The organism is Tranquillimonas alkanivorans, assembly GCF_900115595.1.
Taxonomy (GTDB): Bacteria; Pseudomonadota; Alphaproteobacteria; order Rhodobacterales; family Rhodobacteraceae; genus Tranquillimonas; species Tranquillimonas alkanivorans.
Genome location: NZ_FOXA01000009.1, coordinates 111,702 through 158,598 on the forward strand (window position 1 = coordinate 111,702; position 46,897 = coordinate 158,598).

The 46,897-nt window shown below is 67.7% G+C and carries 52 protein-coding genes and 1 pseudogene (1 of these 53 running past the window's edge); 17 read left to right on the forward strand and 36 right to left on the reverse strand.

From position 1 onward, the window contains the following. The 22 genes from BM162_RS12430 to BM162_RS12535 form a co-directional block, all read right to left on the reverse strand. Positions 1–1,153, reverse strand: partial view of a phage tail tape measure protein gene (locus BM162_RS12430; protein ID WP_093422352.1) — the 5' portion only. Its footprint begins 1,175 nt before the window's first position; only the first 1,153 of its 2,328 coding nucleotides appear in the window; its start codon is at positions 1,151–1,153; its stop codon lies beyond the left edge, outside the window. Between the two features lie 12 nt (positions 1,154–1,165). Further along, positions 1,166–2,773, reverse strand: coding sequence for a terminase large subunit (locus tag BM162_RS12435; protein WP_093422355.1), 1,608 nt, complete (start codon positions 2,771–2,773; stop codon positions 1,166–1,168). Next, a complete protein-coding gene (locus BM162_RS12440) occupies positions 2,773–3,162 on the reverse strand; it encodes a phage terminase small subunit P27 family (RefSeq protein WP_093422357.1) in 390 nt (129 codons plus the stop codon). Before BM162_RS12440 ends, BM162_RS12435 begins: the two co-directional genes overlap by 1 nt. Further along, on the reverse strand, positions 3,162–3,485 hold the full coding sequence (locus BM162_RS12445; RefSeq protein ID WP_093422360.1) for a phage head closure protein: 324 nt from the start codon (positions 3,483–3,485) through the stop codon (positions 3,162–3,164). Before BM162_RS12445 ends, BM162_RS12440 begins: the two co-directional genes overlap by 1 nt. After that, positions 3,482–3,898: a DUF3168 domain-containing protein gene (locus tag BM162_RS12450; RefSeq protein ID WP_093422364.1), complete on the reverse strand. Its 417-nt coding sequence runs from the start codon at positions 3,896–3,898 to the stop codon at positions 3,482–3,484. Before BM162_RS12450 ends, BM162_RS12445 begins: the two co-directional genes overlap by 4 nt. Then, positions 3,895–4,317: an HK97-gp10 family putative phage morphogenesis protein gene (locus tag BM162_RS12455; RefSeq protein ID WP_093422366.1), complete on the reverse strand. Its 423-nt coding sequence runs from the start codon at positions 4,315–4,317 to the stop codon at positions 3,895–3,897. Before BM162_RS12455 ends, BM162_RS12450 begins: the two co-directional genes overlap by 4 nt. Continuing rightward, positions 4,317–4,634 (reverse strand): head-tail connector protein, encoded by a 318-nt coding sequence (locus BM162_RS12460; RefSeq protein ID WP_093422369.1) that lies wholly within the window; start codon positions 4,632–4,634, stop codon positions 4,317–4,319. Before BM162_RS12460 ends, BM162_RS12455 begins: the two co-directional genes overlap by 1 nt. A gap of 10 nt (positions 4,635–4,644) precedes the next feature. Next, positions 4,645–5,124, reverse strand: a complete 480-nt coding sequence (locus BM162_RS12465; protein ID WP_093422372.1) for a hypothetical protein — start codon at positions 5,122–5,124, stop codon at positions 4,645–4,647. A 3-nt stretch (positions 5,125–5,127) separates the two neighbouring features. Then, positions 5,128–5,604: a phage tail tube protein gene (locus BM162_RS12470; RefSeq protein ID WP_093422375.1), complete on the reverse strand. Its 477-nt coding sequence runs from the start codon at positions 5,602–5,604 to the stop codon at positions 5,128–5,130. After that, the gene (locus tag BM162_RS12475; protein ID WP_093422377.1) at positions 5,601–5,957 is read right to left on the reverse strand and encodes an HNH endonuclease signature motif containing protein; all 357 of its coding nucleotides are present in this window, start codon (positions 5,955–5,957) and stop codon (positions 5,601–5,603) included. Before BM162_RS12475 ends, BM162_RS12470 begins: the two co-directional genes overlap by 4 nt. Beyond that, positions 5,957–6,343, reverse strand: coding sequence for a hypothetical protein (locus tag BM162_RS12480; protein WP_093422380.1), 387 nt, complete (start codon positions 6,341–6,343; stop codon positions 5,957–5,959). The genes BM162_RS12475 and BM162_RS12480 overlap by 1 nt, the downstream gene beginning before the upstream one ends. 12 nt (positions 6,344–6,355) lie before the next feature. Beyond that, positions 6,356–7,528, reverse strand: a complete 1,173-nt coding sequence (locus tag BM162_RS12485) for a phage major capsid protein (RefSeq protein ID WP_093422382.1) — start codon at positions 7,526–7,528, stop codon at positions 6,356–6,358. Between the two features lie 4 nt (positions 7,529–7,532). Then, the gene (locus BM162_RS12490) at positions 7,533–8,036 is read right to left on the reverse strand and encodes an HK97 family phage prohead protease (RefSeq protein ID WP_093422385.1); all 504 of its coding nucleotides are present in this window, start codon (positions 8,034–8,036) and stop codon (positions 7,533–7,535) included. Then, on the reverse strand, positions 8,036–8,425 hold the full coding sequence (locus tag BM162_RS12495) for a phage-derived protein YdaY family protein (protein WP_093422387.1): 390 nt from the start codon (positions 8,423–8,425) through the stop codon (positions 8,036–8,038). Before BM162_RS12495 ends, BM162_RS12490 begins: the two co-directional genes overlap by 1 nt. Continuing rightward, positions 8,412–9,611 carry a phage portal protein gene (locus tag BM162_RS12500; RefSeq protein ID WP_093422390.1) on the reverse strand — a complete coding sequence of 400 codons (1,200 nt, stop codon included), beginning with the start codon at positions 9,609–9,611 and terminating at the stop codon, positions 8,412–8,414. Before BM162_RS12500 ends, BM162_RS12495 begins: the two co-directional genes overlap by 14 nt. 153 nt (positions 9,612–9,764) lie before the next feature. Continuing rightward, positions 9,765–9,977 carry a hypothetical protein gene (locus tag BM162_RS12505; protein ID WP_143096151.1) on the reverse strand — a complete coding sequence of 71 codons (213 nt, stop codon included), beginning with the start codon at positions 9,975–9,977 and terminating at the stop codon, positions 9,765–9,767. 4 nt (positions 9,978–9,981) lie between these two features. Further along, positions 9,982–10,305, reverse strand: a complete 324-nt coding sequence (locus BM162_RS12510; protein WP_093422395.1) for a hypothetical protein — start codon at positions 10,303–10,305, stop codon at positions 9,982–9,984. An 11-nt stretch (positions 10,306–10,316) separates the two neighbouring features. Further along, the gene (locus BM162_RS23250; protein WP_245759257.1) at positions 10,317–10,535 is read right to left on the reverse strand and encodes a helix-turn-helix domain-containing protein; all 219 of its coding nucleotides are present in this window, start codon (positions 10,533–10,535) and stop codon (positions 10,317–10,319) included. Positions 10,536–10,657: 122 nt separating this feature from the next. After that, positions 10,658–12,217, reverse strand: coding sequence for an AAA family ATPase (locus tag BM162_RS12520; protein ID WP_093422397.1), 1,560 nt, complete (start codon positions 12,215–12,217; stop codon positions 10,658–10,660). Positions 12,218–12,368: 151 nt separating this feature from the next. Next, entirely contained in the window at positions 12,369–12,611 is a 243-nt protein-coding gene (locus BM162_RS12525; RefSeq protein ID WP_093422400.1) for a helix-turn-helix transcriptional regulator, read from the reverse strand. 82 nt (positions 12,612–12,693) lie between these two features. Beyond that, positions 12,694–13,077 (reverse strand): hypothetical protein, encoded by a 384-nt coding sequence (locus BM162_RS12530; RefSeq protein ID WP_093422403.1) that lies wholly within the window; start codon positions 13,075–13,077, stop codon positions 12,694–12,696. Continuing rightward, positions 13,074–14,438, reverse strand: a complete 1,365-nt coding sequence (locus tag BM162_RS12535) for a tyrosine-type recombinase/integrase (RefSeq protein WP_093422406.1) — start codon at positions 14,436–14,438, stop codon at positions 13,074–13,076. Before BM162_RS12535 ends, BM162_RS12530 begins: the two co-directional genes overlap by 4 nt. A 331-nt stretch (positions 14,439–14,769) precedes the next feature. Between BM162_RS12535 and BM162_RS23480 the strand changes: the two genes are divergently transcribed. From BM162_RS23480 to BM162_RS12550, 3 genes and pseudogenes are all read left to right on the forward strand, one after another. Next, positions 14,770–15,231, forward strand: a complete 462-nt coding sequence (locus tag BM162_RS23480) for an ATP-binding protein (protein WP_093422408.1) — start codon at positions 14,770–14,772, stop codon at positions 15,229–15,231. A gap of 28 nt (positions 15,232–15,259) precedes the next feature. Further along, positions 15,260–15,526 (forward strand): annotated as a pseudogene (locus BM162_RS12545) (MucR family transcriptional regulator); the annotation flags it as partial. A 64-nt stretch (positions 15,527–15,590) separates the two neighbouring features. After that, positions 15,591–18,269, forward strand: a complete 2,679-nt coding sequence (locus BM162_RS12550) for a PAS domain-containing protein (protein ID WP_093422414.1) — start codon at positions 15,591–15,593, stop codon at positions 18,267–18,269. On the opposite strand, the gene BM162_RS12555 is transcribed toward BM162_RS12550, so the two are convergent. Then, the gene (locus BM162_RS12555) at positions 18,236–18,952 is read right to left on the reverse strand and encodes a redoxin domain-containing protein (protein WP_093422416.1); all 717 of its coding nucleotides are present in this window, start codon (positions 18,950–18,952) and stop codon (positions 18,236–18,238) included. The genes BM162_RS12550 and BM162_RS12555 overlap by 34 nt on opposite strands. A gap of 109 nt (positions 18,953–19,061) precedes the next feature. After that, positions 19,062–19,760, reverse strand: coding sequence for a response regulator transcription factor (locus tag BM162_RS12560; protein ID WP_093422419.1), 699 nt, complete (start codon positions 19,758–19,760; stop codon positions 19,062–19,064). Positions 19,761–20,039: 279 nt separating this feature from the next. Here BM162_RS12560 and BM162_RS12565 point away from each other — a divergent pair, with 279 nt between their 5' ends. Further along, entirely contained in the window at positions 20,040–21,584 is a 1,545-nt protein-coding gene (locus BM162_RS12565; protein WP_093422421.1) for a trimethylamine methyltransferase family protein, read from the forward strand. Here the strand turns inward: BM162_RS12565 and BM162_RS12570 are convergent. Further along, positions 21,581–21,877 (reverse strand): DUF6477 family protein, encoded by a 297-nt coding sequence (locus BM162_RS12570; RefSeq protein WP_245759258.1) that lies wholly within the window; start codon positions 21,875–21,877, stop codon positions 21,581–21,583. The two genes, BM162_RS12565 and BM162_RS12570, sit on opposite strands and share 4 nt — an antisense overlap. 192 nt (positions 21,878–22,069) lie before the next feature. On the opposite strand from BM162_RS12570, the gene BM162_RS12575 reads away from it, so the two are divergent. Then, positions 22,070–23,107: a DUF6456 domain-containing protein gene (locus BM162_RS12575; RefSeq protein WP_093422426.1), complete on the forward strand. Its 1,038-nt coding sequence runs from the start codon at positions 22,070–22,072 to the stop codon at positions 23,105–23,107. A 420-nt stretch (positions 23,108–23,527) separates the two neighbouring features. On the opposite strand, the gene hydA is transcribed toward BM162_RS12575, so the two are convergent. Next, complete coding sequence (hydA, locus tag BM162_RS12580) at positions 23,528–24,937, reverse strand: dihydropyrimidinase (protein ID WP_093422429.1); 1,410 nt, start codon at positions 24,935–24,937, stop codon at positions 23,528–23,530. Between the two features lie 107 nt (positions 24,938–25,044). On the opposite strand from hydA, the gene BM162_RS12585 reads away from it, so the two are divergent. From BM162_RS12585 to BM162_RS12615, 7 genes are all read left to right on the forward strand, one after another. After that, positions 25,045–25,704 (forward strand): aspartate/glutamate racemase family protein, encoded by a 660-nt coding sequence (locus tag BM162_RS12585; protein WP_093422431.1) that lies wholly within the window; start codon positions 25,045–25,047, stop codon positions 25,702–25,704. A gap of 13 nt (positions 25,705–25,717) precedes the next feature. After that, a complete protein-coding gene (locus BM162_RS12590; RefSeq protein ID WP_093422434.1) occupies positions 25,718–26,641 on the forward strand; it encodes a dihydrodipicolinate synthase family protein in 924 nt (307 codons plus the stop codon). Positions 26,642–26,673: 32 nt separating this feature from the next. Further along, positions 26,674–28,173, forward strand: coding sequence for an L-piperidine-6-carboxylate dehydrogenase (gene amaB, locus BM162_RS12595; RefSeq protein ID WP_093422495.1), 1,500 nt, complete (start codon positions 26,674–26,676; stop codon positions 28,171–28,173). A gap of 187 nt (positions 28,174–28,360) precedes the next feature. Then, positions 28,361–29,950 (forward strand): peptide ABC transporter substrate-binding protein, encoded by a 1,590-nt coding sequence (locus BM162_RS12600; protein ID WP_093422436.1) that lies wholly within the window; start codon positions 28,361–28,363, stop codon positions 29,948–29,950. A gap of 110 nt (positions 29,951–30,060) precedes the next feature. After that, positions 30,061–30,978, forward strand: coding sequence for an oligopeptide ABC transporter permease OppB (gene oppB, locus BM162_RS12605; RefSeq protein WP_093422439.1), 918 nt, complete (start codon positions 30,061–30,063; stop codon positions 30,976–30,978). Beyond that, the gene (locus tag BM162_RS12610; RefSeq protein ID WP_093422441.1) at positions 30,971–32,098 is read left to right on the forward strand and encodes an ABC transporter permease; all 1,128 of its coding nucleotides are present in this window, start codon (positions 30,971–30,973) and stop codon (positions 32,096–32,098) included. The genes oppB and BM162_RS12610 overlap by 8 nt, the downstream gene beginning before the upstream one ends. Position 32,099: 1 nt before the next feature. Continuing rightward, positions 32,100–33,731, forward strand: coding sequence for an ABC transporter ATP-binding protein (locus BM162_RS12615; RefSeq protein ID WP_093422444.1), 1,632 nt, complete (start codon positions 32,100–32,102; stop codon positions 33,729–33,731). Positions 33,732–33,921: 190 nt separating this feature from the next. Here BM162_RS12615 and BM162_RS12620 read toward each other — a convergent pair whose 3' ends face one another. Then, entirely contained in the window at positions 33,922–34,608 is a 687-nt protein-coding gene (locus BM162_RS12620) for a tellurite resistance TerB family protein (protein ID WP_093422446.1), read from the reverse strand. 161 nt (positions 34,609–34,769) lie between these two features. Here BM162_RS12620 and BM162_RS12625 point away from each other — a divergent pair, with 161 nt between their 5' ends. The 4 genes from BM162_RS12625 (at position 34,770) to BM162_RS12640 (ending at position 38,401) form a co-directional block, all read left to right on the forward strand. Continuing rightward, the gene (locus BM162_RS12625) at positions 34,770–35,675 is read left to right on the forward strand and encodes a metal ABC transporter substrate-binding protein (protein ID WP_093422498.1); all 906 of its coding nucleotides are present in this window, start codon (positions 34,770–34,772) and stop codon (positions 35,673–35,675) included. Positions 35,676–35,769: 94 nt separating this feature from the next. Next, a complete protein-coding gene (locus BM162_RS12630; RefSeq protein WP_093422449.1) occupies positions 35,770–36,675 on the forward strand; it encodes a manganese/iron ABC transporter ATP-binding protein in 906 nt (301 codons plus the stop codon). Next, positions 36,672–37,556, forward strand: a complete 885-nt coding sequence (locus BM162_RS12635; RefSeq protein WP_143096153.1) for a metal ABC transporter permease — start codon at positions 36,672–36,674, stop codon at positions 37,554–37,556. Before BM162_RS12630 ends, BM162_RS12635 begins: the two co-directional genes overlap by 4 nt. Next, on the forward strand, positions 37,553–38,401 hold the full coding sequence (locus tag BM162_RS12640) for a metal ABC transporter permease (RefSeq protein ID WP_093422451.1): 849 nt from the start codon (positions 37,553–37,555) through the stop codon (positions 38,399–38,401). The genes BM162_RS12635 and BM162_RS12640 overlap by 4 nt, the downstream gene beginning before the upstream one ends. Before the next feature lie 6 nt (positions 38,402–38,407). Here the strand turns inward: BM162_RS12640 and BM162_RS12645 are convergent, their stop codons facing one another. The 4 genes from BM162_RS12645 to BM162_RS12660 all read right to left on the reverse strand — a co-directional run bounded on the left by BM162_RS12645 (position 38,408) and on the right by BM162_RS12660 (position 42,005). After that, a complete protein-coding gene (locus tag BM162_RS12645) occupies positions 38,408–39,040 on the reverse strand; it encodes a nucleoside/nucleotide kinase family protein (protein WP_143096154.1) in 633 nt (210 codons plus the stop codon). Positions 39,041–39,068: 28 nt separating this feature from the next. Continuing rightward, a complete protein-coding gene (locus BM162_RS12650) occupies positions 39,069–39,839 on the reverse strand; it encodes an ATP-binding cassette domain-containing protein (protein ID WP_218153093.1) in 771 nt (256 codons plus the stop codon). After that, positions 39,839–40,903 (reverse strand): ABC transporter permease, encoded by a 1,065-nt coding sequence (locus tag BM162_RS12655; protein ID WP_093422455.1) that lies wholly within the window; start codon positions 40,901–40,903, stop codon positions 39,839–39,841. The genes BM162_RS12650 and BM162_RS12655 overlap by 1 nt, the downstream gene beginning before the upstream one ends. Positions 40,904–40,988: 85 nt before the next feature. Continuing rightward, complete coding sequence (locus tag BM162_RS12660; RefSeq protein ID WP_093422457.1) at positions 40,989–42,005, reverse strand: sugar ABC transporter substrate-binding protein; 1,017 nt, start codon at positions 42,003–42,005, stop codon at positions 40,989–40,991. Between the two features lie 159 nt (positions 42,006–42,164). Between BM162_RS12660 and BM162_RS12665 the strand changes: the two genes are divergently transcribed. Continuing rightward, a complete protein-coding gene (locus BM162_RS12665) occupies positions 42,165–43,370 on the forward strand; it encodes an ROK family transcriptional regulator (RefSeq protein WP_093422460.1) in 1,206 nt (401 codons plus the stop codon). Between the two features lie 13 nt (positions 43,371–43,383). On the opposite strand, the gene BM162_RS12670 is transcribed toward BM162_RS12665, so the two are convergent. The 5 genes from BM162_RS12670 to BM162_RS12690 all read right to left on the reverse strand — a co-directional run. Continuing rightward, positions 43,384–44,754 (reverse strand): sensor histidine kinase, encoded by a 1,371-nt coding sequence (locus BM162_RS12670; protein WP_093422463.1) that lies wholly within the window; start codon positions 44,752–44,754, stop codon positions 43,384–43,386. After that, on the reverse strand, positions 44,751–45,236 hold the full coding sequence (locus tag BM162_RS12675) for a putative pterin-binding protein (RefSeq protein ID WP_093422465.1): 486 nt from the start codon (positions 45,234–45,236) through the stop codon (positions 44,751–44,753). Before BM162_RS12675 ends, BM162_RS12670 begins: the two co-directional genes overlap by 4 nt. Positions 45,237–45,264: 28 nt before the next feature. Continuing rightward, positions 45,265–45,654 carry a response regulator gene (locus tag BM162_RS12680; protein WP_093422467.1) on the reverse strand — a complete coding sequence of 130 codons (390 nt, stop codon included), beginning with the start codon at positions 45,652–45,654 and terminating at the stop codon, positions 45,265–45,267. Positions 45,655–45,774: 120 nt separating this feature from the next. Further along, positions 45,775–46,164 carry an Hpt domain-containing protein gene (locus BM162_RS12685; RefSeq protein WP_143096155.1) on the reverse strand — a complete coding sequence of 130 codons (390 nt, stop codon included), beginning with the start codon at positions 46,162–46,164 and terminating at the stop codon, positions 45,775–45,777. Between the two features lie 417 nt (positions 46,165–46,581). After that, on the reverse strand, positions 46,582–46,897 hold a 316-nt coding region (locus tag BM162_RS12690; RefSeq protein ID WP_143096156.1), incomplete at its 5' end, for an integrase core domain-containing protein.

Sequence of the window (46,897 nt, forward strand, 5' to 3'; positions counted from 1 at the left end):
ACTCTTCGCCGGAGATGCTGCCGTCCTCGAACTGGTCGGAGAGGGTGCGCATTTCCTCGGCCGCTTGCGCAAGCTGTGCCGCAGCCTCGTCATAGCCCCATGCCCGCATGAGGTTGATGGCCTGCGTCAGCGTGTTCGCCGTGGCCCCGGCTTCCTCGCGCAGGCCCTGATATTCTCCTGCCAAGTGCCGCACGCTGTCGGCCTGGTCCTCGGCCAGTTCGCCCGCCTCCCGCAGCCGATCGTAAATCTCGTCGCCGAGGATGGCGCGGCCCGCTTCCTCGCTGCGGAAGATGTCGTCGAGCCGCTCCTCGATCACGTCGAAGGGAAGGTCGGCCAGGGAGACCGCCACCTGCTTTCCGAACTGGCCCACCCGCTCGGTGAGCGCCTGGAACTTGCGATCCAGCTCGTCGGCCTTCTCGATCATCTCCGAGTCCATCACGGCGCCCACGCGGTGCGCCTCCTGGATGGTGGCCTGTAGCCCCTGCCGTCCCTGCCCGAGAAGCTCGACGAACCGCTCGCCCGCGGTGCCGCCGAAAATCTCGTCGCTGATCCTGATCTGCGCGGCGCGGTCCATGTCCTGGAGCCGGTCGACGATTTCGAGGAGAAGCTCAGAAGGATCTTCCAGCCTGCGTTCGAGGTCGCGGGCCCCAAAGCCGAGACGGCGGAAGGCTTCCTCTGCCGGCCCCTTGCCGGTGGCGATGAACTCGTCGGCCCGGAGGTTCAGTTCCTTCAGGCCGTCGACCATGGAGTCGATGCCGATCCGGTTCTGCTGGGCGACGAACTTCCACTCCTGGAAGTCCTGGAGCGGCACACCCGCGCGCTTGGCCTCGTCGCCCACGGCCGCGATGCCCTTGACCACTTGCCCGAGGTTCGAGGTGACGGCGCTGAGCCCCACGGTGATGGCGCTGCCCGCCACCCCGGCGAGGAAGGTCTTTCCAAACGCCCCGATCTTCGTGCTCGCCGTGGCGAGCGATCGGTTGATGTTGGCCGTGGCGCGGTTCATGTCCCGCTCCATCGCCCGGGTGGCGGAGCCGGAGTTGCGCCGCAGGCTGTTATAGGAGCGCGTGCCCGTGCGCTCCGCCTTCTTCATCTGCTTCTCGAACTGATTGATCCGCGCCTCGAGCGAGACCAGCAAGCGTTCTTCGTCAGCCATTGGGGGCCTCCCTCATGCCAGGAAAAAGTCGTCTTCGAACCAGTCGGCACTGGTGATGAACTGCGTCTCGCCGGCTGCGCAGCGCGCCACCGCCATGGCCGTCGCCACGGCGCCGTCGATCTTGTTGCCGCTCTTGCCCTTGTGGAACGAGCGGTTGCCGGCCGCGTCCACGTGGAGCTGCACGTTGTCGAAGTTCCAGCGCAGTACCGGGTGGCCGCCGTGGTTGAAGCGTCGGGCGAGGATCGCGCGCTCCAGCTCCTTCACGGCTGGTGCCATCGTGACCCAGCCCTGTCGCATCTCCACGACGGGCAGGCCGTCCTCTTCGAGGTTCTGCATCATCACCCGGCCCATGTGCGGGTCGAACGCGGCCTCGCGGACATTGAAGCGGGCGAAGAGTTCGCGGATGTGCTCCTCGATGAAGCGGAAGTCGACGACGTTGCCGGGGGTCGGGATGATATATCCGTCCTCGGCCCACGACACGTAGTCGACGCCGTGCCGGTCGCCTCGGGCGCGCAAGTTGTCCTCCGGGCAGAAGAACCACGGGTGCACCTGGTAGCCGTCGTCGCCGTTTTCCCAGCACGCCACGACGCATGTCAGGTCTTCGTTCTTCGAGAGGTCCACGCCAAGCCAGCACGGCGCCTGCACCATCTCCAGCTCGTCGAGGTCCACCTCGTGCGCGCCCTTGTCATAGACGTGCATCTCGACGAAGGGCGACGTCGATTGATCCAGCCAGCGGTTCAGGTTGAATTGCAGGAAGCTGTCGCGCTCGAACGGGCTGTGCTCGGCCTTCCGCGCCTTATCCCGGAACCCCCCGATATCCGGATAGCCATGATCGAGGCCGGGATTAACCGCGCGCCAGACGGTCTCATCGGTCCAGTCGTCCTCGGGCTCCGCCATGAAGATGACAGGCAGGGTGGCCGGGTCTTCGATCTCGCCCTTCTGCACCTTCATCGCGTACTCGACGGTCTGCCAGGCGAGGTTCTCCTGTCCGCGTCCCGAGGTGCTCGCCACGATCATCAGCGTTCCCGGCACCTTCACCAGCGCGGAATCGAGGGCTTCCCATTGCGAGCGGCCTTTGCGGCCTTCCCACGCGTGCAGCTCGTCCGCGATGACGACGTCCGGCGTCTTGCCGTGCTGCGTCTTGCCGTCGGCGTGCAGGGCGACGTAGCGGGTCCGGTCGCGCTTGAAGGTGATGCGGCTCGTGTACTCCCGCACAGACAGATGCTTCCTGAGGCGGCTGTCGTTGTCGACAATGAGCGCCGTCTCGTTGAACAGCTCCATGGCCTGCTCGTGCGCGGATGCCGCCGACACGATCAGGCCGCCCGGCTTCTTCTCCGGCCCCACGAGGTGCAGGAGCGTCAGCGCGGAGGCGAGGGATGTCTTGCGGTTGCCGCGGGGCAAGAGGAGCACGACACGTCGCACGACGCGCGATCCGTCCTCGTTCCGAGGGCCGTAGACGCGCCGGACGATCTTCTCCTGCCACGGGTCGAGCTGGAAAGGATGTCCGGGCGCCGGGTTCTTCGGATGCTTGAGCTTCCGGAGCCACTGCACGGCGCGGTCGCCGTGGCCCATCGGATCGGCGATCTCGACGTCCTCGTGTATCCAGTCCGGGACCAGCATCAGGCCACCAAGTCGTCGTCGTCTTCGTCGTCGCGGATTGCCGGGCGCGACCGCGAAACTGGCGTGAGCCCGAGTTCGGCTGCAAGCAGGCGCGCGCGGGTCATCGCGTCGGCCTGGATACCGACGCCCGGGTGGCGCTTCAGGCCGGTCTCGGTCGAGATCACGCGGCCGTCGCGCTGGAGCATGCGCTCCATCTCCCGCACCGAGCCGATCGCGAGGCAGTAGTTCTCCAGGCTGCCGAGGTCGGCGTCTGTCAGGATCCGGCGCTCTGTCAGGATCGGCATCACGCGGTCCCATTCCGCCGCGGCGTCCTCGGGCATCCATTCCGGCGCCGGCAGGTCTGCCAGAGCGTCAGGGTCGGTTTTCATGTGCGGCTTCGTCCCGCGCATTACTCGTCTCCTATCGCGATGCAGCGCAGCTCCATGCCCTTGCGGCGTCCGATGGGGGTTACCTCGCGGATGTTGAAATCCGTGCCGTCGAAGCGCACGCGGTCGGCCGTCTTCACGCCGTCGAGGAAGCGGGTGCGAAACACGATGGCGGTTTCGGTCGTCGCGCGGGCATCCCGGATGAACTCCTCGGCCGTCTGCTCCACAACCTCGGCCCGGAGCGTGGCAAGGTCCGTCCAGGTCGGGACCGGCGTGCCGTACTCGTTCACCGCCGAGGCGTCGTACTGCTGAACCTTGATGACGTGGGTGAGCTTGCCTGCCCTCATGCCTGCACCTCCGCGATCAGCATCTCGACGGACACCACGCCGTGGCTGGTCTCGCCGTCAGGGTCGCGCATGACGCGGACACCGGAGGCGCGCAGGTCGGCGCAGTGATAGCCCGCGTCGAGGTTCATGCGCCCGGACATCACGGCGCGGCGGATGGCCCCACAGATACGCTTCACGCCCTCCAGAGAGGTCTCCTGCTTCCAGACGTGAATCGTGTGGTAGACGCGCGTATGGGTCCGCTGAAAACTCGTCCCCTCGTCCACGAGCTGCGTCTCGCCCAGGATGATCGAGGGCGACGGTGCGGGCCGCTGATTGCGGTCGAGGATGGCGGTGGCCGGCACAAGGGCCGTCACCTCGGGAGAGGCGATGAGGCGGTTCCTGAGGGCCTTCTGGGTGGCGAGGTCCATGCTCATTTGCCGGTCCCCCAGTTCTCTTTGACCGCCTTGGAGATGGCACGCTTGATGCGGTTCTCGGCGCGCTTCTTGCTCATCCGGAAAGCGGGCCAGAAGAAGGGCCGCGCGGTGCTGTTCTTCGTGCCGTACTCGACGAGGTGCGCGTAACGCACGTCGGTGTTGCCTGCGGTGATCACCACCTCGTTCGGCCCCGCCACCTGCGAGCCGCCGGGCTGCGAATAGGGCGGTGTGGAATCGCCGGGGGCGGTGACTTGGATGCTACCCATGAGGTCGCCCGTCACCTCGGGCGCGAGCCCCTCCATCGTCTCCGCGATCTCGTACCCGCTCTGCATCAGGGCAGGCTTGACCGCCTTGCGGACCTCTTTGGGGATCCTGCTCATGCGGTACTGGAAGTTCTTGAGGCCACCATCACGAGACATCAGAAGGTGAACCCCCGGTACTCGTTGACGATCTCGCGGACGTTGAATGGCACCTCGTTCGCGGTGGCTCCTACGACCGCCGCCTCGCGCTGTTCGTACCACCACGCGGCAAGCTGGCTCACGGCCTCGATCAGCGCGGGAGGAACCGGATCCTGATCCACACCGCCGAATGTCTCCTCGATCTTGAAACCGAGGAGGCGCTCGATGTGGCTCTGCGCGGCGTCGATCTTGCGCGTGAGGAGCTGGTCGTCGGCCGATCCGATATCATCGGTGAACGCCAGTTGCTCCTTCACCTCGCTGAGAAGAACGATTGCCATCGGTTACCTCCTATGCCGCCGCAACGCGGACGAGCGGTGAGTTCAGCACCAGGGCCGCGCGCATCTTGATGACGTTGCTGGCGCTCTCCAGGTCTTCAGCGAACTCGGTCACGAGCCCCAGCCAAAGCCGCTGGCTCGGCGTGCCCCCCGCCTGTGCATCCGGCAGGTCGAGGCGGAAGGCGTAGGCATCGGTGCTCTTCGCGGCTGCCCAAAGGCGCTGTTGCCCCGCGTCGGAGGGATCGGCCCCGAGGATGATCTCCATCACCTGGCTTCGCATGACGCTCTTCATCGTTTCCGCCATGCCGCCGCCCGTCTGGAGCGAGGTCACATCCATCGTCTCCCAACTGACGCCGACGGAGCCGATGCCTTCCACGTTGCCGATTTCGGCCCAGCTCTCGCCGGTCACGTCGGCAGCGGAGAAGGCGTGCCCTTGGCTACCGCTCCTCTCCTGCCCGATGAACAGGCGACTGCCGCCGACGGCCATCAGCATGGCTTACACGCCCGCCGCAGCGTCGACGCGGGTGATCTTGGAATCCACCAGCAGCGAGACGTTCAGCTTCATCACGCTGTTCGCGGTGTCGAGTGCCTCCGAGGCGCTGCCGACTTTCGCGATGAAGTACCGCTCGGAGGGGGTGCCGCCGTCGGGCGCGTCGTTGAATACGACCTTGAAGGCGTAATCGTGGATCTCCTTCTCGGCCGCGATCAGGGCGGCTTGCCCCGCGTCCGAGTAATCCTGCCCCATGACCACCTCGAGCGTGCCGGCGTTGCGGGCGCCCTTCACCTTGCGGGTGCGGGCATCGCTGATCGACGTGAAGGTGATCTCTTCGGCGGTGTCACCGAAGGAGCCGAGGCTCTCGACTTCCTTGATCTCGGTCCAGGTCAGCGCGCCGTAGGTGGTGGCATCTGCCGGTTCGGTGTTCTGCGCGGAGTCGCTGATATAGAGCTTCGCGCCGTTCGTGGCGAAAATCATGGGTAACCTCGTGGGTTGCGGCGCTCTTCAGACTGCTTCGCGCCGGAGTGACAGGGGGTGCAGAGCGACTGCCAATTGCTCTTGTCCCAGAAGAGGGCGGTGTCGCCCTTGTGCGGGGTGACGTGGTCCACAACCGTGGCGGGGTTGCCGCAGCGACGGCACCGGGGGTGCTTCGCGAGGAAGGCGGTGCGCGCCTTGTCCCACGTCCCGGTGTAGCCGCGTTGGCTGGAGTTCGGGCGGGTGCGGTCGAAGCGAGCCTTCCGCGCCTGGTCCGCTTTCCGTTCGCACGGGCAACGGATCGACGCCGCGACACGATGGCCGCAGGCGCAGAGGCGCGGAGGCTTCACCGGCATCAGGCGACCGGGCGCTCGTGCGCGTTGCCCTTCACCAGGACGACGCCCGCCGCGATGGACGTGCCGCCGTTCTTGGTGATGACGGTGCGCAGGTAACGCTTGTGCCCGACGTACCCGACCTTGACGACGGAGTCGGCCGCAAGGCTCGCCGGGAACTCGCCCACGAGGTGTTCGGCCGCGACATCGGTGAAGTCGCCCGAGGTCGGGGTGTCGCTCTCCTGGAGCTTGGCCGTGAAGTCGCCCGAGGAAACGATGGCCCCCGTGTTGACGACCACCGCAGCCGACTCGAAGCCCTGCAGGTCGAGCGCCGCCGAGGTGTTGGTTGCGGAGAGGACCGCAGACGCGACGGCCTGCACGGTCCCGATGTTGTTCGCGAGGTCACGCATGGGTCTGTTCCCTTAGCTCGTGGACATCTTGAGTTTGCGGAAGCGCGCGGCCTGGAGGACGCGGCCACCGACGCGGCGGGTGGCGTGGATGCGGGTCAGGCCCTTCGTCGCGAGGATGTACGGGTTGACCAGGATCGACATCGAAAGCCGGTCGACGATCCGGTACGCCGAGAAGTCGCCGTAGAGGATCGGGAAGGCCCCGCTGGCGATGTCCGGCATGTCCACCGCTTCCACCACGGGACGGCCGAGGATGGTCTCGGGCTGGCCCGCCTGGAACGAGGGTTGCCACAGGTGGCGTCCGTCGGCGTCCTTGAGGGTGCGGATCACGCCGAGGGTCGTGCCGTTCATCATCCACGTCCCGGAGTTCCGGTAGGTGGCCGGCATCGCGTACATGAGCTTGATGAGCTGGTCCGGATCGATGTTCGAGGTCGAGCCGTTCACCGTGTGGGCGATGTCGGCGTGGGTCATCAGGCCCTCGGGCTGCTTGACGCCGTCACCGTTGACGAAGGCTTCGCCCTCCTTCTTGCCGAAGTCCTCGGCCAGGGCGAGGCGAACCTCCTGCTCTGCGGTGCCGCCGCTGTCGGCCAGAAGCTCGTTCGAGATGTCGACGTAGGTCATCAGCTTGCGCGCCGTGACTTCCGCTTGCCCGAAGGTCGTGGTGCTCTCTTCGGCCTCCTCGCCTTCGCCTTCCCACTGCGCATTCGTGATGCCGGTGCGGCGGGGATACTTGATTGAGGCGGAGGTGATGTTGCGGACGCTGGCAACCGAACGGATCGGCGAATACTCGACGAGGTCGCGGATGAACTCCGAAGACATCTCGGCCGGGGCGAGGTAGCCGCCCTGCTCGTCATTCGAGACGGTCAGCGACTTGAGCTCTTCCTCAGGGGCACCGCCGCCGCGCCGCAGGTAGGTGGCGAACGCCTTGCGCTCCAGCGCCTTCTGTTCGTCCTCGTCGGCCGAGGTGTTGCCGGTGCCGGGGCGGTTCGCCTTTGCCTCGAGCTTGTCGATCCGCTCGTCCAGTTTCGTCGTGTCGGCTTTCTTCTCGATCTCATCGAGGCGGTCGTTGACGGTTTTCGTCAGGTCGGCCACAGCCTTCGTGACGATGTCCGTGGGATCGTCCTCGCCGCCGTCCTTCAGCGTGAGGGCCGTGCTGCCGAGCAGCTCTCGGGTCTTCAGGTGTCGCATGTCGTTACCTCTTTGCGAGCTGCGCCGTGGCGCGTTGAAGGGATGCGGCGAGGCTGAGCGCCCGAACCGCAGACTTCGCGGAAGTCACTCGTGCGCCGGGGTGCATCGGCAGGGTCACGAGCGATGCCTCCAGGAGTTCGAGCGACTTGATGGTGCGGCCCCCGCCCGGACGCGCTGCGGCCTTCCGGGTGATGAAGCCGATGGAGATGCCGCGAACGGCACCGGAGCGGACGAGGGCGCGAACCTCGCGCGCCCGTGCCACTTCCTCGGTGAGGAGCTTGCCGGTCAGGTGCAGGCCGTCGGCCTTCTCCTCCGCCGTGTCCCACGTTCCGATGGGGTCGTTCTGGTCGTGACCGAAGAGCATCGGCAGGGGCACTTGAGCGGCCTTGAACGCACCCGGTTCGATCCAGTCGCCGATCCGGTCACCGCTGCCGAACTTCCACGCGATGCCGGACACCGCGCCGTCGTCCTCGGCCATGATCTTCGTTTCGAGGAACAGGCGATCCATCAGCGATCTCCCCGGAAGGCGGCACGGTCGGACGCGAAGGCATCAACCTGCGCCTGCACCCACTGCGCCGAGGAGAGGACGCGGATCACGTTCTTCTGCGAGAAGGGCACGGGCTCGCCGTCCTCCTCGATGTCCCAGCCCAGCACGCAAGCCGCGAGGCAGGCGATGCGGAGCTTCTCCCTGTCGACCGCAGTGACGCGCCCGTCGGCGTCGGCCATCTCTGCCATGTCGTCGGCCAGCTTGAGCCGTGCACGGTGTTGTGTGGCGCTGTCCGGGCCTGCCACGCGGAAGGTGATGCCGGTGGGCTTGCCGGTCACCGGATCGAGGAGGTCGAAGTCCCGCCCCCGGTCCTGGTCCTGCACATCGGCGAGAATGTCATTCAGTTGCATCGTCGGACTCCTGCGGATCGGCCGGCGCGTCGGTCGTGATGTTCGGGTTGGTGAATTCGTCCCCGCCCTCGTACGGCTGGAGGCCCAGCCATTGACGGCCCTCGTTGGGGTTGATCGTGCGGGACGAGATGAGGCTGTTGATGACGGTCGCGCGGGTGTTCAGGTCGGCCCGCGTGAGGTCGTCGCGATCGAAGCGGATCACCCGGCCGTCGCGCTCGTCGGGCAGGAACAGGCCCCGCCGGAATGCCGCCTCCAGCGCCCGGAGCCACGGCTCAAGGCAGTAGATCAGGAACTCGCGCCCCATCTGCTCGGTGTTCGACCACGTCGCGCGGTCCAGCTCGAAGAGCATCGATGGGGGCACGCGGAAGGCGCGGGCGATTTCGAGGATCTCGAACTTCCGGTTTTCGAGGAACTGCGCATCCGTCGAGGCGAGCTGGAAGCTCTCGAACTCGGCGCCATCGAAGAGGATCGCCGTGCGTCCGCCGCTGTCGTTGCCTTCGTGGGTCAGGCGCCACGCCTCGCGGGCCTTCTTCACGCTCTCTTCGCCCATGCCTTTCGGGAACTTCAGGGCGCCCGAGGGGCGGGCACCACGGCCGAAGAGACGGGCCGCGTGACGCTCCAGCACATGCGCCACGCCGATGGCTTCCCGGGCCAGCGTCATCGGCGCGCGGCCGAACGGGCTGCGGAGATGGATGATGTTCGAGGCCGGGACCGGCTGCGAGTTGATCGTGTACTTCGGTTCGCGGGTGGCGAGGTCATACTCGACCGCGATCACGCCGCGCGCGTAGTGGATGATCTCCACCGGCCGGCCGTCCACGCGGTTCACCCAGGCCAGCCCGCCCACGTCGGAGATGAGGGCATCGATGACGAGGTCGCGGATCAACTCATAGCCGGAGGTCCATTCGTTCGCCTGGTCGCGCAGGAGCGGCAGGATGGGATCGTCGGGAAGGTCGGTTTCCGTCCGTCCCTCCTTCTCCTTCACCATCACGTCGAGGCTCGCCGCGGCTTCCGAGATGACGCGGATCGCCGAGGCGACGGCGGGCACGCGGAGCGCGGCGTCCACGCTCAGGGTCACGCCCGAATAGTTCGTCGCGCCGACGCCGAAGATCTCGTTGAGCCAGTCCGACGGCGAGGTCAGCGACTTCGCTTCGGTCTTCGGGGCGCGGTTGAAGGGCCAGAGGTTCATGCATCCAGCTTCTCCGGCGGCGCGCGGTCCCGGCAGATGGCCAGATCTGGCTAAACCTCGTATACCGTGGGAAACCCACGGATCGAAAAAATCCTATTTCGTCCGAATGTTACGCGCGCCTCCCCGCGCCGGTCCCCGAGGAGGCACGAAAGTTCAGGACCACCCCCCGGTGGGCTCCTGCTCGGCGAGGAACTTCGCACCGGACACCATCTGGTCGGCGGTGCGGGTGAAGAGGTCCAGGCTCATCGTGAAGTGACGCACTTCGTCGCCCTGGTAGAACGAGAGAAGCACGGTGTTCGGGTCGCCGTCGGCGTGACGTATCCGCACATCGTCCACCGGCATCGCGTGTACTGTCTCTTCTGCCATGATCTCATGCCTCCTCAATTTCAGCCTTCGTACGGTACGCCGGCAGCGTCCGTCCGGTGAACCCCTCGTAGAGCACCGATGCGCGTTCGGTGATCGCCTTCCGGAGCCGCTCGTCCTGCACTGACACGTGCGCCTTGTGACCGCTCTTCGTCTTGCCCTGCGGACCATGAGCGATGACGCGGCCATCTGCCCTCTCGACCAGGACACATCCGCCGATCCGCATCCCTGCGATCTGCATGTCGAAGGTGGCGAGCAGTCGGTTGCCCGCCGGGCTCGGCTCGGCGTCGATCACGGCGAGCTTGGCGATCTGGAAGTGCTGATGATGCATTGGTCGGTCTCCTATCTCTGCCTTAGCCAAGCGTTCAGTTCGGACCGCACCGCGAAGTAGCGGCCGGCCGGTTTATAGATCGGCACGTCCGCACGACGCGCCCAGCGACGCGCGGTATCGATGGACACGCCGAGCGCCCGGGCGATTTCTTCGAGGCCCCAGAGCTTCTCCGGGCCAGAGGCGATGGCGTCGAAGCGCCAGCGATCGAGAGGGGGATGGTGACTGCTCAAGGTTCTTTTCCCTTCTCCTTTGTTTCCAGCGGCACACCGGCACACCCCTATAGGGGTGTGTGCCGTTTGTGCCGGCACAGCAGCGGCACATGTGCCGGCACTGTGCCGTCTGTGCCGCCCCATCATTCGAGGTCTCCGTTCGTCCCGATGAACCGGTAGACGTCATCGAGGACCGACAGTTCTCCGGCCTCGACGAGCGATTGTCGTGCCCGCTGGAACGCGACCTTCTTGGCATGCGCCGTGTCGGCCGTGTGGGCGGCGTAGAAGTGCGGTCGCCAGTCCTCGACGGACACGGCACGGTCGAAGCCCTCGCACTCCTGCGCGGCCTGGAAGAACGTCTTGAGCCCGAGCCGCTGGGCCGGGGATAGCTTGCGCCGCTGGGAAGGCCCCTGCCTATCGGTTTCGTCCAGCGCGACGGAGGAGATGACCTCGCCGTGAGTCGTGACGCCGATATCCACCTGCTTCATCTCGAAGCTCAGGGGCGGAGGCGGGGCGACGTCTTTCATCTTCGTCGGGGAAAGCAGCATGCGGTCCCCGTCGAGCTCGACGCGGTACTCGGCGTCGAGCGCCGCCCGCAAGGTGGAGTTGCCTCTGGCCCGTCCCTTGTCCGAGTGCCCGGTGTGGTGGACGATGAGTGCCGCGGCGTCATACCGGTCCTTGAGCCTGTCCACCGCAGCCACGAAGCTGCGCATGTCGGCCGTGGCATTCTCGTCACCCGGGCCGAAGTTCCGCGACAGGGTGTCGATCACGATCAGGCCCGGTCGCCCGACGGTCGCGGCGATCTGGTCCACGGCGGCCGTGACGGCCCTTGCGGCATTCGCGTCCAGCAGTTCGGCGGCGACCTTCGAGAAGTAGAGAGGGGCCTCGCCGAGGTTCAGCCCCCTGTGCCGCTCCCACGCCACCGTGCGCCGCTTCAGGCCGTTGTTGCCCTCACCCGCGATGTAGATGACGGGCGCCTGCTTCGTCTCTCGCCCGTGGAACGGCACGCCAGCGGCGATGCAACTCGCCATGTCGATCGCGAGGAAGCTCTTGCCGCAGCCCGGATCCCCGAACATGAGCGCCATGCTGGAGGTTTCCAGCAGCCCGTCGATCGAGAAGCTCGGCTCCTGGAAAACGAGATCCGAGACGCGCACGAGCTGGAAGCCGGACTTCGCGGGCTTCTCTTCCTCGGCCGGCGGTTCTATGACCTCCTCCGTGCCGTCGGAGAGGCCGAACACATCGCGCAGCCAGCCCCAGGCCATCTCGAGACAGTCGTGGCTCGGGTACGGTGAGAAGCCCTCCTCGGGTTCCATGTCGACGATCCAGCCCATCGCGTGGCAGATGAGGTCGAGGGGCTCGAGATGGTCGTCCATACCCTCCGCCATCACCTCGCCTGCGGCGTCGAGCCTCACTCGATGCGACCATGGCCACGGCACCATTTCGACCTGCTCTCCGCCGATCGCCTTCGCCTCATCTTCCTCGTCGCGATAGATGAGCCGATCTGCGGGCCACGTGGCGTCAGCCTCCCAATATCCGCGCTCGTGCCGCGTGTTCGGCAAGTTCAGGGCAGGGAACCATTCGGCGATTGCTTCGGGCCGGCGGGCGAGGGCATTGCGCCAGGCGAGGAGTCGATTGCGCTCCTCGATGCGGATCACGACGGGATGATCCGCCGAGAATTCGTTTTTTTTAGGGATCATGTTCATCACGCGGTCCTCCCGCGTGGTGACATGCAGAAGAGATATCGGGTAGCCTTGGGGAGCGAGCAGTACGCCGCGGCGGAGGTTTGGCGATCATCCTCCGGGGCGCCCCTGGTCGACGCGGCAACGTCTTCCAGGGGGCTCGTATTTTCCGGCATCAGGCGGCGGCAGAAACCTTGACCTGCGCCTCTTCCCACGCCTCGAGGTCACGCAGACGCCAGTAGTTTTTTCCTTTGATCTGGAACGGCGACGGGAATCCGAGGTCAGGGTCTCGCGCCCAACGCCAAAGGGTAACTTGGGACTTGCGGTAGCGCCTCTGCACGTCGGGTCCGGTCAGAAACTCCGTGGGTGCGGGCTTGCCGGCCTGTGGGCGGGGGTGTTCGTGTTGAGCAGTATGCATGGCATCCTCCGTTGTGGATGCCTTCCAAATTTCATACGGATTTACAGTCAGTCAAACGAATGCGCCCCTGTGAAATACCGCATTATTCAGGGATGCGGAAATTCCCGCTGACTTCCCGATCCCAAGCGTCTGCCTCCTCTACGGCGGAACGGGAAATCCCGTACTTGCTCGCAATCTCTACCTTGGCCGACTCGCGCGGGCATCCTTCGGAGATCAGTCGGCGGTACTCGGCGACGATACAGAAGGCGATGAAGTCCCCCGGCTCGAACGGGACGGTCTTCGGGCGTCCTCGCGGCCGCCGCAGCTTGCCGCTAACGAAAGCGGCGAGCAGGTCCCGATCTTCTCTCTCGATCGGCTCATCTGAAAGCAGGAGCCTGGCCAGCATCTCGCCTTCGATTTCGGGATCTGCACCCTTGCGTGGAGTGAAGGCGCGCGCGGCCCGGAGTATGGCGCCCCTCCACGTCATGCCCGGAGCGCCTCGAATGGGACCACGTTCGCGTTCGATGGTCTGCCGCACAGGAAGTCGTACCACGCGGACATCATCCGGCGACGACGTTCGACCATGTCTCCGCGGTCATAGGCCTGCTGCACCTTGTTCCCGACCTTGTGCCAGAGCGCGACCTCGGCCATGTCGCCGGGAAACTCCGTGCGCTCGGTGACCCATGTGCGGAAGGTGGAACGGAATCCGTGGGGCACGGCAGGCTGACCGGTCGCCGCATCTGCGAAGCCGTTCCCGCCTTGCTCCTTGTCCGCGGCCGCGATGACCTTCATGTGCTTGCCGAGTGTCGCATCGGACAGAGCCGTTCCGCGCGAGGACCAGAAGACGAAAGGGCATCCCGCGAGCCGCGGCAGAGCTTGCAGGAGTGCAATCATTTCGTCCGTCAGCGGGATGCGCTTCGGCTGTTCACCCGGCTTGATCTTGGCGGCCTTGCGTCCCGGCTGGATCGTCCACAGCCGTGTCTCGAAATCAAATTCATCCCACGTCGCGAAGCGCACCGCACCGGAGCGTGTGGCGGTCATGGCTTGGAATTCGACAGCCCGGCCGCCGATGCCTTCTCGCGCGCGGAGGGCACCGAAGCACCGTGCCGTGTCCTTGAGCTGCACGGCCGGGTAGTGCCTTTCCTGCGAGACCTGCGACGGCCGGCCGAGGAGCATGTTGAGGTTGTCATCCCAACGGGCCGGATTTTCGCCCTCGCGGTATTCTCGCACCTTGGCGAACGAAAGCACCTTCTCGATCCTCTGCCGAACCTTAACGGCGGTGACGGTCTTCGTGCTCCAGATGGGTCGAAGTACGCGCAGGACATCGTCAACCTGGACATCGGAAACCAGCATCGAGCCGATGACCGGCGTGACGTGGTTGGCCATCATGCGCCGCCATGCGATCCGCTGCGCGTCGGAGGAGAGTTCCACCAGCTTCTCGACGGCGTATTCCTCCATTGCCTGCTGGAACGTGACGCCGCGCCGTGCGGCGCGCATGAGGGCGGCATGGGCCTCCTTGCGCTCCTGAACGGGGTCTACGCCCTGCCTGAGCTTTTCCTTCATCTCCCGTGCCCGGTCGCGCGCCGGTCCGGGGAGGATTTCGGGGTAGGGGCCGAGCCCGATCTCCCGCTTTTTCCGCCCTCGATCGATCACGCGCCCGTTGCTATCCTTCCGCTCCATCCAGTCGCCGAAACGCCCGCGGAGGATCCAGGATTTCGCGCCGCTCGGCTGGATCTGGATATGCAGCCCGGCCACGCCGCCGACCGCGATTTTTACGGGACGCTCTCCGCCCGGATGTCTGAGCCCCTTGATCTGTCCCGGTGTGAGTTCCCGCGCCCGCTTCGGCATTCGAACCTGCCCTCCAACCCGCCCAAATTTATGTTCTGCAAGGTATCACAGCGAACGACGCTGAAAACCCAAAAACGGCAAACTTCTTATTTTATTGAGGAAATGACGATTCCTGAATATTCATGAATGGCCGATCCGAGTCCGACCTCGGGCACCAGATTCCCGGTGACGGATCGCGAGGATTGCCCCGTGAGGGGTGACCTGCTGTTCTTTGGCCGGGCCCTGTCTACGTGGCCGCAGTTTTGACGAATTTTCCGGGCAGGCGCGGCAGGCTGGGGCTTTCCGGTCGAGCAAGGGCGGGGCGTTACCGACACACAGACAGGCCGTGTCGATGCGGGCGCTGGCGGCGGAAAAGGGGGCTCGGCGTCTCCTGCCGGACAGCGGAGGGCGAACCGGACGCCGATCCGACCCGCTGCCGGCAGATCCTGTTCGACCTTCTGGGCAACGCGATCAAGTTCACCGAGCGAGGCGAGGTCGGGCTGGTGATCGAGCCCGTGGCGGCCGCGTCCGCTTCAAGGTGAGCGATACCGGCGAAGGCCTCTCGGCCAAGGATCAGGCCGCAGTATTCGTGGCCTTCCGGCAGGTCGACGGCGCGGACGTGCGCAAGGCGGCGGGCACCGGCCTCGGGCTCGGAGTCGCGCAGCGGCTGGCCGAGGCCCAGGGCGGACGGATCACGGTCGAAAGCCGCCCCGGCCGGGCAGCACCTTCGCGCGCGACCGGCCTGGGCGGCCCTCCGCCGTCGCCCCGAAAACTGCAACGATTTCGTAAACAATGGCGCTCCTGGCTGTGCTAGCACTGTCGCGTCAGACGTACGGGAGGCAGGCGTGCAGCGGAACAGGCCGATGGCCACGGAGCAGATGATCGAGGCGACCCCGGCGCCGGAGGCCGCCCCGGGCGTATTGTTGACGTGCCTGGAGTGCGGCCGGCAGATGGCGCTGCTGAAGCGTCACCTCGACAAGGCGCACGGCATGACGCCTGCCCAGTACGCCCTGCGCTGGGACCTGACGCACGAGGTGGCGCTGCAATCGCCGTTCTACGCGGCGCACCGCGCCGCCGTCGTCGGCGCTCCGCCAAGCTGGGGGACCTGATGCGGGCCGGCCTGGTCGAAGCGCGCTTGACCGGGACCGGGTATCGAGATTTCTCCCCATCCTCATGAAGGTCACCCACGGAATCGTCGCACCGCGTGTCTGGCTGCCGGTCTCGGCCGCGCTTTGGCTCGCCGCCGCGCTGCTCGAGACGCTGACGCCGCTGGGCGTCACGCATGGATCGTTGTATCTCTTCCCGCTGATGGCGGTGGCGGCGTCGGGGCAGCGGACCCCGGTCATCGTCGTCGCGGCGCTCAGCGCGGTGGCGACCGCGGCCGGTTTCCTGGTGCATGAGCATGGCGTGTCCCGCTCGCTCGAGCTCCTGGATCGGGCGATCACCATCACGCTGCTCGGTGCGTTCTCGGTGATGGCGCTGACGCTTCAGGAGGCGCTGGCGCGCGCCCGGCGCGGCGAGGCGGCCGCGCAACGCTCGATCGAGGCGCTGGCGCGGGCCGAGGCGACGCTGCAGCACGCCGAGGGCACGGGGCCCATCGGCAGCCTGCACCTCGACCTGGCCAGCGGCGAGTTGCGTTGGTCCGACGGGCTTTTCCGGATCTTCGGCCTGGAGTCGGGCGGCTGTCTTTCAATGGCAGACGTGACGGCCCGGCTGCACCCGGGGGACCGTGCCGGCTTCGATAATGCCCTGAGCGACGCGCTGGACCGGGGCGAGCGGCTCGAGCACGAGCACCGGATCGTGCGGGCCGGCGACGGGGCGGTGCGGCGCGTCGCATTGATCGCCGAAAAGGTCGAGGGCGAAGGCGGCGCCTACCTCGCGGGCGTGGTGCAGGACGTGACCGACCAGAGAGTGCGCGAGAGGCGCCTGCGGCTGCTAAGCTCAGCCGTCGCGATGCTCGACGAGATCGTGCTGATCACCGAGGCGGACTCCCTCGACAGCCCCGAGGGGCCGCGCATCGTCTACGTCAACGACGCGTTCGAGCGGATCACCGGCTACACGCGCGAGCAGGCTCTGGGACAGACGCCGCGCATGCTGCAGGGACCGTGCACCCAGCGCGCCGAACTCGACCGCTTGCGCGCCGCGCTCGAGAAGGCCGAGCCGGTGTCGGTCGAGCTGATCAACTACCGCGCCGACGGCGAGGAATACTGGCTCGAGATCTCGGTCTCGCCCGTGCGGGACGAGCGCGGGCGGCTCACGCATTTCGTGGCGGTGCAGCGCGACGTCACCCGACGCAAGAAAAACCTCGAAGCCCTGCGCGAGGTCGAGGAGCGGTATCGCCTCGTCACCCAGGCGACCAGCGACGTGGTCTGGGACTGGGACATGCAGACCGGGGGCATGTGGTACTCCGACAGCGTCCTCGCGATGCTGGGTACGCGGATAGACAGCCTTGACGCCTGGCTCGCCCGGGTTCACCCCGACGACCGTGCGCACGTCGAGGCCACCAATGCACGGATGCTCGAAGGCGCGGACACCGTGGTCGAGGACGAGTATCGCCTGCGCCGCGCCGACGGGACCTATATTCGCGTGAAGGACCGCGCCTTCGTGCAGCGCGACGCGGCCGGCCGGCCGCTGCGGATGCTCGGCACCATGCAGGATGTCACCGAGGCCCGGGAGATGGAGGCGCGCCTGAGCCGGGCCGAAACGCTGCAGGCCGTCGGCACGCTCACCGGGGGCGTGGCCCACGACATCAACAACCTGATGACGGTGGTGCTGGGCAACGCGGACCTGCTGGACGAGGAGCTCGAGGCGCAGCCCGGCGCGCGCGCCAAGGTCGACCAGATCGCGGGCGCGGCAGAGCGGGCGGCGGCGCTGACCGGGCGACTTCTGGCCTTTGCCCGCGAACAGCCACTCGAGCCGCGCTCGGTCGATGTGCCGGCGCTGGTCGAGCAGCTTCTTCCGATCTTGCGTACCTCGTTGCCCGATTCGGTGTCGCTGCGCGTGCAGGCCCTGCCGGGTCTGCCGCCGGCGCATGTCGATCCCGGTCAGCTCGAGGTCGCGCTGCTCAACCTCGTGGTCAACGCTCGTGACGCCATGCCCCGCGGAGGCGTCATCGACATCGGCATCACCTTCGACAGGCCCGACGGCCGCAGCGACCCGCTTGACGGCCGTCCGCTGCCGGACGAGTGCCTGATCGTCTCGGTCAAGGATCATGGCACCGGCATGACCCCCGAGGTGCTGTCGAAGGCGCTCGACCCGTTCTTCACCACGAAGCCGCCGGGCGCGGGAACCGGGCTCGGGCTTTCGATGGCCTACGGCTTCGCCAAGCAATCCGGGGGCCATATCGAGCTGTCGTCGACGCCGAGGCAGGGAACGACCGTACGCATCTTCCTGCCCGCAGCCTCGGTCCCGGCCATCGCGAGGGCGGCGCGGCCCGATGCCCCGGCGGCCGGCGGCGGCGAGCACGTTCTGCTGGTCGAGGATGATCGGGACGTGCGCGCGGCGACCGAGCGGCAGCTGGCCGCCCTGGGCTACCGCGTGAGTTCGGCCGAGGACGCGGCCGAGGCGATGGCGGCGCTCGAGGCGCATCCCGACGTGGCGCTATTGCTGACCGACCTGGTGCTTTCGGGCGGCATGAACGGCCGCGAACTGGCCGAGCGTGCGCGGGAGGAGAATCCCGACCTGCGCGTGCTCTACGCCTCGGGCTATGCCGAGGCGCAGGTGCTGGCCCATGACAGGCCGGATCCGCAGGTGCCGCTTCTGCGCAAGCCGTTCCGCCGGGCGGCGCTGGCCGCGGCAGTGGGCGGTGCGCTGGCCGGTCAGTCGTCTTCGACAGAGACTGTGCGCAAGTAGTCGCAGAACTTCGTCCAGCGCTCGCCGTAGAGGAAGCGCGCCCGCGCGTCGCCCACATGCGGCGGCAACAGGCGGTCCTCGCCCCTGTGCCAGTCGCCGCCCGTCGCCACGCCGTGCCGGTCCTGCGTCTGCAGCGCGTCGATGACGCGCAAGGTCTCGTCCGTGCTGCGCCCGACGAAGTACGGGTATTCGAAGATCATCCGCACCCGCAGCGCCGGGTCGATGATGATCGACTTGCGCACCGCGTGATGTCCGCCCTCGTTGGGGTGGATCATCGAGAAGGCGGACGACAGATAGCCGGTTTCGTCCTCGATCAGCGGGAACGGCACCTCGATCTCGAACATCCGCTCGATATCCTCGACCCAGCGCCGGTGCGTCTCGGTCGTGTCGCGCGACAGCGCCATCAGCCGCACGCCCCGGGCCGCGAACTCGTCCTGCGCCAGCGCGAAGCCCGCGATCTCGGTGGTGCAGACGCTGGTGAAGGCGGCGGGGTGGCTGAACAGCATCACCCAGCTTCCCTCGGCCCACCGGTGGAACTCGAGCGGCCCGTGGGTGGAGTGGGCCGAGAAGTTCGGGAAGATGTCGCCGATCCGCGGCACCCACTTGACGTGCTGCATGTAGGCGCGCGGCAACTGCACCGTCTCGCCGTGGCGGCCGCGTCCCGTGAAGAACTGCATGTTCATGGAACTGTCCTTGTCCGGTGAGGTCGTCTCCGGACCACCGCTACGCGCGCGGGTGGGACACGTTCGAGGCGAATTCTTGCGAAAACGTTACATTAACACGAAAGCCGAGTCAGGCCGTATCAATCACGTAGCCCACGCCGCGCACCGTCCGGATCGGGTCGGTCGCGTCGCTCACGCCCAGCTTCTTGCGGATGCGACTGACGATCCCGTCGATCAGCCGGTCGTTGACGGCCCAGCCCTCGCCGCGCACCCGCTCGACGATCTGGTCGCGCGTGAGCACCTGGCGGCGCGACTCCAGCAGGACCGAGAGCACCTCGAACTCGCTGCGGGTCAATTCGATCTCGGCGTCGTCGCGGCCGGTCAGTCGCCGCCGGCCGCGGTCGAGCGTCCAGTCGCCGAAGGGCAGGAGGTGTTCGTGCCGGGCCTGGACCCCGCGCCGCTGCTGCACGCGGCGCAGCACACTTTTCACCCGGGCGCGGAATTCCCGCATCCGAAAGGGCTTGGCCACGTAGTCGTCCGCCCCGCTTTCAAGTCCAAGAACGGTGTCCAGCTCACCGCTGCGGCCGGTCAGGATGATGATGCCAGCATCGCTTTCAAGCCGGGTGCGGCGGGCCATGGCGATGCCGTCGCCGTCGGGCAGGCCCACGTCGATGATGAAAAGCTCCGGCGAAAGCTGGGTCCGCATCACCTCGAACCCGGCGCAGTCGCAGGCCCGGTGCACGACCAGTTCGTCGCGTTCGAGCGTTGTCGCGAGCAGCGCGGCAACGTCGGCGTCGTCCTCGAGTATCACGACCTGCGGCCTGTCCATGCTCCGGCTCCGTCGGATTCGCTGCCCCCCGGTGAGGGGAAGCGCCCTCGTGCCGCAAGCGCGCACCGGCGTCCACCCGAACTCTAGAGATTGTGTACGATGCCGCTGCGGTAGCCGCGGCCGCGGATCGAAGGGCTTATCAGTTCCCCTGCGGGCGGTCCTCCCGGCGTTACCGCCTGACGCGGAATGTCGTTTCTGCCACCGAAGCGGCGCAAACCGCGCAAACCGACCCGACGCGCTTCGCTACAACGCGACCATCACGTGCGGAAGGAACACGGCATGGCGGAGCAGGGAACGCGCAGGCGGGCACGGGGCGGCGGCGGCGCGGCGCGCCGGGCCGAGCGGACGGCCGTGAAGGTCGAGGCGGCGCGCTACATCGAGCGCAACATCCCCAACCTCGAGATCCTGAACGACGAGGCGCTCGAGATCATCGAGGCCAACGCCGAGACCGTTCTGGCCGAGATCGGCGTCAACTTCGTCGAAAACCCCGAGGCCCTGCGCCGCTGGCGCGAGGCCGGCGCCGAGGTCGAGGGCGAACGCGTGCGCATCCCGCGCGGCCTGGCCCGCGAGCTCTGCAAGACAGCGCCCGCCAACTATACCCAGCACGCCCGCAATCCCGAACGGTCGGTCGAGATAGGAGGGGGGAACCTGGTCCTCGCGCCCGTCTACGGCCCGCCTTTCGTGCGCGGGCACCGCAGCGGGCGGCGGTATGCCACCATCGACGACTTCCGCGACTTCGTGCGGCTGGGGCAGATGTCGAAATGGCTGCACCACTCGGGCGGCACGGTCTGCGAGCCGACGGACATCCCCGTGAACAAGCGCCACCTCGACATGCTGCTGGCGCACATGACGCTGTCGGACAAGCCGTTCATGGGCTCGGTGACCGAGCCCAGCCGCGCCCGCGATTCGGTCGAGATGTGCGAGATCCTCTTCGGCAAGGACTTCGTGCGCGACAACACGGTGATGACCTCGCTGGTCAACATCAACTCGCCGCTTACCTTCGACGCCACGATGATGGGCGCGCTCGAGGTCTATGCCGCGGCGAACCAGGCCTGCATCCTGTCGCCCTTCATCGTCGGCGGCGCCATGGCGCCCACCACGGTCGCCGGCACGCTGACGCAGGTGACGGCCGAGGTTCTGGCGGGCGTCGCATATTCCCAGCTCATCCGGCCGGGCGCGCCGGTGATCGCGGGGGCCTTCGTCACCTCGATCGACATGAACTCGGGCGCGCCCACCTTCGGCACGCCCGAGGCGTCGCAGATCACCTACGGCATGGGCCAGATCGTACGGCGGCTGGGGCTGCCCTATCGCAGCGCCGGGGCGTTCTGCGGCTCGAAGCTGCCCGACGCGCAGGCGGGCTATGAAAGCGCCAACAGCCTGAACATGGGGCTGCTCGCGGGCGTCAACTTCATGCTCCACGCCTGCGGCTGGCTCGAGGGCGGGCTGGTCGCGTCGTTCGAGAAGTTCGTGATGGATGCCGACCAGCTGGGTGTGCTGCACCAGATCGCCAAGGGCATCGACCTGAGCGAGAACGGACAGGCCATGGACGCCATCCGCGAGGTGGGACCGGGCGGGCATTACCTGGGTTGCGCGCACACGCAGGCCAACTTCCAGAGCGCCTTCTGGCGCAGCCAGGTGCTGGACTACAAGCCGTTCGAACAGTGGTTCGAGGAAGGCGCGCGCGACACCGCCACGCTTGCCGCCGCGCGGGTCGAGAAGATGCTGGCCGACTACCAGCAGCCGCCCTTGGACCCGGCGGTGGACGAGGCGCTGACGGCCTATGTGGCCGAGCGCAAGGCCTCGATGAGCGACGCCATCGGTTAGGCGGCGGCGAGCCTGCGCGCCTCGGCCATCAGGGCGGCCAGGGTCGCGACGTGGCGGGCGGCGTCGTAGGTGCCGTCGCCCCGGCGGCGGGCGGCGTCGGCGCGGCCTTCCTGCTCCAGCAGCACGGCCACCGCGCGGGGCGCGGCGTGCGGCGGATCGGCCCGCAGGACCCGGCGCAGATCGCGCCCGCGGTCATAGTCGGCCAGCGCGAAACGCGCGGCGCGGACCAGCAGGCGGGGGCGGCGCAGGGTGGTCAGGGCATTGGGCAGCGGCATGGGGAACTCCTTGGTCATCCGGCTGCATCATGGATCGCCCTTGGATTGCGTTGCGCGAAGTGGCCCTTCTGCGCACGGTGCCGTATCAGCGCCTTCATCTTTGCCATGTGGAATGGTTCCCGCTCCGTCGCGTTAACGAACTGCTAATGGACTCGCCGGATGGTTGATCCGAGAGGAGGTCGCGACGGGGCGCGCAAAGGGGGGACGACGATGACGAACCGTATGCCGCAGGACGGTCTGCCGGAGTGGTTGCCGCAGGCGGCCCGGATCTACCTGGCCCATGTGGACGGGGGGCAGTCGTGCCGGGCGCTGGCGCGCCGGGCGGACTGCCACGCCTCGACGATCCTGCGGCAGGTGCGCCGGATCGAGGCCCGTCGCGACGATCCGCTGATCGACCACGCCCTGCGCCGACTCGAGCGCCGGGCCCATCAAGGGACCACCGCCATGACCGACATCGCCGCCGACATCGACAGCCCCGATTTGGACCGCGAGGCGCTGCGCATCCTGCGCCGCCTGGCCGAGCCCGACGCCTGCCTCGCCGTTGCGCCGGGGATGGAGAACGCGGTCGTCGTGCGCGAGCCGAAAGGCGGCGAGACGCTGCGCACGGCAGTCGTGGCGCGCTCGGTGGCCGAGGCGATGGCGCTGCGCAACTGGATCGCGGCGCGCGGCCGGGGCAGGGTGGCGCGCTATCGCCTGACATCCGCGGGGCGCGCCGCGCTCAAGCGCGCCATGGCCGGGAAGGGCGAGGCGCCCTTCGCCGCGCAGCACCGCGACATGGTCGAGCGCGGACCGAGGACGAAGCGCATTCGTTGCAACATGGCCGAGAGCCCCCTTGTGGGCCTGTCGCGCCGCAAGGACCGCGACGGACGGCCATTCCTGGCCGCGGAACTCGTGCGTGCGGGCGAGCGTCTGCGCGAGGATTTCGAGCTGGCGCAGATGGGCCCGCGCGTCACCCAGAACTGGGAAAGGTTCCTGACCGCCGGCACCGACGGCGGCCCTGCGGCCGCGCGCGACGGTGGAGGGTCGGAGGCTGCCCGCACCCGCGTCAACGCCGCGCTCACGGACCTCGGGCCGGGGCTGGGCGACGTGGTGCTGCGGGCCTGCTGTTTCCTGGAGGGGATGGAGGCCATCGAGAAGCGCATGGGCTGGGCCGCCCGCTCCGGCAAGATCGTGCTGCGCATCGGGCTGGAGCGCCTGCTGCGCCATTACGACGAACGGCACGGAGGGCATCCGCCGCTGGTGGGGTGAGGGGGCTGGCGGAGGCGCAGCGCCGGCGGTGCTGTGCGGTGGTATCCCGGAATTCCGCGCTGCGCCCGGGTAGGTGGGCGTCTACAGCCTTAAGCCGTGACCACGGCCCGAGGCTGCTTGGGAAGCAGGCCGCGAAGAGCCCTTCGCGCCCGGACTCAAGCCTAATGCGCCGGGCGAGCGCGTGCCCGTCCCGGCGGGCTGGCGCTTTGGTCGTCCGCAGCGCACTCCTCGCATCACGGATGTATCTGGCCACCATAAAGCGCGCCGTCCCGCCGTGCTCAGCGGCGTGCGTCGAGATGGCCGGTCGTCGGCCGTTACGCGGCTCAGCGGTCGCCGTCGCGGCGGCCCCCAGGGGCAGGCGCGCGTCCGGCTTCCGTCGTGCTCAGCGGCGCGCGTCGCAAGCGCCGTCCATCACCCGCATCACGGCTTTTCCGCCGCCATCGCCGGGCTCTTCTCCATCGGCACCCGGCGCCCTTGGCCCGGCTCTACGTGCAGCGTGCCGCCGTCGACAGCGACGCGGCCGCGCAGGAGGACCGTCTCGGGCCAGCCCTTGACCGTATGACCGGCGAAAGGGTTGTAGCCCACGTTGTCGTGCAGATCGTCCGCGGCGTACGTCACCTCGCGCTCGGGGTCCCAAAGCACCACGTCCGCGTCCATCCCCGGCCGCAGCGCGCCCTTGCCTGTGAGGCCGAAGAGCCGTGCCGGGGCGGCGGAGGTCAGCTCGACGAAGGCCGCCAGCCCCAGCCGGCCCCGGCTTACCATCGCATCGAAAAGGACCGGCAGGCGCAGCTCGAGCCCCGGCATGCCGTTGGCGATCTTGTTGAAGGGCGCGTCGCGGCCGTGGAGGAACTTGCCGCTCTCGTCCATGCGATAGGGCGCGTGGTCGGACGTCACCAGTTGCAGGTCGCGCTGGTCCAGAGCGTGCCACAGCGCCTCGACATCCGCCGCCTCGCGCTGGGGCGGGCTGCACATGAAGGCCGCGCCGTCCGGGCGGTCGAGGGTGTCCACGGTCTGGAACAGGTAATGGGTGCAGGTCTCGGCCCAGACCGGTGCGCCGCGGGCGCGGGCGGCGCGGACGATCTCCACCCCCTCGCGCGTCGAGACGTGGAACAGCATGACCGGCTGCCCGGTGTACTCGGCGAAGCGGCAGATGCGCTCCAGCGCCTCGATCTCGGCCATGCGGGGATGAGAGGCCGCGTGGTCGCGCGGGGCGGTGCGGCCCTCGGCCAGCAGGCGGGCGGTGGCGTCGCGGATGATGGCGTCGTTTTCGGCGTGAAAGCAGACCAGCGCGCCGTGGGCGCGGGCAACGCGCAGCACTTGAAGGATCGCGGCGTCGTCCAGCCGCACCTTGTCGTAGGTGGTGAAGACCTTGATCGAGCGGTGGCCCTCCTCGATCAGCCGGGCGACGTCGTCCAGGTTGTCGCCCGAGGTGTCGGCCACGATCATGTGGAAGGCGTGATCGCACATCGCCCCGCGCCGGGCGAGTTCGGCGTAGTCGGCCACCACGTCCGCGATCCGCATCCCCGGATGCTGCGCGGCGAAAGAGACGGTGGTGGTCGTCCCGCCGTAGAGCGCCGAACGGGTGGCGGTTTCGAACGTGTCGGCGTTCATCACGCCCGCGCCCGAGAGCTGCTCGATATGGCAATGGGTGTCCACGCCGCCGGGCAGGACGAGTTTGCCGCGGGCGTCGATCTCCTCCCGCCCCGGGCCCAGCCCGCGCCCCACGGCGGCGACGCGTCCGTCGCGGATGGCGAGGTCGCCGTCCCCCGCGCCGCCCGCGTCTGCGACGTGGGCCCCGCGGATCACCAGATCATACTCTCCTGCGGGCATTGCCTGTCCCCCCGTTCCCTGCTTCGATGCGGCGACGGTATACGAAGCGGCGGCGGGGTCCACCCGCCCGACAGGGGGGAGCACAGCGAGATGCGGCCAGCACAGGCATGACAATCCACGTCATCAATCCGAACAGCAGCGTTCATGTGACTGAAGGTATCGACGCGGCCATCGCGCCGATGCGGACCCTCTCGCCGGTGCCGATCGCCTGCCACACGCTCGCCGAGGGACCGCCGGGGATCGAGACGCAGGCGCATGTCGAGGGCGTCGTCGCGCCGCTCCTGGCGCGGGCGGCGGAACTGGAGGACGGCGCCTCGGCCTTCGTGATCGCCTGCTTCTCCGACCCCGGTCTGGCCGCGATGCGCGAGAGGAGCGCGCGGCCGGTGCTGGGCATCGCCGAAAGCGCGGTGCTGCACGCGATGACGCTGGGCCAGAGGTTTGGCATCCTGTCGATCAAGCGGGCCTCGGTGGCGCGGCATGTGCGGTATCTGGGCGCGATGGGCGTGCTCGACCGGTTGGCCGCGGACCTGCCCATCGACATGGGCGTGGCGGAACTGGCAGATGCGGGGCGCACGCTCGACCGGCTGGCGGAGGTGGGCGCGACGCTGCGCGACGTTCACGGCGCGGACGTGCTGATCACGGGCTGCGCGGGAATGGCGCAGTATCGCCCGGCGCTGGAAGAGGCTCTCGGCCTGCCGGTGGTGGATCCGTGCCAGGCGGCTGTGGCCGCTGCGATCGGGCGGGTGGCGCTGGCGCCCTGCGAATGACGAAGGAGAAGAGATGACCCGACTGACCGAGGAGGCGCGCGGCGTCTTCGTGATCGCCGCGACCCCGTTCCACGAGGACGGCGCGCTGGACCTGGAAAGCACCGACCGGATGGTGGACTTCTACCTCGACACCGGCGCGACGGGGCTGACGGTGCTGGGGATGATGGGCGAGGCGCCGAAGCTGACGCTTGAGGAGTCGCGCACCGTCGTCCGCCGCATCCTCGCCCGCGTGGACGGGCGGGTGCCGGTCGTAGCGGGCGTGTCGGCCCCCGGCTTCGCGCAGATGAAGGCGCTGTCGGACATGGTGATGGACGACGGCGCGGCCGGCGTGATGATCGCGCCGCCCGGCAGCCTGAAGACCGACGACCAGATCGTGAGTTACTATCACCAGGCGGCGGAGTTCATCGGCGACGCGCCCTTCGTCCTGCAGGACTTCCCGCTCGCCACCGGCGTCCACATCCCCGTCTCGGTCATCGCGCGGATCGTGGCCGATCTGCCGACCTGCGTGTGCCTCAAGCACGAGGATTGGCCGGGGCTCGCAAAGATCTCGGCCCTGCGCGAGCCCGGGACGCTGAGCCGCCGCATCTCGATCCTCTGCGGTAACGGCGGGCTGTTCCTGCCCGAAGAGATGGCGCGCGGCGCGGACGGGGCGATGACGGGCTTCGGATACCCGGAGATGATGGTGGACGTGGTGCGCGAGACGGAGGCGGGCAACGCCGGGCGCGCGCGCGACCTTTTCGACGCCTACCTGCCGCTGGCGCGCTACGAACAGCAGCCGGGGTTGGGGCTGGCCGTGCGCAAGTACGTGCTGGCCCGGCGCGGCGTCATCGCGAGTGCAGCGCTGCGCAAGCCCGGCGCCGGCCTGAGCGCCGCCGCGCGGGCCGAGGTGGACCTGCTGATCGAGCGGCAGGAGAGACGACTGAAGGAGCTCGGGTGACGCAGGCGCACCCCAAGACGGGAGAAGAACACATGTCCTACGACGATATTCTGGCGGCGAGCGGGCTGACGGGCGACCGGCTTCAGGGCGGCGACCTGAGCGTGACGACGCCGGTGGACGGGGCCGAGATCGCGCGGCTGAAGAGCCACACGCGCGAGGACGCGGAGCGGATGATCGCGGCCGCCAGCGACGCCTTCCGCGCCTGGCGGCAGGTGCCCGCGCCGCGGCGGGGCGAACTGGTGCGGCTTCTGGGCGAGGAGCTGCGCGCCGAGAAGGAGAACCTGGGCCGGGTCGTGTCGCTCGACTGTGGCAAGATCTATCAGGAGGGGCTGGGCGAAGTTCAGGAGATGATCGACATCTGCGACTTCGCCGTGGGCCTGTCGCGCCAGCTTTACGGCCTGACCATCGCCTCGGAACGGCCCGGCCACTCGATGCGCGAGACATGGCACCCGATGGGGGTCTGCGGGATCATCACCGCCTTCAACTTCCCCGTCGCGCCCTGGGCTTGGAACGCGGCGCTGGCGCTGGTGTGCGGCGACCCGATCCTGTGGAAGCCGTCGGAGAAGGCGCCGCTGTCGGCGCTGGCGGTGCAACGCATCTGCGAACGCGCGATGGAGCGGTTCGGCGACGCGCCCGAGGGGCTGATCCAGACGATGATCGGCGGCGCGGACCTGGGGCAGGCGCTGACCGACTCCCGCGACGTTGCCATCGTCTCGGCCACCGGCTCGGTCCCGATGGGGCGGAAGGTCGCGACGGCGATGGCCGGGCGGCTGGGGCGCTGCATCCTCGAACTCGGCGGCAACAACGCGATGATCGTCGCGCCCTCGGCCGACCTCGAGATGGCGGTGCGCGCCATCGTCTTCTCGGCCGTGGGGACGGCGGGGCAGCGTTGCACCTCGCTGCGCCGGCTGATCGTGCACGAGGACGTCTATGACCAACTCGTGCCGCGCCTGATCTCGGCCTACGAGGGGCTGCCCATCGGCGACCCGCTGGCCGAGGGCACGCTGGTCGGCCCGCTGATCGATCAGGCGGCGGCCGAGGGGATGGCGGCGGCGCTGAAGCGCGCCGACTCCGAGGGCGGCATCGTCCACGGCGGCGGGCGCGCGCTGGAGGACCAGTATCCGGGGGCGGCCTACGTCAAGCCTGCGATCGTCGAGATGCCGGGCCAGACGGACGTGGTGCACGAGGAGACCTTCGCGCCGATCCTCTATGTGATGAAATACCGCGAACTCGACGACGCGATCGGGATGCACAACGCCGTGCCGCAGGGCCTGTCGTCCTGCATCTTCTCGACCGACGTGCGCGAGACCGAGCAGTTCCTGTCCGCCGTGGGGTCGGATTGCGGCATCGCCAACGTCAACATCGGCCCCTCGGGCGCCGAGATCGGAGGCGCGTTTGGCGGCGAGAAGGACACCGGTGGCGGGCGCGAGAGCGGGTCGGACGCCTGGAAGGGCTACATGCGGCGGCAGACCAACACGATCAACTGGTCGCGCGACCTGCCGCTGGCGCAGGGCATCAAGTTCGACATCTGAGCGATCCGGCGGGGCGGTGCGCCGTCCCGCCGACTGCGTGATCCTCTTCAAAACTTGGTCATCGGTGGAAACCCGCCGGCGCGCCGGGACTTGGCCAGAAGTGACGCCGCGCCACGCGGTGGCAAGCCTTGCATCGGCAACCACCGCCTTCCTATCGTGGCGCCACCACAGTGGAGGATAAATCCCAATGAAGCATACGCTCTTCACCGGCACCGCGCTCGCGGCGGTGCTGACGCTTGGCCTGTCGGGGGCCGTCGACGCGCAGACCTATATCCGCGGCAACGACAGCGACCCCGAGACGCTGGACCAGCACAAGACCTCGACCATCGCCGAAGCCAACATCCTGCGCGACCTGTACGAAGGGCTCGTGATCTACGACAGCAGCGCGCAGGTGATCCCCGGCGCGGCGGAAAGCTGGGAAATCTCGGACGACGGCACCGTCTGGACCTTCAACATCCGCGCGGACGCGAACTGGTCGAACGGCGACCCGCTGACGGCCGAGGACTTCGTCTATTCGTTCCGCCGCATCATGGCTCCGGCGACGGGCGCGAAATACGCCAACATCCTTTATCCCATCGCAAACGCGCAGGCAGTGAACACCGGCGACATGCCGGTCGAGGAGCTGGGCGTACGGGCCGTGGACGAAAAGACGCTCGAGATCACGCTCGACACGCCCACGCCGTATTTCCTGGAGCTTCTGACGCACCAGACCGGCCTGCCGGTGCATCCCGCCAGCGTCGAGGAGCACGGCAGCGACTTCGTGCAGCCCGAGAACATGGTGTCGAACGGCGCCTACACGCTTGAGGAAAACATCCTCAACGACCGTATCGTGCTGGAGAAGAACCCCGAGTTCCACGCCGCCGACAGCGTGTCGATCGCGCAGGTGAACTATGTCCCGTTCGAGGACCGCGCCACCTGCGTCCGTGCCTGGGAGGCCGACGAGGTACATTCGTGCTCGGACCTGCCGGCCGAGGACATCGCCCGCCTTCAGGACGAATATCCCGACGCCGTGCACGTGACCCCGTACCTGGGCGTCTATTACTACGGCGTGAACACCGCCAAAGAGAAGCTTTCGGATCCGCGCGTGCGCCAGGCGATGAGCATGGTCATCGACCGCCAGTTCCTGGCCGACGAGATCTGGAGCGGCACGATGATCCCGGCCTACAGCTGGGTGCCGCCGGGCATCGGTAACTACGTCGAGAACCCGCCGACCTATGAGTGGGCCGACATGTCGCTTCTGGACCGCGAGGACCAGGCCATCGCGCTGATGGAAGAGGCCGGCTATGGCCCCGACACGCCGCTCGAGGTCGAGATCAGCTACAACACGTCGGAGAACCACAAGGCGACCGCCACGGCCATCGCCGACATGTGGTCGGTGCTGGGGATCGAGACGACGTTCAACGTCCGCGACGCCTCGGCCCACTATGCCATGCTGCGCGACGAGAAGGTGCACGACGTGGCGCGCGCGGGCTGGATCGGGGACTACTCGGATCCGCAGAACTTCCTGTTCCTGAACCGCGCCGACAACCCGGGCTTCAACTACGGCAACTACGAGAACCCGGAATACGACGGTCTGCTGGACGAGGCCGCGGGCACGACCGACCTGGCCGAGCGCGCCGAGATCCTGGCCCAGGCCGAGGAGGCGTTCCTCGCCGACAGTCCGCAGATCCCGCTGCTGTTCTACTCCTCGCGCTCGCTCGTGGCGGATGCGCTGCAGGGCTGGGAGGACAACATCCAGAACGTGCACCCGACGCGGTTCCTGTCGATCGCGCAGTGACGTGACGTTGCAACGGGCGGGTTCTTGACCCGCCCGGGGCCTGCGGGCGAGACCGCGGCCCTCTCGGGGCGCCCCGGCACGGGCGCCCTGTCAGACCGGAGGAAGCGGCCATGCTCGCTTACGCCCTGCGCCGGCTACTGGGCGCGATACCGACAATCTTCATCATCGTGACGGCCGCGTTCTTCATGATGCGGATCGCCCCCGGTGGTCCGTTCGACCAGGAGCGTGCACTGGAGCCCACGGTGATGGCCAACCTGAACGAGGCCTTCGGGCTCGACCGGCCGCTGTGGGAACAGTACGCGATGTACCTAGGCAACCTGCTGCGCGGCGACATGGGCCCGTCGTTCATCTATCGCGACATGCGGGTGCACGAGATCCTGGGCCAGGGCCTGCCGGTGTCGATGCAGCTTGGCATGACGGCGCTGTTGCTGGCCTTCGTGATCGGCACCGCTCTGGGCTCGATCGCGGCGCTGCGCCAGAACACGCGGGCCGATTACGGCGTCATCGCCGTCGCGACCTTCGGCATCACGGTGCCCAACTTCGTCGTCGCGCCGGTCCTGTCGCTGGTTTTCGCGGTGATCCTGAGCTGGCTTCCCGCGCAGGGCTGGGGCCGCTGGGACCAGATGATCCTGCCGGTCATCGCGCTGGCACTGCCGCAGGTGGCGGTGATCGCCCGCCTGATCCGCGGCTCGATGATCGAGGCGCTGCGCTCGGACCACGTGCGCACGGCGCGCGCCTATGGACTGCCGGCGCGGATGGTGGTGATCAAGCACGCCCTGCGCGCGGCCGTCCTGCCCGCGATCAGCTATCTCGGGCCCGCGGCCGCCGCGCTTCTGACCGGTTCGATCGTGATCGAGCAGGTGTTCAACATTCCCGGCATCGGCCGGTTCTTCGTCAACGGTGCGCTTGCGCGGGACTACACGCTGGTAATGGGCACGGTGGTGATCGTCGCGGTCTTCGTCGTGGTCTTCAACCTGATCGTCGACCTGCTTTACGCGCTTCTCGACCCGAGGGTCCGCTATGACTGATCTGGCCACCAACACCCCCGAGGTCGCCGCCGGCAGCCGCTCGCTCTGGGCCGTCGCGATGATCCGGATGCGACGCAACCGCGCCGCGATGGCGTCGCTCGTCATCCTGATCGTGCTGGCGCTGGCGGGCATCTTCGGCCCCATGCTCGCGCCGCACAGCTATGCCGAGGTCTATCCCGAGTTCGTGAAGGTCGACCCCAGCCTCGAGCCCTATCCGCAGGAGGCGCAGATCATACCCTCGGCCGAGACGGCGCTGCGCCGCGCCCGGGTCGACATCGAGTCGATCGAGGTCGGCGGCGGCGAGGTGGTCATCGGCCTGTCCTCGAGCCGCGAGATCGACCCGCGCATCACCCGGTACGTCGACCGTTCGGACGTGTTCTCGAACGCCGAGATCACCGAGATCGCCGAGGACGGGCTGAGCGCCACGATGGTGGCGGACGTGCAGCAGCTTTATTTCCTCATGGGCACCGACGCCAACGGGCGCGACCTGTTCTCGCGCATCCTGATTTCGCTGCGCATCTCGCTGATGATCGGTGCGCTGGCCACGGGCGTGGCGCTGCTGATCGGGGTGCTTTACGGCGCGACGGCGGGCTTCGTCGGCGGGCGCGTGGACAACGTGATGATGCGCATTGTCGACATCCTGTATTCGCTGCCCTTCGTGTTCTTCGTGATCCTTTTGGTGGTGTTCTTCGGGCGAAACCTCGTGCTGATGTTCATCGCCGTGGGTGCGGTCGAATGGCTCGACATGGCGCGGATCGTGCGGGGGCAGACGCTTTCGCTTCGCCGGCGCGAGTTCGTGCAGGCGGCCGAGACGCTGGGCGTGTCGGGCTGGGACATCCTGCGCCGCCACATCATCCCCAACACGCTGGGCACGGTGATCATCTACATGACGCTCCTGATCCCCAAGGTGATCTTGCTGGAATCCTTCCTGTCGTTCCTGGGCCTGGGCGTGCAGGAGCCGCTGACCTCGCTTGGCGTGCTGATCGCGGAAGGGGCCAAAAACATGCGCAACGCGCCGTTCATGCTGTTCTATCCGGCGGCCACCATGACCATCCTGCTGTTCGCGCTGAACTTCCTGGGCGATGGCCTGCGCGACGCACTCGATCCGAAGGACCGCTGACATGGCCGAGCAGGAACGCGTACTCGACGTCGACAACGTCCGCGTCACTTTCGACACGCCCGACGGCGAGGTGCGGGCCGTCCGCGGCGTGTCGATGCACGTGAACCCCGGCGAGTCCGTCGCCGTGGTGGGCGAAAGCGGTTCGGGCAAGAGCCAGGTGATGATGGCCGCGATGGGGCTTCTGGCCTCGAACGGCCGGGTCGAGGGCTCGGTCCGCTACCGCGGGCAGGAACTGGTGGGGCTTCCGCTCAAGGCGCTCAACGATATCCGGGGGGTCAAGGTCACGATGATCTTCCAGGAGCCGATGACCTCGCTCGATCCGCTGTTCACCATCGAGGACCAGTTGAGCGAGCCGTTGCGCGTGCATGGCGGCCTGTCGAAGCGCGAGGCCTCGGCGCGGGTGCTCGAGCTTCTGGAACTGGTGCAGATCCCCAACGCCAAGGCAAGGATGAGCGCCTATCCGCACGAGCTGTCGGGCGGGCAGCGCCAGCGCGTGATGATCGCGATGGCGCTGGCCAACGACCCCGACCTGCTGATCGCCGACGAACCCACGACCGCGCTCGACGTGACCATCCAGGCCGAGATCCTCCAGCTCCTGGCCGACCTTCAGGCGCGGCTGGGCATGTCGATCCTGTTCATCACCCACGACCTCGGCATCGTCGAGGCCTTCGCCGACCGCGTCTATGTGATGAACAAGGGGCTGGTCGAGGAAGAGGGCCCGACCGAGCGAGTCTTCCACGCCCCGCAGACCGAGTACACCCGGATGCTGCTGGCCGCCGAGCCCGAGGGGCACAAGGCGCCGGTCGGTCCCGACGCGCCGGTGCTGCTGCGGGGTGAGAACGTGCAGGTCACCTTCGGCCGGCCCAAGGGCTTCCTTCGGCCCGACACGCAGCTTCACGCGGTGCGCGGCATCAATCTGACGCTGCGCAAGGGGCAGACGATCGGCGTGGTGGGCGAAAGCGGCTCGGGCAAGTCGACGCTGGGCCGGGCGCTTTTGCAGATGCTGCCCAGCACGGGCAGGGTGGTCTACCTCGACAACGATATCGAGGGGTTGGACCGCGCGGCGATGCGGCCTTACCGCAAGGGCCTGCAAATGGTGTTCCAAGACCCGTACGGTTCGCTCTCGCCGCGCCTGACGACCGGCGAGATCATCGCCGAGGGGTTGCAGGTGCACGAGCCGGGACTGAGCCGGAAGGAGCGGCAGCGCCGGGTGGCCGAGGCGATGAGCGACGTCGGCCTCGACCCGTCGATGCGCAACCGCTTCCCGCACGAATTCTCGGGCGGGCAGCGCCAGCGCGTCGCCATCGCCCGCGCGGTGATCCTGCGCCCGCAGGTGATCGTGCTGGACGAGCCGACCTCGGCACTCGACCGCTCGGTGCAGAAGCAGGTGATCGAGCTGTTGCGCCGGCTCCAGGTCGAGCACGAGCTGTCATACGTCTTCATCAGCCACGACCTTGCCGTGGTTCGGGCGCTGTCAGACTACCTGATGGTGATGAAGAACGGCGAGGTGGTCGAGGAAGGGCCGGTCGACGCCGTGTTCGACCATCCGACGACCGACTATACGCGGACGCTGATGCGCGCGGCCTTCGACCTGACGTCTCTCCTGCGCCCGGCGGCGCGAACGGGGACTTGAGGTAGCGCCGCAAGAGAGTCCGGTAAGTATATGTAAAATACGGTAATTACGGGGATAATGCCGTCTTTTCTCTGAAGCAGCCTCGTCGCTGCCCGCGTCAGCGGCGATCGTCGCAACGCTTGCCGCACCTCGGTCATCGCATGAGGTGGGTGCGGCAAGAAATTGTTAACACGTACTTTCGCGTTCCGCCTCAGGAGGCCAGTTCCTCCGCCTCGGCTGCGTCCTCTTCCGACAGGTTCAGGCGGCGGCGCAGAGCGGCGAGGTATTCGCGGTCGTGCGCAGTTTCTCCGTCCAGCGCGGCGCGGGAGGCGAGGTAGAATTCCTGCGCCGTCTCCTCGTCGTTCACCTGCGCCAGCAGCTCGTCGAGGGGGCGGGGATTGGCGATTTCGCGCTCCATCACGCGCCGGTCTTCGGCGTCCGCGTCCGCCTGCTCGATCTCGCCCGGGATGCGCTCTCGTTCCGCGTTGGACAGCGCGCCGTCGGAATAGGCGGCGGTGATCATCGCGCGGATAAGCAGCAGCGCCGTGTCATCGCTGAAACTTTCGGCGGCGCGCTCCTGCTCCTGCACGTCGGACGCGGCTGGCTCGGCGCCTTGGGCGGTGCCGCCGCCGGTCAGCTTGTCGGCCACGTCCTTGATCATGCCTCCGATGCCGCCGGAGGCCGATCCTGTCTTGCCAGTGCCGCCTTTCGCCTGCTGGTCCTGGTAGGCGCGGTAGGCCATGTACCCCAGCGCCGCGATTCCCAGCTTGCCGCCGAGGCCACGGCGGCGGTGGCCCAGCCCGCCCAGCATTGCGGCCGTGCCCAGCCCGCCGCGGCGGCGTCCGCGGCCGGCCATCCGCGAGGCGAGCATCACTCCGAGTACGCGCTTCAGACTCATGGCACAATCCTCCTGTGTGACCTCGCTCAATGCGCCCGGTGGCGTCGCGTTCCCGCGCCGAGGCCGGCTCGGGCAAAGTTGAGAATGATTTGCATTATTGTTGACGGACCCACGTCCGCCCCCTAGCTATGGCGCATGAAAACATCGCGACGGGGGCGTTGATGCGCAAAAGATCGCTGTTTGCGACGACCATGCTTGCCACTTTGGTCGCGCTGCCGGGCGCAGCGCAGGAGGCGGACGATCCGCTGAAGGTCGTCACGACCTTCACGGTGCTCGCCGACATGGCGCGCAACGTGGCCGGAGACGCGGCCGAGGTCGTGTCGGTCACCAAGGCGGGGGCCGAGATCCACGGCTACGAGCCGACGCCGCAGGATATCGTGCGGGCGCAGGACGCCGACCTGATCCTGTGGAACGGCCTGAACCTGGAGCTCTGGTTCGGGCAATTCCTGCGCAACCTCTCGGACGTGCCCGCCGTGACGCTGACCGACGGGATCGATCCCATCCCCATTGCCTCGGGCGCATACGAGGGGCAGTCGAACCCGCACGCCTGGATGGGGCTCGACAACGCGATGGTCTATATCGACAACATCGCCGGCGCGCTGGCGGACCAGGATCCGGAGAACGCCGCGACCTACGAGGCGAACGCCGCCGCCTACAAGGACGAGATCCGCGCCACGATCGAGCCGCTGCGCGACCGCATCGCGGCCATCCCCGAGGACGAGCGATGGCTGGTCACCTGCGAAGGCGCGTTTTCCTATCTCGCGCGGGATTTCGGCATGCAGGAGCTTTATCTCTGGCCGATGAACGCCGACCAGGTGGGCACGCCGCAACAGGTGCGCGCGGTGATCGACGGGGTGCGCGAGAACGACGTGCCCGCCGTCTTCTGCGAAAGCACGGTGAACACCGCCCCCGCGCAGCAGGTCGCGCGCGAGACGGGGGCGGAGTATGGCGGCGTGCTTTACGTCGACTCTTTGTCCGAGCCTGACGGGCCGGTGCCGACCTACCTCGACCTGTTGCGCGTCACGTCCGAGACGGTGGCCGATGCGCTGGCGCCCGCCGGCGGCTGAGCCGCAGCGTCGCACGTCCGGGCCTGCGGCTGTCCGGGCCGCATGGCCCAGCTAGATGAAGCCCCGGCACGACGCCGGGCATGAAGGAGGCCGAATGCTCGACACGACGGCGGATCCAGCGACCCGCACCGCGCCCGACGGGCCGGGCGGCGGCATCTTCGCCCGCAACGTGACGGTCACCTACCGCAACGGCCACACGGCGCTGCACGACGCGAGCTTCGAGATCCCCCGCGGCACGGTCACCGCGCTCGTCGGCGTGAACGGGGCGGGCAAGTCGACGCTCTTCAAGGCGATCATGGGCTTCGTCCCGGCCTCGCGCGGCGAAATCCGGCTTCTGGGCCGGACCGTCAAGCAGGCCCTGCGCGACAACCTCGTGGCCTATGTTCCGCAATCCGAGGAGGTCGACTGGGCCTTTCCGGTGCTGGTCGAGGACGTTGTGATGATGGGCCGCTACGGACACATGGGGGTCCTGCGCCGCCCCTCGGCCGCCGACCGTGCCGCGGTGGACGCCGCGCTCGACCGGGTGAATATGGGCGAGTTCCGCCACCGCCAGATCGGCGAGCTGTCGGGCGGTCAGCGCAAGCGGGTGTTCCTGGCGCGTGCGCTGGCGCAGGAGGGTCGGGTGATCCTGCTCGACGAGCCGTTCACCGGCGTCGACGTGAAGACCGAGGAGCAGATCGTCGCGCTGCTGCGCGAGTTGCGGGCCGAGGGGCGGGTAATGCTGGTCTCGACCCACAACCTTGGCAGCGTGCCCGAGTTCTGCGACCGCACCGTGCTGGTCAAGGGCACGGTGCTGGCCTATGGGCCGACCGAGACGACGTTCACGCGCGCCAATCTCGAACGGGCCTTCGGCGGCGTGCTGCGGCACTTCACGCTGGGCGGGGCGAAGCTGCACGAAGACCACGACGACGACCCGCGCGAGATCACGATCTTCACCGACGACGAGCGGCCGCTTGTGCGCTACGGCAACCGGACGCAGGTGCGGGGAGACGGCGAGTGAGCCTGCTGCTCGAACCCTTTGGCTACGGCTACATGACCAACGCGATGTGGGTCTCGGCGCTGGTCGGCGCGGTCTGCGCCTTCCTGTCGGCCTACCTGATGCTGAAGGGGTGGAGCCTGATTGGAGACGCGCTTTCGCACTCGGTCGTGCCGGGGGTGGCGGGTGCGTACATCCTGGGGCTGCCCTTCGCGCTGGGTGCGTTCATCGCCGGCGGGCTGGCGGCGGGGGCGATGCTGTTTCTGAGCGAGCGGTCGGGACTGAAGGTGGACGTGATCATCGGGCTGATCTTCACCTCGTTCTTCGGGCTTGGGCTGTTCCTGGTCTCGATCAACCCGATGTCGGTCAGCATCCAGACCATAACCATGGGCAACATCCTGGCGATCACGCCAAGCGACACGCTGCAACTGGCGATCATCGGCGTCGTCTCGTTGATCGTGCTGATGGCGAAGTGGAAGGACTTGATGGTGACCTTCTTCGACGAAAGCCACGCCCGCTCGATCGGGCTACGGCCAGGGCTGCTGAAGGGGGTGTTCTTCGTGCTGCTGTCGGCGGCGGTCGTGGCGGCGATGCAGACGGTGGGGGCGTTCCTGGTCATCGCGATGGTGGTGACGCCGGGGGCGACGGCATACCTTCTGTGCGACCGCTTTCCGCGGTTGCTGATCGTGTCGGTCGCCATCGGCGCGGTGACGAGCTTCCTGGGCGCCTATGCCAGCTATTTCCTCGACGGGGCGACGGGCGGGGTGATCGTGACGCTTCAGACCGTGCTGTTCCTGACAGCCTTCGTCTTCGCGCCGAAGCACGGGGTGCTCGCTGCCCGCCGGAAGGCGGCAGAGGCGGTGCGTAACCCCGGGGCGCAGGCAACGCGGGAGCCGGCGGAATGACCCTCGAGACGCTCCTCCTGCCGTTCGCCTTCCCGTTCATGCAGAACGCGTTCCTGATCGCGGCCATGGTCGCGGTGCCGACGGCGCTTCTGTCGTGCTTCCTGGTGCTCAAGGGCTGGGCGCTGATGGGCGACGCGGTGAGCCACGCCGTCCTGCCCGGCATCGTGCTGGCCTGGATCACGGGCCTGCCGCTGATTTTGGGCGCGTTCGGGGCAGGGATGACCTGCGCGCTTCTGACCGGATATCTGAGCGAAAACAGCCGGGTAAAGCAGGACACGGTGATGGGCGTGGTGTTCTCGGGCATGTTCGGGGTGGGGATCATCCTCTACACCTCGATCCACACGAACGAGCATCTGGACCACGTGCTGTTCGGCAACATGCTGGGCGTGGGGCCGCAGGACCTTTGGACGGCGGGGCTGATCTCGCTCGCCGTGTCTGCCGCGCTGCTGCTGAAGTGGAAGGACCTGTTGCTGCATGCCTTCGACCCCGCGCAGGCGCAGGCGAGCGGGCTGCGGGTGAACCTGCTGCATTACGGGCTGTTGTCGGTGCTGTCGCTGACCATCGTGGCGACGCTGTCCTCGACCGGGTTGATCCTGGCCATCGGCCTGCTGATCGCGCCCGGCGCCATCGCGTTCCTGACCGTGCGCCGGTTCGGGCGGATGCTGGCGGTGGCGGTCGGGGTCTGTCTGTTCTCGATGCTGGCGGGGACCTATGCGAGCTTCTTCCTCGACAGTGCGCCCGCGCCCACGGTCATCCTGATCCTCACGGCGCTGTTCGTCGTGGCCTTCATCCGGCGGGTGCGCGTCACGCGCGCGGCCTCGCGTCGCCGCGCCGCCGCGTCCTGAACGCCGTCAGTCCGAGGAGAGCCGCAGGTCCGCCGGGCGGCTTTGCCTCAGCACCAGCCGGGCATTGGGCAGGTCGTTCTCCTCGACCTTGCGGCGCGCGAGGTCGGGGGAAAGGTCGGACCACCGCGCCGCCAGCCGCGCCGCCAGCACTTCCTCGGGCGCGTCCACCATCACCGTCAGGTCGAAGAGCGACGTGACCGTGCGCCATTCCGGATCGTCGAGCAGAAGGTAGTTGCCCTCAACCAGGATCAGCCGGGCCTCGGGCCCGATCATCCGGGCGCCGGCACGGGCGATCTCGATCGCGCGGTCGAAGACCGGCACCGCGACGGACTGGCCGTCGTCGGCGGCGATGCGGCTCAGGGTCGAGACCAGCCCGCCCGTGTCGAACGTGTGCGGCGCGCCCTTGCGGGGCAGGTCGCCGCGCGCCGACAGAAGCATGTCGTCGAAATGGAAGCCGTCCATCGGCAGGACGGCCGAGCAGCCCGGCGCGTCCTCTTCGAGCCGCGCGTGCAGAAGCTCGGCCACGTGGCTCTTGCCGGCCGCCGGAGGCCCGGCGACGGCCACCAGCCTGCGATGCTCGCCCCGCGCCAGGGGCAGAAGCCGCGCGAGCAGGGCGTCGAAGGTCACGGTTTCGGTCACGCGTTCGTCCCGCGGACGGCGCGGCGGCTCATGCCGCCACCGCTTCGGGCTCTTTCGCGCCGGTCATGAAGGCCACCGCGTCGGACATGGTGTAGTCCTTCGGGTCGATGACGCAGAGCCGCCGGCCCAGTCGATGGACGTGGATACGGTCGGCGACCTCGAAGACGTGGGGCATGTTGTGGCTGATCAGGATGATCGGGATGCCCCGGCTGCGCACGTCCTGGATCAGGTCCAGCACCCGGCGGCTTTCTTTTACCCCCAGCGCGGCCGTCGGCTCGTCGAGGATGATGACCTTCGAGCCGAACGCCGCCGCGCGCGCCACCGCGACGCCCTGGCGCTGGCCACCCGAGAGTGTCTCGACCGCCTGGTTGATGTTCTGAATCGTCATCAGGCCCAGGTCCGAAAGTTTCTTGCGGGCGAAATCCTCCATCGCCTTGTGGTCGAGCTGGCGGAACCACTTGCCCATGATGCCGGGCTTTCGCAGCTCGCGTCCCATGAACATGTTGTCGGTGATCGACAGGGCAGGGGACATGGCAAGCGTCTGGTACACCGTCTCGATCCCCGCTTCGCGGGCGTCGGTGGGCGAGTGGAAGTGCACCCTCGCGCCCTCGAGCCAGACCTCGCCGCCGTCGGGCACCACCGCGCCCGACAGCGCCTTGATGAGCGTGGACTTGCCCGCGCCGTTGTCGCCGATCACGGCCAGCACCTCGCCGGGATAGAGCTCGAAGTCGCAGTGGTCGAGCGCGATGACCTTGCCGTAGCGTTTGACCAGGTTCTTGGCGTTGAGAATGGGTTCCATCAGGCAGACACCTTTCTGATCCATTGGTCCACGGCCACGGCGGCGATGATCAGCACGCCGATGAAGAAGTACGTCCACTGCGCATCGGCCCCCAGAAGCCGCAGGCCCAGCGTGAAGACGCCCACAATGAGCGCCCCGAAGAGCGAGCCCAGGATCGAGCCGCGCCCGCCGAAAAGCGAGATGCCCCCGATCACCACTGCGGTGATCGACTCGATGTTCGCCTCGTAGGCCGAGGTGGGCGAGACCGAGCCGATGCGCCCGATCAGGGCCCAGCCCGCGAAGGCGCAGATCAGGCCCGAGAGCATGTAGACCGACAGGAGCGTGCCCTTGACGTTCACGCCCGAAAGCTGCGCCGCCTCCGGGTCGTCGCCCACTGCGTAAACATGGCGGCCCCACGCGGTGTAGCGCAGCACCCAGGAGAGCACGAGCATCAGCACGATCATGAACACCACGCCCACGGTGAAGACCGCGCCGCCGATCTGGAACTTCGCGCCCATCAGGTGAAGAAGCGGCGCGCTTTCCTCGATCTCCTGCGCGCGTATCGTCTCGTTCGCGGAGTAGAGGTAGTTGGTGGCCAGGATGATCTGCCAGGTGCCCAGCGTCACGATGAAGGGCGGCAGCTTCATGCGGCTGACCAGGAAGCCGTTCAGCGCCCCGCACAGCGCCCCGCAGGCCAGGCCGCAGGCGACGGCGACGGGCACGGGGATGCCATAGCGAAAGGCAAACTGGCCCATCACGACCGAGGACAGCACCGTGATCGCGCCAACGGACAAATCGATGCCGGCGGTCAGGATCACGAGGCTCTGTGCGGCGGCCACGATGCCGACGATCTGGACCTGTTGCAGGATCAGCGTCAGCGCGAAGGGCGAGAAGAAGCGCGATCCAAGCAGAACGCCGAAGATCACGATCGACGCGACCAGCACGATCAGCGGCACCAGCGCCGGGGTGACGTGGAGCGCATGGTGGAACTTGTGAAGCAGTCCCTTCCGTTCGTCCTCGAACTCGGCGAATTTCTCCTCCCGCCGCGCCTTGACGATGTCTTCGTAGCTGTCGGATTGGCTCATCGCGCCGTCCCTCCCGTGACAGGCGTGGGTCGGGGCGGGCAGGGGCCCGCCCCGGCGTCAGTGTATCAGAGATGCGGCCGCGGCCTTAGCCCCAGCACAGCTCCATCCCTTCCTCGACGGTTATCGACTCGATCCCCTCGACCGGCTGGTCGGTGACGAGTTGCACGCCGGTGTCGAAGAACTCCTTGCCCTCGGTCGGCTGCGGCAGGGTGCCATCCTCGGCGTATTGCGCGATCGCCTCGATCCCGAGCGACGCCATCTGCAGCGGATACTGCTGCGCCGTGGCCCCGATCACGCCGTCGCCGACGTTCTGCACGCCCGGGCAGCCGCCGTCGATCGACACGATCATCACGTCGTTCTCGCGCCCGATGGCCTTGAGCGCCTCGTAGGCGCCGGCGGCGGCGGGTTCGTTGATGGTGTAGACGACGTTGATCATCGGATCCTGCGCCAGGAGGTTCTCCATCGCCTGACGCCCGCCTTCCTCGTTACCGGCGGTGACGTCGTGGCCGACGATTCGCGGGTCGTCCTCGTCTCCCCAGCGGTTCGGGTCGCCCACGTCGATGCCGAAGCCCGTGAGGAAGCCCTGGTCACGCAGCACGCCAACGGTGGGCTGGCTGACGCCAAGGTCGAGCATGGCGATGCGGGCGTTCTCGGCCTCGTCGCCCAGCGTCTCGCGCGCCCACTGGCCGATCAGTTCGCCGGCGCGGAAGTTGTCGGTGGCGAAGGTTGCGTCGGCCGCATCGATCGGGTCGAGCGGGGTGTCGAGCGCGATCACCAGGATCCCCGCTTCGCGCGCCTGCTCGACGGACGAAACGATGGACGAGGTGTCGGAGGCGGTGATCAGGATGCCCGAGGCGCCCGAGGCGATGCAGGTCTCGATCGCCTGCACCTGGGTTTCGTGATCGCCGTCGATCTGGCCGGCGAAGGTCATCAGGTTGATGCCCAGCTCCTCGGCCTTCGCGGTCGCGCCTTCGCGCATCTTCACGAAGAACGGGTTGGTGTCGGTCTTGGTGATCAGGCAGGCGGTGGTTTCGTCCTGGGCGTGGGCCGCACTGGCGGCGGCGACCAGACCCAAGGCGGAACAGGCGAGCAGTTTCTTCATGTGATCCTCCCGAATACTACGGCCGGACCGCGCCCGGCCGCCCGCCGCTCCTCCGCGACGGCGTGACACACTGAAGGGCAGAATCGGGCGCCGGGTCAATATATAAATCAACTTGATTTATTAACCGGCCACCCGCATGGTGCGGCCCGGAGGACCAAGATGGCGCAGGCAGGACACGACGCAGAGAGGGGCTCTTGGCTGCCCGGGGGCGCGACACCCCGCGGCGTGCGCAATCACAACGAACGGCTGGTCCTGTCTACCGTGCGCGCCTGCGGACCGTTGCCGGGAGCCGAGATCGCCCGGCGCACGCAGCTTTCGGCGCAGACGGCGTCGGTCATCACCCGGTCGCTCGAGGCCGACCGCCTGCTCAGGCGCGGCACGCCCGTGCGCGGGCGGGTGGGCAAGCCGTCAGTCCCGATGGGGCTGAACCCCGACGGCGCGTATTCCTTCGGCCTCAGGATCGGGCGGCGGCGCGCGGACCTTGTCCTGATGGACCTGACGGGCGCCGTGCGCGGGCGGCGGCGGCTCGACTATGCCTATCCGACGCCCGCGACGGTCACCGCCTTCGTGGTCGAGGGGGTCGAGGATCTGCGCGCCGGCGTCGTGCCCGAGCGTCGCGACAGGATCGCGGGCCTTGGGATCGGGGCGCCGCACCAGCTTTGGAACTGGCTCGACCTCGTCGGCGCGCCGCGCTCGCACATGCAGGACTGGGAGTCGTTCGACTTCGTGCGCGACCTGAGCGGTCCCACCGGCCTGGCCGTCCACCTGGGCAACGACGCGACGCTGGCGTGCTACGGCGAGCAGGTGTTCGGGACGGCGGCCGAGAAGACGAACTACGCCTACTTCTACGTCGGGGCCTTCGTCGGCGGCGGCATCGTGCTAAACGGGCGCGTCCGCACCGGTCCCACGGGCAACGCAGGTGCGCTGGGGTCCATCGTGGTGGGCGGCGAGGGGGGGGGGCGCGGCGGCCAGTTGATCCACAACGCCTCGCTCTACGTGCTCGAAGAAATGCTGGAGGCGCAGGGCCGGCCCGCCGCGCTCGCCCGCGCGGACGAGCAATCGTGGGACGGGTTCGAGGACGTGCTGGCCCCCTGGCTTTCGCTGACCGCGCGCAGCCTGACGGCGGCGGCGATTTCGGTCACCGCCGTGCTCGACGTGCCGGCGGTGGTCGTCGACGGCGGCGTGCCGGCCGCGGTGCGCGAGCGGCTCGTCGGGCTCATCCGCGAGGAGATGGCGCAGGCAGACACCCGCGGCGTGGACCGGCCCGAGGTGCTTGCCGGCACGCTGGGCGCCGTGGCCGGCGCGCTCGGCTCCGCACATCTTCCGCTGGCCGAGAGCTACCTTGCCGAGGGCATGCTGATGTAACGTGCAACCGTGATCAGGCGGCGGCCTGCGCCTGTTCGTCCAGCGGCAAATCGATGTAGAACGTCGTCCCCTTGCCCGGCATGCTGGTGAAGTGAAGGTGCCCGTCATGCGCCTGAACGATGGCGCGGCTGATGCTCATGCCGATGCCCGTTCCGCCGAAGGTGCGCGTGCTGGACCCGTCTTCCTGGCTGAAGCGATCGAAGACCTTCGCGCTGAACTCGGGCGAAATGCCGATGCCATAATCGGTCACGGCGATGCGGGCGACGCCGCCGATCCGTTCGCACGAGACCTGCACGAGCTTGCTCTCGCCCGAGAACTTGACGGCGTTCGACAGAACGTTCGCGATCACCTGCTCGATGCGCGACGCGTCCCCCCGGACCGGCAGCGGTCGGTCCATCGCCGATATCTCGATCCGCACGCCCTCGTGCTCGCCATAATGGCTGTTGATGCGGACGGCCTGTTCGACCACCTCGTCCAGGCGCATCGGCTCCATCTGGTAGCTGAGGTCGCCCGTGTCGGACTTCTCGAAGTCGAGGATGTCGTTGATCAGCTTGCCCAGGCGCTCGGCGTTCTGCTGCGCGATGCGGAGCATCGCGTCGGCCCGGTCGGGGATCTTGCCAAGCGCGCCGCTGTTGACAGCCTCTGTCGTGCCGAGGATCGAGGCGATGGGAGTGCGCAGCTCGTGACTGACGGTCGCGACGAACTCGCCCTTCGCCTTGTAGGCCTGCCGCGACTCCTCGAGCAGTCGCTGTTTCTCGGCCGAGTTACGCCTTTGCTGCCGCGCCTCGAGAAACAGAAGCAGAGACAGAAGCAACGACGCGACGCCCAGCGTGATGCTGACGTAAAGGATGCTGCTCGACATCGAAACGAGGTGCGTGCGCGCGGCATGGTCCAGCGCCGCCTGCTCGTCCTTTGCGGCGATGGTGTAGTCGTTCAGCGGCTCGCTGAATTCCGTGAACACGTCGTGAAGACGAAGCGCTTCCTCGTAGTCGCCCCGCTCGAGCGAAAACACCGTCTCTTCCTCGGCGCGCAGGACCGCGATGAGCCGGTCGAGCACTTCCACCTCCTCGGTGCCCTCCGCCGCACGGACCCCTTCCTGGCCCTCTTCCGAAAGGTTGTACCGCGCCCACAGGATGTCGAAGCGCAGCTGGACCTCCTCGGGGTCGATATCGAGGGCGGGGTTGGCGAATTCGGCCAGCGTCTCGTTCAGCCGCCCGAGTTCGAACTGGAGGCGGGTGGTGATCCAGACCGGGCCCGCGCGCCGGGCGTTGAAGACGTCGTCGATGACCGGTTGAAGCTGGAACAGGAACATCGACGTGACGCCCAGGGCGACGAAGACGACCCCGGCAAGCGCCCACCGAACGATGGCGAAGCCCGAGGTCATTGCGTCACATCGACCTTGATCTGGGAAAGCTGCCAGGCCTGCCGGTCGTTGAAGATGGGCTCCTGAAGCTCGGGATAGTCGCTCATCGGGTAGATCACCCAGAACGGTCCCTTGCCCCGGCGCGACATGCGCTCGCCGTCGCGCAACACTGCGATGATGCCGTCATAGTCGAAGATTTCGGCGACCGGGATGAAGGTTTTGAAGTCGTCGAGCGCGGTGAGGTAGAGCGTGTCGTCGCGCTCGAGCGCGACGTCCTCGAACAGCGTGCGGATCCGCGGACCGGTGAACACCGTGCCCTCGTCGGCATAGTCGTTGCCGGTCACGATCTCGAAGCTTTCGAGCGCGAGAAGCTCGTCGGCCGTGTACTCGACGACCTCGGTCCCTTCCTCGGTTGTCACGCGGATCTCGAGCGACTGCGCCAGCGCGGCGGCCGGCGTGAGAAGGGCGAGCGTGAGGCTCACGATGCGGAATGCGGTGTTCATTGTCCTGCTCCGAGGGCTTCTGCGGGTCTTAGCCGGCTGCGCACACGTTCCACTTGCGCCGGACCTGATCCCCCAGCGCCGTTACCGAGAACGGCTTGAGGATCACGCCCAGCACGCCGGGGCTGGCAGCGGCCGCCTGCACGTCGCGCCCGGTCTTCGCGGTCAGGAAGATCGCGGGCAGGTCCTTCAGGCCGGGCAGGCGGTGGATCGCGGCCAGCGTCTCGCGCCCGTCCATGCGCGGCATCATCATGTCGAGGATGATCAGGTCGGGCCGGGATTCGTCGGCCATTTCGACGGCCTCGGCCCCGTCGCGCGCCTGGCGCACGTCGAAACCGCCGAGATCGCGCAGCGCAACCTGGACGACGGCCCGCATGTCGGCGTCGTCATCGACGTGGAGGATGGTGGTAAGCTTCGACATCTCAGTATCCCGGCGACGTGCAGGAGATGAGGTGCGCTGTTACTGAAACCGCGTTTCGCAGGCAAGTGCGGCGTCGCGTCCGACCGCAGGTTCAGCCCCGGTCGCGCAGGCTGCCGGAGGTCAGGAGGCGCACGACGTGGCGAGCGGCGGGGACGGGTTCCGCAGCGTTGCGAGAATGTCCCCTATCTCACAGCACAAGGTGTCGGCGAGGGAGACCGCCTCCTCTGCGATGTCGCGCGCGTCGCCCTCTGCCTCCTCTGCATCGATGAACCGGCGGTCGGCCGCGGCCGCGGCCTTGGCGAGCGTCCATAGTTCCAGCGCGGGTGCGATGCCGGCGATACGGTGCACCTGGTCCCGCAAGGCCGCCAGATCACCGTCCCTCGGCGTATTCCCCGCCAGCCGGACGATCTTCTCCTGCATGTCCGCATGAGCCGCTTCGAGACCGCCCAGGAAGTGATCCCGGAGCCCGGCCATGGTGCGTTCGAGATCGGTTCTGACGGTATCGGTCATCGACATCCTCAACTTCCGGCTGCGCTGCAGTGATAACTGTGCAAGTGCGTGCTGGGAAGTCCCCCCTCGCGTCATGCCGATATAGGAGAAGGGAATGTGGCAGCGCAGGAGTTTCGCTTCTGCGGTCCGCCGCAGTCGCAGCTGTACAGGCTACTCATCCGGCCTGGCTGCGACCCCCTGATCATCGCGTATCGGCGTGCGGGCGGGAAAGTGCGTCAGCAATCCCTGGTCGATGCATTCCTCTGCTCAAATGCGATTCGCATGAGGCGGTGCATGGGCCACTGCAAGGCTGAAGGATCCGGCGCGCCCGCTTGAAGCGGCTTCCCTGGCTGCCTACGGACGCGACAAAAGCGACCGATCGAATGCAGAAGCCGCAGCAACTGTGAACTGCCCCATTCGAGTGGTCCAGGTTGATTGTTAATGCATTGCCCTCCTTCGGTCGACGGTGACGATGGCTTCCGGGGCAGGCGGTCTGTAGCCCAGGGCGCTATGGGGGCGGATGGTATTGTAGTGGCGCCGCCATTGTTCGATGAGGATCTGGGCCTCGCGGAGCGAGTAGAAGATCTCCCCGTCGAGCAGCTCGTTGCGGAAGCGGGCGTTGAAGCTCTCACAATAGCCGTTCTCCCACGGTGATCCGGGCTCTATGAAGGCAGTTTTCGCGCCCACGGCTTCGATCCATTCACGGACCTTTCGGGCGGCGAACTCGGGCCCGTTATCGGATCTGATGAACTCA

Coding starts and splice junctions, on each gene's coding strand:
- BM162_RS12435 (WP_093422355.1), bottom strand. CDS start 2,773: ATGCTGGTCCCGGACTGGATACACGAGGACGTCGAGATCGCCGATCCG.
- BM162_RS12440 (WP_093422357.1), bottom strand. CDS start 3,162: ATGCGCGGGACGAAGCCGCACATGAAAACCGACCCTGACGCTCTGGCA.
- BM162_RS12445 (WP_093422360.1), bottom strand. CDS start 3,485: ATGAGGGCAGGCAAGCTCACCCACGTCATCAAGGTTCAGCAGTACGAC.
- BM162_RS12450 (WP_093422364.1), bottom strand. CDS start 3,898: ATGAGCATGGACCTCGCCACCCAGAAGGCCCTCAGGAACCGCCTCATC.
- BM162_RS12455 (WP_093422366.1), bottom strand. CDS start 4,317: ATGTCTCGTGATGGTGGCCTCAAGAACTTCCAGTACCGCATGAGCAGG.
- BM162_RS12460 (WP_093422369.1), bottom strand. CDS start 4,634: ATGGCAATCGTTCTTCTCAGCGAGGTGAAGGAGCAACTGGCGTTCACC.
- BM162_RS12465 (WP_093422372.1), bottom strand. CDS start 5,124: ATGCTGATGGCCGTCGGCGGCAGTCGCCTGTTCATCGGGCAGGAGAGG.
- BM162_RS12470 (WP_093422375.1), bottom strand. CDS start 5,604: ATGATTTTCGCCACGAACGGCGCGAAGCTCTATATCAGCGACTCCGCG.
- BM162_RS12475 (WP_093422377.1), bottom strand. CDS start 5,957: ATGCCGGTGAAGCCTCCGCGCCTCTGCGCCTGCGGCCATCGTGTCGCG.
- BM162_RS12480 (WP_093422380.1), bottom strand. CDS start 6,343: ATGCGTGACCTCGCGAACAACATCGGGACCGTGCAGGCCGTCGCGTCT.
- BM162_RS12485 (WP_093422382.1), bottom strand. CDS start 7,528: ATGCGACACCTGAAGACCCGAGAGCTGCTCGGCAGCACGGCCCTCACG.
- BM162_RS12490 (WP_093422385.1), bottom strand. CDS start 8,036: ATGGATCGCCTGTTCCTCGAAACGAAGATCATGGCCGAGGACGACGGC.
- BM162_RS12495 (WP_093422387.1), bottom strand. CDS start 8,425: ATGCAACTGAATGACATTCTCGCCGATGTGCAGGACCAGGACCGGGGG.
- BM162_RS12500 (WP_093422390.1), bottom strand. CDS start 9,611: ATGAACCTCTGGCCCTTCAACCGCGCCCCGAAGACCGAAGCGAAGTCG.
- BM162_RS12505 (WP_143096151.1), bottom strand. CDS start 9,977: ATGGCAGAAGAGACAGTACACGCGATGCCGGTGGACGATGTGCGGATA.
- BM162_RS12510 (WP_093422395.1), bottom strand. CDS start 10,305: ATGCATCATCAGCACTTCCAGATCGCCAAGCTCGCCGTGATCGACGCC.
- BM162_RS12520 (WP_093422397.1), bottom strand. CDS start 12,217: ATGAACATGATCCCTAAAAAAAACGAATTCTCGGCGGATCATCCCGTC.
- BM162_RS12525 (WP_093422400.1), bottom strand. CDS start 12,611: ATGCATACTGCTCAACACGAACACCCCCGCCCACAGGCCGGCAAGCCC.
- BM162_RS12530 (WP_093422403.1), bottom strand. CDS start 13,077: ATGACGTGGAGGGGCGCCATACTCCGGGCCGCGCGCGCCTTCACTCCA.
- BM162_RS12535 (WP_093422406.1), bottom strand. CDS start 14,438: ATGCCGAAGCGGGCGCGGGAACTCACACCGGGACAGATCAAGGGGCTC.
- BM162_RS23480 (WP_093422408.1), top strand. CDS start 14,770: ATGCGGGCGCTGGCGGCGGAAAAGGGGGCTCGGCGTCTCCTGCCGGAC.
- BM162_RS12550 (WP_093422414.1), top strand. CDS start 15,591: ATGAAGGTCACCCACGGAATCGTCGCACCGCGTGTCTGGCTGCCGGTC.
- BM162_RS12555 (WP_093422416.1), bottom strand. CDS start 18,952: ATGAACATGCAGTTCTTCACGGGACGCGGCCGCCACGGCGAGACGGTG.
- BM162_RS12560 (WP_093422419.1), bottom strand. CDS start 19,760: ATGGACAGGCCGCAGGTCGTGATACTCGAGGACGACGCCGACGTTGCC.
- BM162_RS12565 (WP_093422421.1), top strand. CDS start 20,040: ATGGCGGAGCAGGGAACGCGCAGGCGGGCACGGGGCGGCGGCGGCGCG.
- BM162_RS12570 (WP_245759258.1), bottom strand. CDS start 21,877: ATGACCAAGGAGTTCCCCATGCCGCTGCCCAATGCCCTGACCACCCTG.
- BM162_RS12575 (WP_093422426.1), top strand. CDS start 22,070: ATGACGAACCGTATGCCGCAGGACGGTCTGCCGGAGTGGTTGCCGCAG.
- hydA (WP_093422429.1), bottom strand. CDS start 24,937: ATGCCCGCAGGAGAGTATGATCTGGTGATCCGCGGGGCCCACGTCGCA.
- BM162_RS12585 (WP_093422431.1), top strand. CDS start 25,045: ATGACAATCCACGTCATCAATCCGAACAGCAGCGTTCATGTGACTGAA.
- BM162_RS12590 (WP_093422434.1), top strand. CDS start 25,718: ATGACCCGACTGACCGAGGAGGCGCGCGGCGTCTTCGTGATCGCCGCG.
- amaB (WP_093422495.1), top strand. CDS start 26,674: ATGTCCTACGACGATATTCTGGCGGCGAGCGGGCTGACGGGCGACCGG.
- BM162_RS12600 (WP_093422436.1), top strand. CDS start 28,361: ATGAAGCATACGCTCTTCACCGGCACCGCGCTCGCGGCGGTGCTGACG.
- oppB (WP_093422439.1), top strand. CDS start 30,061: ATGCTCGCTTACGCCCTGCGCCGGCTACTGGGCGCGATACCGACAATC.
- BM162_RS12610 (WP_093422441.1), top strand. CDS start 30,971: ATGACTGATCTGGCCACCAACACCCCCGAGGTCGCCGCCGGCAGCCGC.
- BM162_RS12615 (WP_093422444.1), top strand. CDS start 32,100: ATGGCCGAGCAGGAACGCGTACTCGACGTCGACAACGTCCGCGTCACT.
- BM162_RS12620 (WP_093422446.1), bottom strand. CDS start 34,608: ATGAGTCTGAAGCGCGTACTCGGAGTGATGCTCGCCTCGCGGATGGCC.
- BM162_RS12625 (WP_093422498.1), top strand. CDS start 34,770: ATGCGCAAAAGATCGCTGTTTGCGACGACCATGCTTGCCACTTTGGTC.
- BM162_RS12630 (WP_093422449.1), top strand. CDS start 35,770: ATGCTCGACACGACGGCGGATCCAGCGACCCGCACCGCGCCCGACGGG.
- BM162_RS12640 (WP_093422451.1), top strand. CDS start 37,553: ATGACCCTCGAGACGCTCCTCCTGCCGTTCGCCTTCCCGTTCATGCAG.
- BM162_RS12650 (WP_218153093.1), bottom strand. CDS start 39,839: ATGGAACCCATTCTCAACGCCAAGAACCTGGTCAAACGCTACGGCAAG.
- BM162_RS12655 (WP_093422455.1), bottom strand. CDS start 40,903: ATGAGCCAATCCGACAGCTACGAAGACATCGTCAAGGCGCGGCGGGAG.
- BM162_RS12660 (WP_093422457.1), bottom strand. CDS start 42,005: ATGAAGAAACTGCTCGCCTGTTCCGCCTTGGGTCTGGTCGCCGCCGCC.
- BM162_RS12665 (WP_093422460.1), top strand. CDS start 42,165: ATGGCGCAGGCAGGACACGACGCAGAGAGGGGCTCTTGGCTGCCCGGG.
- BM162_RS12670 (WP_093422463.1), bottom strand. CDS start 44,754: ATGACCTCGGGCTTCGCCATCGTTCGGTGGGCGCTTGCCGGGGTCGTC.
- BM162_RS12675 (WP_093422465.1), bottom strand. CDS start 45,236: ATGAACACCGCATTCCGCATCGTGAGCCTCACGCTCGCCCTTCTCACG.
- BM162_RS12680 (WP_093422467.1), bottom strand. CDS start 45,654: ATGTCGAAGCTTACCACCATCCTCCACGTCGATGACGACGCCGACATG.
- BM162_RS12685 (WP_143096155.1), bottom strand. CDS start 46,164: ATGACCGATACCGTCAGAACCGATCTCGAACGCACCATGGCCGGGCTC.